The organism is uncultured Pelagibacterium sp., from assembly GCF_963972885.1.
Taxonomy (GTDB): domain Bacteria; phylum Pseudomonadota; class Alphaproteobacteria; order Rhizobiales; family Devosiaceae; genus Pelagibacterium; species Pelagibacterium nitratireducens.
In genome coordinates this window covers 1-47,899 of sequence record NZ_CAXAXY010000012.1, presented here as the reverse complement: position 1 = coordinate 47,899, position 47,899 = coordinate 1, and the positions used below count along the sequence as shown (strand labels likewise).

Below are 47,899 nucleotides of genomic sequence, written 5' to 3'. Positions count from 1 at the left end.
GAGGGAAAATGGTGGGTGCAGGATGTTTCCGCCGCTTTGCCCGCCCGGCTTTTGAAGGCTGGCGCCGGCGAAGCCATTCTCGATCTCTGCGCCGCGCCGGGCGGCAAGACCGCTCAATTGGCCTCCGCAGGGGCCAGGGTTACCGCGCTCGATATTTCGGCCGACCGCATGGCGCGCGTCCGGGCCAATCTCGACCGCCTCGAGCTGAACGCGGAGATCGTTGTCGCCGACGCTCTCGATTACGCGCCGGGGCCGGTTTTCGATGCCGTATTGCTCGATGCTCCCTGTTCGGCCACGGGCACGTTCCGCCGTCACCCCGAGGTGCTGTTGCACCGCAACGCCCAGGGCATTGCCGAGCGCGTGGCTTTGCAGCGCAAAATGCTGGCCCACGCCACCGCGCTTCTCAAGCCGGGCGGGCGGCTCATCTATTGCGTGTGCTCGCTCGAGCCCGGCGAGGGTGAAGATCAACTGGCCTGGGTGCAATCGAGCTTGCCCGAACTTGAGCCGTCTGCGATCGCTACCAGCGAACTTGACGGCTGGGATACGCCCCTTACGCCCCAGGGCGCTGTGCGGCTCACGCCGGCCATGGCGCTGCCCAACGGGTTGCCGGCGCACTCGATGGCTTTTTCATCGCCCGCTTCATCAGAAAGCCGGTCTGAAATGGCGGCAAAGTGCGGCTCGAGCCCTGTGGTTAACGCAAAGTTGATGGTACAATCTGGCCCGGGAGTAGGGTTCGGGTATGGGCGTGTTTGAAGTTTTGCGTTTCGGTCTCAAGCGCGGCGGCATGGGTATTGCCGACCGGTGCGTGACCAATCCCCTGTTTTCCTGGACGTGGTCGGGAGCGGGCGAAATCCGTTTCGTTCCCCGCCTGGCCGAATTCCGGCCGGCCGACTCCCAGACCATTGTCGAGATGATGGAGGGCAAATATCTGCTCTCGGGCCGCATGGTGGAAACCGGCGGCACCTCGCCGTTTGCCGTCGAAAGCGATTTCGACGACTGGTTTGCCGATCTGCACGGCTTTGGCTGGCTGCGCCATTTTTCCGCTGTCACCGACCCCGGCCAGCGGGCCTTTGCCCGCACGCTGGTGCTCGACTGGATCGCCCGGTTCGGCGCGTTCGAGGCCGAGGCCTGGGATCTGTTCATCACGGCGCGGCGGGTGCTCAACTGGCTCAAATCGCTCTCGCTGCTGTTTGACGGCGCAACGCCAGATCAGTCCCGGGCGATCCTGCGCTCGCTTTCGATCCAGGTGCAATCGCTCAAGGTGCGCGCGCCGCTGGTTTACGGGCCGGTCACGCGGCTGATGGTGGAAATCGCGCTGGTCGGGGCTGCATTGAGCGAAAGCGAGGAGCCAAAGGATCTTGTCGCCCATGTGGACGGGCTTGGGGCTCTACTTGCAACCGTGCTTGGCGATGACGGGCTGGTGAAAAACCGCAATCCCTTCACCCAGATTCAGATCCTGTCCGAGATCATCCCGGTCAATCAGGCCCTCGGTCAGCGGCACGGCCACATGTCGGCTGCCATCGGGCTGCGGATCGAAGCCATGCACCGGGCGCTCGAAAAGCTGGTGCTGGGCACGCGCGAGCCGGTCTATGCCAATGGCTGCGGCCAGGTGCCGGTCGAGCTGGTCCTTGCCATCACCGCCCAATCGGGCGTGCGCAGTTCGGGCTCGAGCCTGTGCGGCGGCTATGGCATTCTTGTGGACGGTCCGGGCAAGCTGATTGCCGATTGCGGGCTGGTCCCGCCGCTTCCTTTCGCCCGCGATGCCCATGCGGGGGGCCTCAGTTTCGAATATGCGTCCGGTTCGACGCTGGTGGTGGGCAATTGCGGCCCGGCACCGGCCGGCTTGTCCGACAGCGGCAATCTGTTCCGCCACACATCCGCCCACAGCGCGCCGACCATCGACGACATGTCGAGCGCGCGGATCGGGGGCGGGTCGATGGCGGGCAACGCCCTGCGCCGGCGCGGCCCGGAGCCGCTGATGTCGCTTGACGAGGCCGAAAACACCCTGGAGTTGAAAACCGGCGCCTATCGTGACCGCTACGGGCTCGATATCGTCCGGCGCCTCACCCTGATGGGCGGCGGTCAGACGCTTGTGGGGCAGGACCGGTTCGTTGCGGCGGGGAACCGCTCCCGCCAGCAGGGCGCCTTCACCATCCGCTTCCATCTCGCCCCCGGCGTGGCGTTGGAGCGCTCGAGTGGGGAAGCGTTTTTCCGGCTCACCTATCGCAATGGCGAGGTCTGGGCGTTCCTGTGGGAAGGGGCCGAAGCCGATATCGACGACAGCGTGCGCCATTCGGCCTATTTCGGGCTCAACCGCACGCGACAGATTGTCCTGCACGGCCCGGCCCGCTCCGATACCGACATTGCCTGGGTTTTCACGCGGCAGAGCTAGTGCCGGGGCCTATTCCCGTTTGGGGAAAACCGTGATAGGCCCGCGCCCATCTTTCCCCTCTCAACAAAAAAGCGCAGGACTTCCCATGGCTCATGCTTGTGCAACCAAGGTCAAACGGGCGCTGCTCTCGGTCTCCGACAAGACCGGTATCATCGAATTTGCAACCTCGCTGGTGGCGCTCGGCGTTGAGATCGTTTCGACCGGCGGCACCCGCAAGGCGCTCGCCGAGGCAGGGCTGCCGGTGATCGACATTTCCGAGGTGACCGGATTTCCCGAAATCATGGACGGGCGGGTCAAGACGCTCCACCCCAAGGTGCATGGGGGTCTTCTGGGCATCCGCGGCAACGACGCGCACAAATCGGCCATGCGCATTCATGACATCTCGCCCATCGATCTTTTGGTCGTGAACCTTTATCCTTTCGCCCAGACCGTCGCCAAGGGCGGCGATTATGACGAAGTTATCGAAAACATCGACATCGGCGGCCCCGCCATGATCCGTGCGGCCGCCAAGAACCATGGCGATGTCACGGTCATCGTCGACCCCGACGACTACCGCGACGTGCTGGCTGCCCTCAAGGAGCGCGGTGAAGTCGCCTATGACGCGCGCCAGAAATATGCCGCCAAGGCCTATGCGCGCACCGCGGCATACGATGCGGGGGTTTCCAACTGGTTCGCCAGAACCCTCGATCTGCCCGATCTCACCTGGCGGTGCTTTTCGGGTAAATTGCGCGAAGTGATGCGCTATGGGGAAAACCCGCACCAATGGGCGGCGTTCTATGCCGATGGCTCCAACCGCCCCGGCGTTGCCACCGCCACCCAGATCCAGGGCAAGCAGCTCTCGTTCAACAACATCAACGATACCGACGCCGCGTTCGAGCTGGTCGCTGAATTCGATCCCGAGCACGCCGCCGCCGTCGCCATCATCAAGCACGCCAATCCGTGCGGTGTGGGGCAGGGCAGAACGCTTGTCGAAGCCTATCAGGCGGCGCTCAAATGCGATCCGGTCTCGGCCTTTGGCGGCATCGTGGCGCTCAACCGTCCGCTCGACGAGGCGGCCGCGATCGAGATCGTCAAACTCTTCACCGAAGTGATCATCGCCCCCGGCGCCACCGACGACGCCATCTCGATCATCGAATCCAAGAAAAACCTGCGCCTGCTGGTCACCGACAGCCTGCCCGATGCCAAGGCCGAAGGGCTCACCGTCCGCTCCGTCGCCGGGGGCCTTCTGGTTCAGACCCGCGACAACCAGAACGCTGACGATTGCGAACTCAAAATCGTCACCAAGCGCGCGCCGACCGAAGCCGAAATGGCCGATCTGCTGGTCGCGGCCAAGGTCGCCAAGCACGTCAAGTCCAACGCCATCGTCTATGTCAAGGACGGCGCCACGGTCGGGATCGGGGCCGGGCAGATGTCCCGCGTCGATTCGGCCCGCATCGCGCACAAGAAATCAAAGGATGCCGCCAAGGCCGCCAAGGAAAAGGGCGCCTTGACAGAAGGCTCGGTCGTTGCGTCCGATGCCTTCTTCCCCTTCGCCGACGGGCTCGAAGCGCTTGTCGAAGCGGGCGCCACCGCCGTCATCCAGCCGGGCGGTTCGGTGCGCGACGAAGAGGTCATCGCCGCCGCCGACAAGGCGGGTCTGGCCATGGTGTTCACCGGCATGCGCCATTTCAGGCACTGATCTTCTGTCTCACGGCGCGCACCGCTGCGGGCATGACGCGCTGAAACCGCGCTATGCCCTCCGCTGCGCCTGCGACGGCGCGGCGAACGATCGCCGGGGTCCTCGCTCTGCTCGTCCAGTATCACTCACGCTGCAGCGATGAACATGGGGCGCCCCATCTTAACCCTCGCCCCTGCGGGGAGAGGGTGCCCGGCAGGGCGGTGAGGGGGCTTTCCTTTGTCTAAACCCCCACCGCCACGTCCAGCGCAATCTCCACCATATCGCTCAGCGACGTCTGCCTTGCCTCTGCGTCGATCTCATCGCCGGTGATCAGGCAATCGGTCATCGTGCAGATGGTCAGCGCTTTCGCCCCGAACCGGGCGGCGAGCGTATAAAGCGTTGCCGCTTCCATCTCGACGCCCAGCACGCCATGCTCGATCAGCTTGCTGTAAGCCTCGAGCCCCGAGGGGTGATAGAAGATGTCGGAGGAGACGATCCCGCCCACATGCACTGTCTTGCCCTTGGCGCGCGCCGCGTCGTCAGCGGCCCGCAGCAGGGAAAAATCGGCGGCGGGGGCATAATTGTAGTTTCCGAACGCGCCCGTAACGATCGTTGAATCGGTGGCCGCCGAGGCCCCGATCACCACGTCGCGCACTTTCACCTTGGTGTTGAGCCCGCCGCATGTGCCCACGCGGATCATGGTCTTGACGCCATAGGTGTTCAAAAGCTCATGCACATAAATCGCTGTCGAAGGCTGGCCCATGCCGGTCGCCTGCACGGAAACGGGCTTGCCGTTCCAGGTGCCGGTAAAGCCCAGGCAATTGCGCACCGAATTGACGAGTTTTGCGTCTTCGAGAAACGTCTCGGCGATCCATTTGGCACGCAGCGGGTCGCCGGGCAGCAGCACCGCTTCGGCATAATCGCCGGGATTGGCATGATTGTGCGGCGTCATCTTTTATCCTTTGGTCAAAATCTGGCGCGCACCATACTTTGCGGCCTTGGCCCGTGCAATGGCCCGAGCCTGCTTGGCAAGCGCGCGCGATTGCATTAGAGACAGACAAGCCAAATCGTACCGCCGGGTACGGTTGCGCCTTGCGCGACAGACCGGCGCCCTGTGGGAGAAAAAGTCATGGACAAGTTCACGACATTGACGGGCGTTGCCGCGCCCATGCCGATCATCAATATCGACACCGACATGATTATTCCCAAACAATACCTCAAGACCATCAAGCGCACCGGTCTGGGCACCGCGCTGTTCGCCGAGATGCGCTATAATGAGGATGGCAGCGAAAAGGCAGATTTCGTTCTCAACAAGCCCGCCTACCGCGAGTCGAAAATCGTCATCGCCGGCGACAATTTCGGCTGTGGTTCGTCGCGTGAACACGCGCCGTGGGCGCTGCTCGATTTCGGCATTCGTTGCGTCATCTCCACAAGCTTTGCCGATATCTTCTACAACAACTGCTTCAAGAACGGCATCCTGCCCATCGTGGTTACCCCCCAACAGCTCGACCTGCTGCTCGACGATGCCGATCGCGGCTCGAACGCCACGCTGACCGTCGATCTGGAAAACCAGACGATCTCCGGCCCCGATGGCGGCACCATCACTTTCGATATCGACCCGGGCCGCAAGCACATCCTGCTCGAAGGGCTCGACGATATCGCCATGACGCTGAAAAGGGACGAGTCGATCTCGGGGTACGAAGGCAAGATGGCCGAAAACCGGCCCTGGGTTTAGGTCGCTTTCCTTCCTACTTTCCTATTCCTATTGCCTGACAAGGATCACCATGGCCTCCAACACCCTCTTCCTCCTCCCCGGCGACGGCATCGGCACCGAGATCATGGCCGAGGTCGAAAAGCTCATTGCCCATCTCAACGGGACCGGCGCGACCGATTTTTCATATGAGAGCGGCCTTGTCGGCGGTTGCGCCTATGATGCGCATGGGGTGGCGATTTCCGAGGCGGACATGGAAAAGGCGCTGGCTGCAGATGCGGTGATCTTTGGCGCTGTGGGCGGGCCGAAATGGGATGATGTGCCCTATGATGTGCGCCCCGAGGCGGGGCTTTTGCGCCTGCGCAAGGATCTGGGCCTGTTTGCCAATCTGCGTCCCGCCATCTGCTATTCGGCGCTGGCCGATGCCTCCTCGCTCAAGAAGGAACTGGTCGAAGGGCTCGATATCCTGATCGTGCGCGAATTGACCGGCGGGGTCTATTTCGGCGAGCCCAAGGAAATTACCGATCTGGGCAATGGCCAGAAGCGCGCCATCGATACCCAGGTTTATGAAAGCTACGAGATCGACCGCATCGCGCGCGTCGCTTTCGATCTGGCCATGACGCGTGGCAAGAAGGTGCATTCGGCCGACAAGAAGAACGTCATGAAATCGGGCGTCCTTTGGGACGAGGTGATCAAGCAGGCCGGCAAGGATTATCCGCAAATCGATCTGCACCATATCCTGGCCGACAATGCGGCGATGCAGCTTGTGCGCAATCCAAAACAGTTCGATGTGATGGTCACCGACAATTTGTTCGGCGACATCTTGTCGGACGCCGCCGCCATGCTGACCGGCTCGCTGGGCATGTTGCCCTCGGCTTCGCTGGGCGCACCCGACCCGGTAACCGGCAAGCGCAAGGCGCTTTACGAACCCGTCCATGGTTCGGCCCCCGATATCGCCGGGCAGGGCATCGCCAATCCCATCGCCATGTTTGCCTCGTTCGCCATGGCGCTGCGCTATTCGTTCGGCATGGTCGATCTGGCAGGCAAACTGGAAACGGCGATTTCCGACGTCCTTGAAGACGGTTTGCGCACCGGCGATATCATGCAGACCGGAGCCCGCAAGGTCACGACCGGCGAAATGGGCGACGCGATCATCGCGAAACTGGGCTAGCGCCAGCCGTTTACCACCGCGCTGTCATTCCGGCTCAAGGCCGGGATGACAGCGGTGCGAGAGGGGGCAGCACCGCGCGCCCTATCGCCAGTTAAGACTCCCAAATCCCCTTGAGCAGCCGTTAGCGCCTTGCCGCCTACCGTAATCACGGTCGTCGAAACCTTCGTCTAATGCCCATCGTGAGGGTGTTGGTGGGTGCTGACCTCATGCCAGGTGCCCTTGAGCGCGTCGTGCACCTCTTCGGGGTCGAGTCCGGCATCCTCGAGGATTCTTGGATCATGGCGCGCCAGGCGGGCCAATTCGAACAGGTGCTTTTGACGGTCTATCCATTTTGCAATGAAACCAAAATCGGGTGCAGGAACGCGCAATGGCTTGAGCGGCAGCCGGATATGGGGCGTCAGAAGCTTGGCAAGGTTGGAAATCGCCATTTGATATCCCTTCGACAGACACAATGAATCGATTCAATCGTCAACGAAAATGAAATTGAATCGATTCAAAACTGGATGCTGCGCGACTTCGAGTCAAGCAAAACTTGAATCGGTTCAATCCATGCGCGATAGTGATTGGAACAGATCGTGGAGCGTCAAGGGTGATGAATGGGTGAGGGCAAGGGCGCCAGATTGTCCGATGTGGCAAAAGCCGCCGGGGTCTCGCAAGGGACGGTGTCCAATGTCTTTAACAGGCCCCAGCTTGTGCGCGCCGAAGTGCGCGAGCAGGTCAGAATGGCAGCCGAAAGGCTTGGCTATGGCGGGCCTGACCCCAAGGGGCGGCTGTTGCGGGCCGGCAAGGTCAATGCGATTGGCGTGGCCACGTCCGAACCGCTCGGCTATTTTTTCGAGGACCCGTTCGCGCGGACCCTCATGCAGGGGATAACCGAGGCGTGCGACGCCAGCGGCACTGGCATCTCGCTGGTTTCGGCCGTCTCGGAAGAAGCTCTCGCCTGGAACATGCACAGCGCGCTTGTCGATGGGTTCATCCTGTTCTGCCTTGTGGGCGCCGACAAGCTGATTGCCCATTCGCTCGAACGCAAACTGCCCTTCGTTGCGCTGGCCTTCGGCGAAACCGACACCTCCATCTCCATCATCGGGATCGACAATGTCGCGGGTGCACGGCTTGCGGCCCGTCATCTGGTCGATCTCGGGCACAGGCGTTTCGCCGTTCTCGCGCTCGAATTCCAAGACGGCAGAGCGGGTCCTGCCGACCTGGCGGATGTGGACGCGGCGATCTATCCCGCGCCGCGCGAGCGCCTCAAAGGGTATTTCGAGGTCCTGGCCAGCGCCGGCATCGATGTCGCGACCGTGCCGATCTACAATACGCTCAACGAACCCGAGACGGTCGCGGCCGGTCTCGAGCACATTTTCTCCCTCAAAGAAAAGCCCACCGCCATTCTGGCCCAATCGGACAGGATCGCCTTGGAGGCGATGGCCTGGTTGCGCGATCACGGGTATGAGGTTCCGGGCGATGTCTCGGTTGTCGGCTTTGACGGCGTGCCCGAAGCCGCGGTCTCCGAGCCGCCCCTGACCACCATCAGCCAGCCGATAAAGGAACTCGGCCGGCGCGCCGTCAACGCCATCCTCAACCCGCAGGCCGACCCTGTTCAGGAGTATCTCGAAATCGCGTTGAGCGTGCGCGGTTCGACGGCTGCGCCGCGGTCATGAGCGTGCCGACAGGCCCGCTCACGCGTCCCAGATTTCCTTGAGCAGCCGATAGCTCTCCAGTCGCTTGTCGTAATCATGGACGGTGGTTGAAACCATGACCTCGTCGGCATTGGTTTCAGCCACCTTCTCGGCGATTTTTGCCTTCACCGTTTCGGGGCTGCCCACGATCCACAGATTGGATTGGCTTTCGACAAAGGCGCGCTCCTGATCGGTCCAGGGATAATTGTCGGAGTCTTCGGGCGGGGCGATCTTTTGCGGGTCGTTGGACCGCAGGCGCAGCCAGGTCAACTCCATCGATTTCGAAAGGTGCCGCGCTTGCTCGTCGGTCGGCGCGCAGATCACCGCAACGCACAAAATTGCGTGCGGCGTCGCGAACTGGTCCGAGGGCCGAAAACTGCGCCGGTAAGCATCAAAGGCAGGCCCGGCCGGGGTGGGTGAAAAATGCGAGGCAAACGCATAGCCGATCCCGTATTGCCCGGCCATCTGCGCCGATGCGCCCGAGGACCCCAAAAGCCAGATCGGGGGCAGGGGCACTTCGGCGGGCACGACCTTGACGCGCGCCAGCGGGTGATCGTCTGGAAACCCGCCGCGCTCATAGGCCAGCATTTCGGCAAATTCGTGCGGGAAATCCTCGCCATTGGTCGAGCGCAGGGCGCGCAGGGTCAGACCGTCCGAGCCGCCGGCCCGCCCGATCCCCAGATCGATGCGGCCGGGATAAAGCCCTTCGAGGGTGCGATAGGTCTCGACCACCCGCAAGGGAACGTGGTTGGGCAGCATCACCCCGCCCGCGCCGACATTGATGCGCTTTGTATGCGCTGCCGCGTGGGCGATGAGGATATCGGGAGCCGAGGAGGCAATCGAGGGCATGCCGTGATGTTCTGCGTACCAGAGGCGCACAAACCCCATCTCGTCGCCCAGCCGGGCCAGATCGAGGGTTTTGGCGAGCGCCTCTTTGGTGGAATAGCCTTGCGAGATCGGCGCAAGGTCCTGAATGGAAAGCGGGGGCAAAGTCATTTTGCCAAGATGGGAGAAGGCGCGCTCCGGTTCAAGCGCGCCTTCATCGGTATTTTGCGATTTATCCAAAAAAGCTCATGCGGCTTTCTGGTTGAGCTGGTCTTCGCCGAGCCGGAGCAGCTTGTTGTCGGCGTCCTTTTCCTCGGCCAGCGTTTCGCGCAGATGGCCCAGCACCTCTTCGTGTCCCAGTTCCCTGGCCCAGGAAACCAGGGTGCCGTAGCGGGTGATCTCGTAATGCTCGACGGCCTGGCCGGCGGCGATCAGGGCTGCGTCCTTGGTCTTGGCGTTGGAAATTTCACCGATCAGTTCCTCGGCTTCCTCGATGATCCCTTCGATGGCCGGGCATTCTTCGGCCTGGGGTTTCTGGCCCAAAATCCTGAACACTTCATCGAGGCGGGAAACATGGGTTTTTGTTTCTTCCAGATGCTCCTCGAACGCCTTTTTGAGCGGAGCGGCGCCGGCTTCCTTGACCATTGTGGGGAGCTTTTTCACGATCAGGGTTTCGGCGAAATAGATGTCCTGAAGCGTGTGGATGAACAGATCCTGTAGCGAAGAAATCGACATGATGGTAAGTCTCCGTTGGTGGTGCCGGACAACGGATTGCGCCTTGAGTGCGTTCCGATCCTGTGTCACACAACCGGAGCGGCGGCGGAAATCAGGGCTTTTGGGTGATCATGCGTAAATCTGTGATAGTGGCGCTCGGTGCGCTGATGGTTGCCAGCCCCGTTGCCGCTCAGGATATCGCGCTCGACGAATTGCGGGCCGGCGTGTTCTTTCATTCGGCCTATGGCGGCTTTCTGCCCACCGGCAACAACTGGGATTTGTCGCGCCTCGAGGATGTGAAATTTTCGGCGCTGTTTACCTCCCCCGATATCGAGGCTTTCCGCTGGATCGGCTCGCCGCGCCCCGAGATCGGCGCGACGCTTAATTTCAACGGCCGCGAAAACATCCTGCACGCCAATCTCAACTGGCAGATCCCGGTGTTCGAAACCCCGCTTTATCTCGAACTGGGCTTCGGGGCCGCGGTCACCGATGGGGCCCTGTCGGGCGCGACCCTTCCGGCGCGCAATTTCGGCTGTTCGTTCAATTTCTACGATGCGGCGGGCATCGGGGCCAATGTCAGCGAAAACGTCACGGTCACCTTGCGCTACGAGCACATCTCAAATCTCGAGCTGTGTGCGCCCAATGAGGGGCTGTCCAATCTGGGCGTGATGGTCGGCGTCAAGTTCTGAGCGCAAGCCGCGCAGAGCCGTCTGAAACTCTTTTGTGTAAGCGCCCGTAGTTCTCCCTGTCAGCACGGCCAATGGGGCCGATGCACACTTCATTCCCATCAGGGGGGATCATTATGCTCAAATTCGTTTCCGCTCTCGCGCTCGGTGTCGCCATCTCGTTCGGCGCGTCCACCGCCATTTTCGCTCAGGACAATCCCATGGTCGGCGGCGCGCCGATGTCGCCTGAAATGAACATCATTGAAAACGCCGTCAATTCGGCCGATCACACAACGCTGGTTGCCGCTGTCCAGGCTGCCGGGCTTGTCGATACGCTCCAGGGCCCCGGCCCGTTCACCGTCTTTGCACCGACCAACACCGCGTTCGGCAATCTGCCCGCCGGAACCGTCGATACGCTGCTCGAGCCGGAAAACCTCGAAATGCTCCAGAAGGTTCTGACCGCCCATGTCATCGCCGGCAATTATTCGGCCGCAGAGCTGATGGCCATGGCCGAGGAAAATGACGGCGCGTTCGGTCTGGAAACCGTTTCGGGCGATCTGCTCGGCTTCCAGATCATCGGCGGCTCGCTCAAGGTGATCGATGAAAACCGCACGGTCGCCGACATCACCATTGCCGACGTCAACCAGTCCAATGGTGTGATCCACGTTGTCGATGCGGTCCTCGTCCCCAACTGATAAAACGCGTCTCCCTTGCGTTGGAGGGCCCCGTCGCTTGCGGCGGGGCCTTTTGCTTTTCGGGTTGACCTTGGCAAAGCACCAAGAACCGCGTATGAAGCTGATCCCGAACGGCAGGAGCCCTTTTGCATGGGTTTTGCGACCATGACAGCGCTGCTCGATAGGACCGGCGATTGCGCCGGGACAAGACCGTTCGCACTCAAAACCACCACCAAAACCGCTTGACGCACTCCCCGGGCCAGTCCCTCCCGGCGGGGAGGGCGGCAAGACAATCTGTGGCCGAGCGGGTTTAGACCCCGCGGCACGGGAGGTGGGGTGAAAGGATAAGACATATTATGGGTTACAAGGTTGCTATCGTCGGTGCCACCGGCAATGTGGGCCGCGAAATGCTCGACATTCTCGCCGAGCGCAATTTCCCGATCGATGAGCTGGTACCGCTGGCATCGTCACGTTCGGTCGGGCGCGAAGTGAGCTTCGGGGACAAGGTTCTCAAGTGCAAAAACCTTGATGATTTCGATTTCACCGGCACCGATTTCGTGCTGATGAGCGCCGGCGGCGACATCTCCAAGCAATGGGCGCCCAGGATCGGCGCGACCGGCGCCATCGTCATCGATAATTCCTCGGCCTTCCGCTACCACGAGGACGTTCCGCTGATCGTGCCGGAAGTCAACGCCGACGTTCTCGATGCCTATATGGCGAAAAACGACCGCAAGAACATCATCGCCAACCCCAATTGCTCGACGGCCCAGCTCGTTGTGGCCCTCAAGCCCCTGCACGATCTCGCCCAGCTGACCCGCATCGTGGTTTCGACCTACCAGTCGGTTTCGGGCGGCGGCAAGGATGCCATGGACGAGCTGTGGAACCAGACCAAGGGCATTTTCGTCAACGACAGCCCCACGCCCAACAAGTTCACCAAGCAGATCGCCTTCAACGTCATCCCCCACATCGATGTGTTCATGGAAGACGGGTACACCAAGGAAGAGTGGAAGGTTCTGGCCGAAACCAAAAAGATGCTCGATCCCAAGATCAAGGTCACCTGCACCGCCGTGCGCGTGCCGGTGTTCGTTGGCCATTCCGAAGCGGTCAACATGGAATTTGCGCGGCCGATTTCGCCCGACGAGGCGCGCGACGCGCTGCGCGATGCACCTGGGATCGTGGTGCTCGACAAGCGCGAGAACGGCGGCTACATGACCCCGGTCGAATCCAAGGGGGAAGACGCCACCTATGTCAGCCGCATTCGCGAGGACGTGACCGTGGAAAACGGGCTGGTCATGTGGGTGGTCTCGGACAATCTGCGCAAGGGCGCGGCCCTCAACACCGTCCAGATCGCCGAAACGCTGATCGCGCGCGGTCTGATGAAAAGTCAGGCCGCATGATGCGCTGGGCAGCTCTTTTCACCGACAAGACCGAGGGTGCAGCTGAGATCCGCGCCGAGCATACCGCGGACCATCAGGCCTATCTGCGCAAATACAAAGGCAAGATCGTTCTGGCCGGCGCCATGCGTGCCCAGGAAGGCGGCAGCCCGGTTGGTGGGCTGTGGATCTTCGAGGCCGAGACCAAGGCCGAGGTCGAAAAGATCATCGCCGAGGATCCGTTCCAGATCCACGGCCTGCGCGCCACCACCACAATCAATGTCTGGGGCACCGCTCCGGGCTATGAAGACGTGGCGATCGCACCACGCTGAAATTTCATCGGTGAGTGATGACAGGGCAGGGGCGGTGCGCTAGAGCAGGGCCCCTGCCTTTTTGTTCTTGCGAGCCTCCCCATGCCCCTTCGCGACATCCTGATCGCCCTCGTTGTCGTTGCGATCTGGGGGTTCAATTTTACGGTCATCAAACTCAGCATTGCCGAATTGCCGCCGCTGCTCTCGGCGGCGCTGCGGTTCTTTTTCGCCGCCGTGCCGGTGGTGTTGTTCATCCCCCGGCCCAAAGCGCCCTGGCTTTTGGTTGCCGGGTATGGGCTGTTCATGGCCTGCGCGCTTTATGCGCTGCTCAACCTGACGCTGTTTTTAGGCCTTTCGGCGTCCCTCGCCTCGCTCGCCCTGCAGGTGCAGGCGATGTTTACCATCGCCATTGCGTTCTTCGTCTTCGGCGAGGTGCCGCGCCGGCTGCAGATCGTTGGCGGTCTCGTCGCATTCGGCGGCATCGGCGTTATCGCCTGGGGCCACGGTTCGGGCGGTCAATTGCTGCCGCTGGCCATATTGATGCTGGCGGCGCTGAGCTGGGGCGTCGCCAACAATATCTCGAAACTGGCCGGATCGATCCCCATGCTGCCTTTCGTGGCGTGGGGCAATATGCTGGGATCTATTCCGCTTTTTGCGCTCTCGTTCACCTTCGAGGGCGGCCCGGCCATTTTCGCCTATATCGATCCGCCAAGCTGGAACGCGGTGATGCTGGTTGCCTTCCTGGCCTATCCCGCAACGCTGTTCGGGTTCACCATGTGGTCGGGTCTTTTATCGCGCCATTCGGCGGCGACAGTGGCGCCCTTCACCCTTCTGGTTCCCATCGCGGGAATTTCGTCGGGGGTCCTGATTCTGGGCGAACCGATTTATGGGGCCGATGTGGCGGGCGGCATCCTGATCTTTGTTGGGCTCATTCTGACGGTTGCCAGGATGAGGCCCAGACAGGTGCCGATCAATCCGGGCGCATGACCGATCCGCGCCTAGGGTCTAGCGGAACGACGGCTCCAGAGGGCTTTGCGGTTGGCTTGGTTCCCCGACCCAGCCACGCCCACCCTTGGTCACCCCGGCCTTGAGCCGGGGCCCAGTACACTCAGCGTCAAAGCAAGAACCGCTGGCGCTGCCGGTTACTGGATCCCGGGTCAAGCCCGGGATGACGCTGTGGGAAAGGGATGGCTTCGCCCTCAGGCTAAAGCTCAGGCCGCATGAAGTCGCCGCTTTCCCCGTTCATCGTCCAGAGTTCGCCCGAGGAAATGTCGAACCACGCCCCGTGCAGCGAAAGCTCATTGGCCTCGACGCGGTCCTTGACGAAGGGAAAGGTCAAAAGATTGCCGATCGACTGGCGGATGACGATGCGCTCGAGCGCGGTTTGCTGTTCGGAGGCGGTCAGGAGCGAATTGGCCTCGACCTTGCCGGCCACCTCCTCGATCATGGTCAGCCATTTGCCGATAAAGGCGCCCTCGGGCGCGTGCCCGGCCGCGGTGGCCAGGGCCCCGGCAATGCCGCCGCAGCGGCCATGGCCCATGACCACGATGTTTTCGACCTTTAAATGAATGATCGCAAATTCGATGGCCGAGGAGGTGCCGTGATAGGCGGCGTCCGGCCCGAAGGGCGGCACCAGATTGGCGACGTTGCGCAGGACGAACAACTGCCCCGGCCCGCAATCGAAAATCGTTTCCGGCGCGGCGCGCGAATCGCAGCAGGCAATCACCATCGTTGTGGGTTTCTGGCCCTCTTCGGCCAGCTTTCTGTAGCGCTGGCTCTCGGTCGCATACCGCCCCGACATGAAGTTGCGGTAGCCCTCGATCAGGAAGGGCGGGAATTGCTGCGTCATGCTCGCATCCTTTTGTACTCTGTCCGCCCCTGCCGATTAGCCCCTGACGCGGCCAAGATCAATCGCTATGGTGTCGGCGCTGCGTGCAAATGTGCTGGCGCGCAGCGCTGTAAGGAGTTTTGATTTCCATGATGATCTACCGTTTTTTGTCCGGCGACGATGATTCGACCTTTTGCCACAAGGTGACCAAAGCGCTCTCGGACGGCTGGCTGCTGTACGGCGCCCCCCATTACGTCTTCGATGCCGCCACGGGCAAAATGCGCTGCGGCCAGGCGGTGACCAAGGACGTCGAGGACCAGCCCTACGATCCGGACAAAAAGCTCGTCGATTACGTCTGAGCCCCCCACTTCATGGCCATATAGACCCCGCCCGTCTGCAGTTCGTCGAGCATCTGGGCGATCCGCTTTTCGCGCGTTTGCGGGCGCTTGGCGCGGGCGATCCAGCCCAGATAGTCGTTGCGCTGATAGGCGGGCCGCTTGTCATAGGCGGCGCGCAGCCCCGCCTCTTCGAGCCTTTGCCCGATATCGTCGGGCATGGGTTGGCTGAGGCGCGAAGTGCCGGTGCTCATGGCTTCACATATGGGCGGTGATGACCACCGATTCCGTATTGCGGTCATGGGGGCCGTGCCAAACAGCCTCGATATTGTTGCCGTCGGGATCGAGAACGAAGCAGGCATAATAGCCGGGATGGTAGGGCCGCTCGCCCGGCGCGCCGTTGTCAGTGCCTCCGGCTTTGACGCTTGCCTCGTAGAACGCCTCGACCATGTCGGGGCCGGTGGTCTGGAAAGCCAGATGAACCCTGCTCACATAATCGTTTGCCGCATCGACGAACAATTCATCGGACACGAAAAACGAATCCGTTTCCAGGGTCAGTTCACGGCCCAGCGCACCGAGCGCGGCACGATAGAAGTCGCGGCTCTTTTGGAGATCGCTGACCCGCAGGTGCACATGATCGATAAGCCGTCCCCGGTGAAGTTCCATGGTGAATTTCCGATGCGATCGTTGGCAATAGATGTTTAGCTATGCTAACAATTAGCTTTACTAATTGAAAGAGAAATCTGTGTCCCAGTCTCACAAGTCGCGCGCCCTGCAATTGCTCCATCGTCTGGTTCTGCCGCTCGACAGGGCGCTGCAGGCGGCAGACCGGCAGACCGGATGCAGCGCGGCGCAGCTTTCGGCGCTGTCGGTGATCCATTTTCTCAAGGCCAATACCATTGGCCGGTTGGCGGCTCAGGAAAAGATCTCGGCGCCCACGGCCTCCCGGCTCGTTGAGGGCCTAGTGCGTCAGGGGCTGGCGCGCCGCGCCGATGGAGATGATCGTCGCTCGGGTCGCATCGAAGTTACCGTGGCGGGATTGGCTGCGGTCGAAGTCGCCTGTGCGGCGCGCGAAGCGATCCTGGCCGATCTGCTCGTGGGGTTGAGCGAAGAGGAATGGCTTCAATTGCGCGCCGTTTCCGGCGCGCTGGCGCGGGAGCTCGATTTGGGGCCGGGTTCGGTCCATCCGAACGCCTAGAGCCCGGCCTTACCCGATCGCGTTAAAAATACAAAGCAGGGCCGACGTGAGCAGGCCCCGCTTCTTTGCACATGCGCTCGGGCGGCCCACCGGCCACCCGGAGGCAAATCAGTCGTTCATTTCTTCGGAAACGGCAACGCCTGCAGCCGCACCGCCGGCCCCGCCCACTACGGCGCCGGGCGTGCCAGCGACAGATCCGCCGACGGCCGCGCCTGCGCCGCCGCCAACTGCCGCCCCTGTCATGTTCTGCTGGGTCGAGGTGCAGCCGGAGACGGCCAGGGCACCGGCAATGACGAGGGCAATCGAAGCAAATGTTTTCATGATCTGGCATTCCTTCCATGAGGTTGGTTCTGGTGGGCAAACTTATTGTCCCCGCTCACGGTTCCATGGACGATTGGGCAGACCTTTGCCGGTCCGGCCCGCTGCCTGACATCAAAAAGCCGCCCTCGGGCTGTGCAATCGGTGGTGGTTCAACGGTTCGCAGGGAGGCCGGGATTCCAACCGACAGCTTTTCACTTATTGTCATCGGCGCCATTGCGCTGGTGGCGTTCTGGCTGGTCTTTTCGCTGGTGCGCAAGGCGTTCGGGCTGGTGCTGCTTGTGGCGCTGGCCATTGGCGCGTGGGTGCTCTGGAGCAATCCCCAATTGCTCCATTCGGTGACCGGCGCGTTCCTTGCAACCCCTTAGCCCCGCCTTGGGTCCGCCAAAAGCCCATTGATTGCAGCGTACTGGATCAGCGCCACACTTTTGGCATCGATGATCTGTCCCTGATCGATCATCGCCAGTGCCTGATCGAATCCGGCTTCGACAAGCGTGATCTCCTCGCCCTCCTCGGCCAGTCCGCCGCCTGGGCCGCGCCTGCAGCCTTCGTCGTAGAAGCCGACAAAGCAGTGGATTTTCTCGCTCAATGATCCGGGGCTGGCATAGATCTGGAACGCAAACCGCAGGCGGGAGGGCACGATGCCGGTCTCCTCAAGCGCTTCCTTTTTCGCGCAGGTTTCCGGGTCGTCCCCCTCGAGCAGCCCGGCGCACACTTCGATCAGATTGCCATCGTCGCCATTGAGGTGAGGCGGCAGGCGGAACTGGCGCACCAGCGTCATCACCCGGCGGTCGGTATCGAGCAGCAGAATCGCCGCGGCGCTGCCGTGGTCATAGACCTCGCGGGTCAGCGAAACGCTGGTTCCGTCCCGGCGCGGATAGGCCAGCACATATTCGGTCAGGCTGCCCCAGGCGCGTGCGAGTATTTTTTTGGCTGTGATGGTGATCGCGTTGTGGGCTGGCATCTTGACTTTACCTTGTAGGTAAACCTGGCTGACATTTCTCCACTCTTGCCTCGACTTAACCGGTGCTGTCCAGTGCCGGACAAAAATATGACCTTAAAAGTCAATATTTTAGCGGGGGCCGCGTTGGCCGTTTTCAGACCAAAGACGTAAGCGCGGCCCTTTGACGAATGGGGAAAGCGCGATTAGAAGTTGGCCGCAAGTTTTCTGCCGGGCAACCGGCGCTGTGTGCCCGGCGGCTCCGCGCGGGCCAGATCGAGGCAGACAATGGCGCAGTTCCGACCGACGTCCCCGCATCTTTCCGTCTATCGCTTTACCCTGACCATGACCCTGTCGATCGTGCACCGCGTGCTGGGCATCGGGCTCTATCTGGGCACCGTCCTGTTTGCGCTCTGGCTGGGGTCGGCCGCGCTGGGACAGGATCAGCTGGCAGCGGTGCAGGGGTTCTTTGGGCATCCGATCATCCAGATCGGGCTGTTTTTATACACCTGGACACTGTTCCATCACATGGCCGGCGGGCTCAAGCACTTCATCTGGGACACCGGCGCCGGGTTCGATCCGGCCAGCCGCGAGGCCATCACGCTTGCCACGCTTGTTTTCTCGATTGCGGCGACGGTCATCGTCTGGGCCGTGTTCGTCTGGTTCTAGGGGGAACACCATGCAGACAAATCCCAAGGAAAAGGGCACCGGCGCCTTCATTCTCCAGCGTGTCACCGGAGCGATCAATATCGTTCTGGTCGGGTTCTTGATCTGGCTGGTCGTTTCGCTGTCGGGCGCCGACCGGGCCCAGATGACCGCGACCTTCGCCAATCCGCTGGTTTCCATCCTCGCCATCGTCCTGTTCGCCGTCGCCTTCATCCACATGCGCAACGGCATGAACGAGGTGATCGAGGATTACATCCACGAGCCGCGCAATCACTCGCTGGCCAAGGCGGCCAACACCATTTTCACCGTGATCGTGGGCGTTATCGCCCTGGTTTCGGTTCTCGTCCTCGCCTTCGGAGGTTAATTTCGCTCATGGCTTCGGCTTACCAAATCATCGACCACGCCTATGACGTCGTGGTGGTCGGCGCCGGCGGCGCGGGACTGCGCGCCACGCTGGGCATGGCCGAGCAGGGCTTTTCGACCGCCTGCGTCACCAAGGTCTTCCCCACCCGCAGCCACACCGTCGCTGCGCAGGGCGGCATCGCGGCCTCGCTCTCCAACATGGGCCCCGACAGCTGGCAGTGGCACATGTACGACACCGTCAAGGGGTCGGACTGGCTGGGCGACAATGACGCCATGGAGTATCTGGCCCGCGAGGCCCCCCAGGCGATCTACGAGCTCGAGCATTACGGCGTGCCGTTTTCGCGCACCGAACAGGGCAAGATCTATCAGCGCCCGTTCGGCGGTCACATGACCGAATATGGCGAAGGCCCCCCGGTGCAGCGCACCTGCGCGGCGGCTGACCGCACCGGCCATGCCATCCTGCACACGCTTTATGGCCAGTCGTTGCGCAACAACGCCGAGTTCTTCGTCGAATATTTCGCGCTCGATCTGATCATGGGCGAGAACGGGGAATGCCAGGGCGTCATCGCCTGGAAGCTCGACGACGGCACCATTCACCGCTTCCGCGCCAAGATGGTTGTGCTGGCCACCGGCGGGTACGGACGCGCCTATTTCTCGGCCACGTCGGCCCACACCTGCACGGGCGACGGCAACGGCATGGTGGCCCGCGCCGGGCTGCCGCTCCAGGATATGGAATTTGTCCAGTTCCACCCCACGGGCATTTACGGCTCGGGGTGCCTGATCACCGAGGGCGCGCGCGGGGAGGGCGGGTATCTGGTCAATTCCGAGGGCGAGCGCTTCATGGAGCGCTATGCCCCCAACGCCAAGGATCTGGCATCCCGCGACGTCGTGAGCCGCTGCATGACCATGGAAATCCGCGAGGGCCGGGGCGTGGGCGCCAAGGGCGACCACATCTTCCTGCACCTCGATCACCTCGACCCGGCGGTGCTTCATGAGCGCCTGCCAGGCATTTCCGAGAGTGCGAAAATCTTTGCCGGTGTCGATCTGACCCGCGAGCCGATCCCGGTCATTCCCACCGTCCACTACAATATGGGCGGCATCCCGGCCAATTATCACGGCGAGGTGCTCAACCCCACCGAGAGCGATCCCGATCGTGTGGTGCCCGGGCTGATGGCGGTGGGCGAAGCGGCCTGCGCTTCGGTGCATGGCGCCAACCGGCTGGGGTCCAACTCGCTGACCGATCTTGTGGTGTTCGGCCGCGCCGCCGCGCTGCGGGCCGGTGCGGTGATGGACCGGAGCGCACCGATCCCTTCGATCAACAGCGCCCAGGACGACAAGATCCTCGCCCGGTTCGACCGGCTGCGTCACGCCAATGGCAGTGCGCCGACCGCAAAACTGCGCGACAAGATGCAGCGCGCCATGCAGGAAGACGCCGCAGTGTTCCGCACCCAGGAAACCCTCGAAGCGGGCTGTGAGCGGATTTCAGGCATCTGGGCCGAACTCGCCGACGTCAAGGTCACCGACCGCTCGATGATCTGGAATTCCGATCTTGTCGAAACCCTCGAGCTTGAAAACCTCATGGCCAACGCCATCACAACGGTCTATTCGGCCGAGGCGCGCAAGGAGAGCCGCGGCGCTCACGCCCGCGAGGATTTCGCCGATCGCGACGACGTCAACTGGCGCAAGCACACGCTGAGCTGGATCGATGATGCGGGCAAGGTGACGCTCGGCTACCGTCCGGTTCACGTCGATCCGCTGTCCGATGGCATTGATCTCAAAAAGATCGCGCCCAAGGCCCGCGTTTACTAAGGAGCGAACGAAACATGGCTGAACTCGTCCTCGACAAGCGCTCCCGCCCCAAAAAGGGCAAGACCTGGCCAAAGCCGGACGGCGCGACGAATTTGCGTGAATACAAGGTCTATCGCTACGATCCCGACACGGGCGACAATCCGCGCATCGACGTCTATTTCGTCGATCTCGACGATTGCGGGCCGATGATTCTCGATGGGCTCTTGTGGATCAAGAACAACATCGATCCCACGCTCACCCTGCGCCGCTCGTGCCGCGAAGGGATTTGCGGTTCGTGCGCCATGAACATCGACGGCGCCAATACGCTGGCCTGCACCAAGGGCATGGACGAGGTTTCAAACGGCCCGATCGCCGTCTATCCGCTGCCGCACATGCCGGTTGTGAAAGATCTGGTGCCCGACCTTTCGACCTTTTACGAGCAGCACAAATCGGTCCAGCCATGGCTGCAGACCAAATCACCCACCCCGGACACCGAATGGCTGCAGTCGAAAGAGGACAGGGCCAAGCTCGACGGGCTTTACGAGTGCATATTGTGCGCGTGCTGCTCGACCTCGTGCCCGTCCTATTGGTGGAACGGGGAAAAATATCTCGGTCCGGCCGTGCTGTTGCAGGCCTATCGCTGGCTGATCGACAGCCGGGACGAAGCCACGTCCGAACGCCTCGACGATCTTGAAGACCCCTTCAAGCTCTATCGCTGCCACACCATCATGAACTGCGCCAAGGTCTGCCCCAAAGGGCTCAACCCGGCCAAGGCGATTGCCGAAATCAAGAAGATGATGGTCGAACGCAAGGTGGCCTGAACCGGCGCCATGCGATAGACGTTAAAGGGGTCCGTGGACAGTCCACGGACCCCGTTTGCTTTTAAGGAGCCGCGCCATGACCGACTATGAAACCATTGTCTATGTGGAACGCGAATCGGTGGCCCGGCTCATGGTCACCGCGCTTCAGGCGCACGGGTTCACCCCGCGCGAGATCACCGATGGCGGGCTGCCGGGCATCGGGGCGGGGCTGACGGGCAAGGGCCTGGCCATCGCCGTGCCCACCCATGAGGCCCGCGACGCCCAGCCGCTGGCCGAAGCGTTGCTCAAGGACATGCTGGACCGCTAGAGCCGCTTGCAGCGATCCCATTGGGCAACGCCGCTGCTGCCTTCCCCACCCTGTCACCCCGGGCATGACCCGGGGCCCAGTACACTCAACGCCAGAGACAAAGCCGCCGGCTCTGCCGCTTACGGATCGCGGGTCTTCGCCCGGGATGACCAGTGTGGAGACAATGTGGTTTGAGCGCGTGTTCGCGCAACACCTCACTCGCTCGCCTTGTCCTTGAGCCAGTCCACCATGGTTTGCGGCAGCTGGTGGTTGTCCACGTCGCGGGCCATCACCTTGCGCCATTTGGTAATCGCCTCACGCTGGTGCTCCTGCCGGCTCACCCGGTCGAAAAGGATCAAGAGCTCGATCAGCCTTTCGGTGGCCAGCGTATCGGTGCGCATGGCCGGCAACAGCGCGGGCACGATCAGGTCGAGATAGTGGGCCAGCCCCAGCTCGGGCCGCTTGAGCGCGGCACGCCCATCGCTGGTGAACAGCACTCGGGGCACGCCGTCCGAGCGGACCAGCGGCAGCAGCGAGCCGCTCATATGATCGATGGCGGCGACGGCGGTGTTGGGATCGTTGATGCCGGGCGAGAGCGCCCGCAAGGCGATATCGATCAGCGCACGCGCCTCATAGGTGGCTTCCTGGAGCACATCGCGACGCGGTCCGATGGTAAAGCATTTGATCAGCGCCCTGATGTCGGGAGCAGGTCCCTCCACATGCGCCATAGGCATGCCTTCGGCCACATAATCGTCAACCCGCAGATCGATTTCGAGGCGCAGGCTGTTGTCCTTTAGAATGTGGAGCAGCTGATCGTAGGCGATGTGGCGGATATAGCCGCTGCCGGGTGCAGGTACGGGCGCCCCGGCAAAGCCGTCGAACTCGCCAAGGTGCCGGTTGGCGCTGGCGATATCGGAGGCATCGGCCCTGGCGGCGACCTTGCCGACGGACTTGGCGAACCGCTTGCCCAGATCGGCGACGATGACATCGGCCTGGATCGACAGCGCCATGTGGTGGACGAAATAGATCACCAGCCCGAATGCGCCGGTGGCGATGACGATTGTGGCGGCCACGGCGAGCTCGGGCACGAACCCGTCCTCGAGCTCGCTCACTTCCCCCAGCACCACGAGGGCGAACAGGAACACGCCCACAAAGGCACCCAGAACCGACTGGGTGGTCCGGTCCTGCATGAACATGATCAGCACGCGCGGACCCAATTGCCCCGAGAGCTGGGTCAGTCCCACAAAGGTCAGGGAAAAGACCAGAGAGGCCATGGTCATCATGCCCCCGGCAATGGTGGTCAGAACGGCCCTTGCACCTTCGGGACCGAACCGGGGATAAAAGGACTGCTCGCGCAGGTTCGAAAGCGCATCGATGGTGTCGATCAAGACAAACAGATTGCCCAGCGCAATCCCGGCTATGGCCATCAACAGCGGCATAAACCAGAAGCTTCCGGCAATCGAAGCCATGAAAGCCTTGAGGTGGACGTAAAATCCCATCCGGTCTTTCCTTTTGGATCAGTGGCGCGGGGGCCCAAACCGATGTTGTCCCATAACCGCCATATTGGCCACAATAGTTAACGCTGAACCCTTTGGACGGACCGGAGGGCTTGAGTCTTGAACGCTGCCGCCTTAAAGCCAAAGAGGTTGGAGCGCGATCACGGCCCCAAAGGGCCGAAAAGCGAAAGGTTTCGTGCCTTTTGATCTCGATCCGCACGACAAGCAAGGCCGCCGGCAGCGCCGTTGGAACGGTACGGAACGCTTTACGTTCCCGCATGTCCCGTCCGGGCCGAACACATGGAGCTGTTATGGTTGGAACTCTTACAAGATCGCTCGCAGTGATGATGGTCATCGGTGGCACCGCAGTGCTTGGTGCCTGTTCGCCGACCTCGTTCGGCCGGTCGGCCCCCACGGTCACCGCCACGCCGCCACCGCCGACTCTTCAGCCGGTGCAGACAGGTTCGGTCTCCACGTCCGACCTGCCGCCCATCGACGGGTCGACTGTTCTGCCACAAGACCCGCCCACCACAGGCACGCCCACCGTGCCGGGCAACACCGCATCGCTCGATGGCAGCGCGTCGACCAGTTCGCCGGGTTTCCTGCTCGACGATGTGGGCAGTCCCGGCAACACCACGGGCGGGCGCAATCTGACCGGCAGCGTCACCATCGAGCAGCTTTTGGGCGGCTGGACCGTGATGGTCGGCGCCGAACAGTGCCGTCTCAATCTCACCTACACCGCCAAGGGCTCCACCGGCCGCTATCGCGCTTCGACGCCGGGTTGCATGGTTGAGGGCCTTATGGACGTGACCTCGTGGAACCTTCTGGGCAACCAGATCCAGTTCTATAACGAGAGCGACGAGTTGGTCGGCACGCTGTTCCAGAGCGGCAACCGGTTCGTGGGCACGCTTGCGGGCGGTCAGTCCGTTTCAATGGTCGGCTAACCGGGTTTGGGGGCTTGACCGGGAGTGAAGGAGCCTCGGGCTCCATTGTCGATGCGTATGCCGACATGATCGTCGCCGGGCAGGTCAAGCCCGACGCGGCGCAAAAGCACGCTGTCGAAAAATTGCAGAAGGTGGCCGAAGGGCTCGACCAGCTCGAAGCCCATGCGGGCTCGGTTTTGTCCGCCCTGTTCCGGCGCAAGCGCGAAGCGCCCAAAGGCCTCTACATCTGGGGCGATGTGGGCCGGGGCAAGACCATGCTCATGGATCTGTTTTACAGAACGGTTCCGGTCAGCGCCAAACGGCGCGTGCATTTCCATGAATTCATGAACGAGGTGCATGAGGGGATCGCCAAGTTCCGTTCGGAAAATCCCGGGACCAAGGGTTCCCGTGATCCCATCCCGGCGGTGGCGCGGCCCATCACCCGCTCGGTGCGGCTGTTGTGTTTCGACGAGTTCTTCGTTTCCGACATCACCGATGCCATGCTGCTGTCGCGCCTGTTCGAGATCTTGTTCGCCGATGGGGTCGTGGTGGTGGCCACCTCCAACATCCCGCCCGAAAAACTCTACTGGAACGGGCTCAACCGCCAGCTTTTCGAGCCCTTCATCGATCTGCTCACGGCCCATACCGATGTCTTCAATCTCGATGCGGATACCGACTATCGGCGCGAGAGGCTCGATGCCCAGGACGTCTACAAGATCGGCACCGGGCCCGATGTCGATGGCGAAATGGATGGTCTGTTTGATCACCTGACGGGCGGGGCCGAGCCAAAGCCCGACGCCATTGAAAGCCTTGGCCGCGTCATCGCCGTTCCCGCCCAGGCCATGGGCGTGGCGCGGTTCGATTTCGCCGATCTGTGCGAACGCCCGCTCGGCGCGCGCGATTATCTCAAGCTGGCCAACCGTTTTCACACGCTGATGATCGATCATGTGCCGGTGTTTGACCGGCTCAGATCGGACGCCGCCAAGCGCTTCATCCTGCTCGTCGATACGCTCTACGATCGCGGGGTCAAGCTCGCCGCCAGCTTTGCCGCCCCGCTCGACGATCTCGCCCAGGACGACAGGACCCGGTTCGAGTTCGCCCGTTGTCTGTCCCGGCTCGAGGAGATGCGCTCGGCCGATTACATCGCCCAGCCCCTGCGCACCGGTTCAGGTCAGTCTTCCTGACTTAATTGACGCGGCAGGGAAAGTGGCGAACCCCGTCGTTTCTCCCTCCCCGTCGTCATCCCGGACCTGATCCGGGATCCAGTACCCCCGGCCTCGTCGCATTGCACCATCGGCCGCTTCGACCGCGGAGTTTACTGGACCCCGGCTCCAGGCCGGGGTGACGGTTGTGGCTGGGTTGGCCGTGCGTCCAAACAATCCTTGATCGTAATACGAACGGTTCACTTGCGTCCAAAGACCGCAGGGTCTATGGAGGGCGCGAGGAAAACGTTACTTTACCTATAGGGAAACTTGCTCATGGCGCGTAAGAAAATCGCTCTGATCGGTGCCGGTCAGATCGGGGGGACACTCGCACATCTGGTGGCGCTCAAGGAACTTGGCGACGTCATGCTGTTCGATATCGTTGACGGCGTGCCCCAGGGCAAGGCGCTCGATCTGGCCCAGTCGGGTCCGGTCGAAGGATACAATTCCACCCTCAAGGGCACGTCCGAATACAAGGACATCGAAGGCGCCGATGTGGTCATCGTCACCGCCGGCGTCCCGCGCAAGCCGGGCATGAGCCGCGACGACCTTCTGGAAATCAATTTGAAAGTCATGGAGCAGGTCGGCGCGGGCATTTCCAAATACGCCCCCGACGCGTTCGTGATCTGCATCACCAACCCGCTCGACGCCATGGTCTGGGCGCTGCAGAAATTCTCCGGCCTTCCGGCTGAAAAGGTGGTCGGCATGGCGGGCGTGCTCGACAGCGCGCGCTTCCGTCACTTCATCGCCGATGAGCTCAATGTGTCCGTGCAGGACGTTACAGCGTTCGTGATGGGCGGGCATGGGGACACCATGGTGCCGCTGGCGCGCTATTCGACGGTTGCCGGCATTCCACTCCCCGACATGGTCAAGATGGGCTGGATGAGCAAGGACAAGCTCGACGAAATCATCCAGCGCACCCGCGATGGCGGCGCCGAGATCGTTGGGTTGCTGAAAACCGGTTCGGCCTTTTATGCCCCCGCCGCGTCGGCCGTCGAGATGGCCGAATGTTATCTCAAGGACAAAAAGCGCATCCTGCCCTGCGCCGCGCATCTGACCGGCCAGTTCGGCCTGTCCGATACCTATGTCGGCGTTCCGGTGGTGATCGGGGCGGGCGGTGTCGAGCGGGTGGTCGAGATCGAACTCAATGCTTCTGAAAAGAAGATGTTCGACGCCTCTGTCGCTTCGGTCGACGGGCTTGTCGAAGCCTGCAAGAAGATCGCGCCGAAACTGGCGTAACCGATCCGGCCCGGAGACACTCTCTCCGGGCTTTTCCCTTTCTGCCGAACGCTAAAAAAGGTTCGTACCCGCGATGAACATTCACGAATACCAGGCCAAGGAACTGCTCAAGGGCTACGGCGCCCCGGTCGCCAAAGGCGTGGCCATCATGAGTGCAGAGGAAGCCGAAGCGGCTGCAAAATCGCTTCCCGGCCCGCTCTATGTGGTCAAGTCCCAGATCCACGCCGGCGGGCGCGGCAAGGGCAAGTTCAAAGAGCTCGGCCCCGACGCCAAGGGCGGCGTGCGGCTGGCCAAGTCGATCGAGGAGGTCGTGGCCAACGTTCGTGATATGCTCGGCAACACGCTGGTCACCGCCCAGACCGGCGATGCGGGCAAGCAGGTCAACCGCCTCTATATCGAGGACGGCGCCGACATCGATCGTGAACTCTATTGCTCGCTGCTGGTCGACCGCTCGGTCGGCAGGGTGGCGTTCGTTGTGTCCACCGAAGGCGGCATGGACATCGAGCAGGTCGCCCATGACACGCCCGAAAAGATCGTCACCGTCGCCATCGATCCCGAAGCGGGCGTCACCACTGGCAATGTGAGCGAGATTTCGAGTGCGCTGAAACTCGAGGGCGCCGCCGCCGAGGACGCCAAGTCCCTCTTTCCGGCGCTCTACAAGGCGTTCGTCGAAAAAGACATGGCGCTTCTGGAAATCAACCCGCTGATCGTGATGACCGACGGCCATCTGCGCGTTCTCGATGCCAAGGTGAGCTTTGACGGCAACGCCCTGTTCCGCCATTCCGACATCTTTGCCCTGCGCGACGAGACCGAGGAAGACGCCAAGGAGATCGAGGCCTCCAAATGGGATCTGGCCTATGTGCCCATGGACGGCAATATCGGCTGCATGGTCAACGGCGCCGGGCTGGCCATGGCGACCATGGACATCATCCACCTCTACGGCAAGGAGCCCGCGAACTTCTGTGACGTTGGCGGTGGCGCGTCCAAGGAAAAGGTCGCCGCGGCCTTCAAGATCATCACCGCCGACCCCAAGGTCGAAGGCATTCTGGTCAACATCTTCGGCGGCATCATGAAGTGCGATGTGATCGCCGAAGGCGTGGTCGCCGCCGTCAAGGAAGTGGGCCTGACCATTCCGCTGGTCGTGCGCCTTGAAGGCACCAATGTCGAGCTGGGCAAGAAGATCCTCAACGAATCGGGGCTGGCGATCACCGCCGCCGACGATCTCGATGACGCTGCCCAGAAGATCGTTGCGGCCGTCGCCTAAGAGGGTTTCCAGCGAAAGTGTGCACGCTTTCGCGGTTCGGAAACGCGACAAAATGAGATGTTAGAGCAATTGGAGCGTTTCGGGGAAATGCGAAATTGCTCTAAGCCCGAAAAGACAGGATTTAGCCAAAGACATGTCCATTCTCGTCAATAAAGACACCAAGATCCTCGTGCAGGGCCTGACCGGCAAGACCGGCACGTTCCACACCGAACAGGCGCTGGCCTATTACGGCACTCAGATGGTCGGCGGCATCCACCCCAAAAAGGGCGGAGAGACCTGGTCGGGCGCGGGCGGGGAACAGCTTCCCATTTTCGCCACCGTCGCCGAGGGCAAGGAAAAGACCGGGGCGGACGCTTCGGTCATCTATGTGCCCCCCGCGGGCGCGGCCGATGCCATCATCGAGGCGATCGAAGCCGAAATTGGTTTCATCACCTGCATCACCGAAGGCATTCCGGTTTCCGACATGGTGCGGGTGAAGGCCCGGCTCGAAAAGTCCAATTCGCGCCTTCTAGGCCCCAACTGCCCCGGCATCCTCACCCCGGAAGAATGCAAGATCGGCATCATGCCCGGTTCGATCTTCCGCAAGGGTTCGGTGGGCATTGTGTCGCGCTCGGGCACGCTTACATATGAAGCTGTGTTCCAGACCACAAATGAAGGCCTTGGCCAGACAACGGCGGTCGGCATCGGCGGCGATCCGGTCAAGGGCACCGAATTCATCGACGTGCTCGAGATGTTTTTGGCCGACGACGCGACCGAATCCATCATCATGATCGGCGAAATCGGCGGCTCGGCCGAAGAGGACGCCGCCCAGTTCCTGATCGACGAAGCCAAAAAAGGGCGCTCGAAACCCATGGCCGGGTTCATCGCGGGCCGCACGGCACCCAAGGGCAAGACCATGGGCCACGCAGGCGCCGTGGTCTCGGGCGGCAAGGGCGATGCGGAATCGAAAATCGCCGCTATGGAAGCGGCGGGCATTACGGTTTCGCCCTCGCCGGCGCGGCTTGGCACCACCCTGGTCGAAGTCCTTAAGGGCTGAGACACGACAATGTTATCGGTGACCGGGACTTAGAGCGTTTCCAGAGTAAGTGGCCCCACTTACTCGGTTCGGGAACGCGATAAAGCAAGCTAAGCCCCGGTTAACCAAATCGACAGGCGGAAACGCCATAGTTCAACCGAATTTGGCGGCCCATACCGGGCGGGTTGAACACATCTTTACTGAGGGGGATCGGGACCCCCAATCGAGAGCGAAATGGCACGACAGGACCAGAACGAAGCGTTCCTCCTCACTTCCTTCCTTTATGGCGGCAATGCCGATTACATCGACGCGCTGTACGCCCGCTACAAGACCGACGCGAAAAGCGTCGATCCCAGTTGGGCGGAGTTCTTCGACAATCTTGCCGACAGTGCCGATTGCGTCACCAAAAACGCCGATGGCCCGAGCTGGCAGCGCGCCGACTGGCCGCGCGCCACCAATGGCGAGATGATCTCGGCGCTCGATGGCAATTGGGGCGAAGTGGCGGTCAAGGCCCAGAAGGCGGTCACCGAAAAGGCCAAAGCCGGCGGCGAGGTGGTTTCCACAGAAGCCGTCATGCAGGCGACACGGGATTCGATCCACGCCATCATGATGATCCGCGCCTACCGCATGCGCGGCCATCTGCACGCCAATCTCGATCCGCTCGGGCTCGAAAAAAGCGAGGACGCCCCCGAGCTCGATCCGGCGGCTTACGGGTTTTCCGAGGCCGATTACACCCGCGAAATCTTCATCGACAATTATCTCGGGCTCGAATTTGCCACCGTGCCCCAGATGCTCGAAATCCTCAAACGCACCTATTGCGGCACGCTGGGCATCGAGTTCATGCACATCTCCGATCCCGAGGCCAAGGCCTGGATCCAGGAGCGCATCGAAGGCCCGGACAAGGAAATCACCTTCACCCCCCAGGGCAAGCGGGCGATCCTGAACAAACTGGCCGAGGCCGAGGGGTTCGAGAAATTCCTCGACGTCAAATATACCGGCACCAAGCGGTTTGGTCTCGATGGCGGCGAAGCGCTGATCCCGGCGCTCGAACAGATCGTCAAGCGCGGCGGCGCGCTTGGGGTCAAGGATATCGTTCTGGGCATGGCGCATCGCGGCCGGCTCAATGTCTTGACCCAGTTGATGGCCAAGCCCCATCGCGCCCTGTTTCACGAGTTCAAGGGTGGCGCGTTCTACCCCGACGACGTGGAAGGGTCGGGCGACGTCAAATATCACCTTGGCGCATCGTCGGACCGTGAGTTCGACGGCAATTCGGTGCATCTTTCGCTTACCGCCAACCCCAGCCATCTGGAAATCGTCAATCCGGTGGTTCTGGGCAAATCGCGCGCCAAGCAGGACCAGCTTTCGGCAAAGGACGGCCGGTTCGTTTCCGATACGCGCGACACCGACCGCACTTCGGTGCTGCCGCTGCTGCTGCATGGCGATGCGGCCTTTGCCGGGCAGGGCGTCGTGGCCGAGTGTTTCGGGCTTTCGGGTTTGAAGGGCCACCGCACCGGCGGGTCGATCCACTTCGTGATCAACAACCAGATCGGGTTCACCACCAGTCCGCATTTCTCGCGGTCTTCGCCGTACCCGACCGATGTGGCCAAGATGATCGAGGCGCCGGTCTTTCATTGTAATGGCGACGATCCCGAGGCCGTGGTTTACGCCGCAAAGATCGCCACCGAGTTCCGCCAGAAGTTCGGCCGTCCTGTCGTTATCGACATGTTCTGCTACCGCCGGTTCGGACACAATGAAGGCGATGAGCCCAGCTTTACCCAGCCGCTCATGTACAAGGCCATCCGCAGTCACAAGACGACGCTGGACATTTATGGCAGCAAGCTGGTCGATGAGGGCGTCCTCTCCGCCGAAGACTTCGACAAGCTCAAGGCCGACTGGCGCGCCAGGCTTGAGGCCGAGTTCGAGGCGGGGCAGGATTATCGCCCCAACAAGGCCGACTGGCTCGACGGTGCCTGGAAAAACATCAAGCTCGCCGAAGTCGATGGCCCGCGCCGTGGTGTCACCGGTATCGATATGGACCGGCTCAAGACGCTCGGCGAAAGACTGACCAGCGTGCCGGGCGATTTCCACGCTCACCGCACCGTCCAGCGCTTCCTCGACAACCGCAAGAAGATGATCACCGAAGGCGAGGGGATCGACTGGGCCACCGCCGAAGCGCTGGGTTTTGCCTCGCTGCTCGAAGATGGCCATCCGGTCCGCCTTTCGGGCCAGGATGTGGAGCGCGGCACGTTCTCCCAGCGCCATTCGGTGCTCTACGACCAGGAAAACGAATCCACCTTCACCCCGCTCAACAACCTCGTTGACGGGCAGGCCCGCTACGAGGTCATCAATTCGATGCTGTCCGAAGAGGCCGTGCTCGGGTTCGAATACGGCTATTCGCTGGCCGAGCCCAATGCGCTCACGGTCTGGGAGGCCCAGTTCGGCGATTTCGTCAATGGCGCGCAGGTGATCATCGATCAGTTCATCGCGGCGGGCGAACGCAAATGGCTGCGCATGAGTGGTCTGGTGATGCTGTTGCCGCATGGCTATGAAGGCCAGGGTCCCGAGCATTCCTCGGCCCGTCCCGAACGCTTTTTGCAGCTTTGTGCCGAAGACAACATGCAGGTGCTCAACTGCACCACGCCGGCCAATTATTTCCATGCGCTGCGCCGTCAGCTCAAGCGCGACTTCCGCAAGCCGCTGATCATCATGACCCCCAAATCGCTGCTGCGCCACAAGCGGGCGGTATCGGGTCTGGCGGAAATGGGCTCCGATACGTTCTTCCATCGCCTGCTCTGGGACGATGCCGAAGCCCCCGGCCTGCCCAAGACCGAAATCAATCTGGTGGGCGACGACAAGATCCGGCGCGTGGTGATCTGCACGGGCAAGGTCTATTACGATCTGCTCGAAGATCGCGAAAAGCGCGGCATCAACGACGTCTATCTGATGCGTCTCGAACAGCTCTACCCGTTCCCGGCCAAGGCGCTGATCGACGAGTTGAGCCGGTTTACCAACGCCGAAGTCGTCTGGTGTCAGGAAGAGCCCAAGAACATGGGCGCCTGGTCGTTCGTTCAGCCCTATATCGAATGGGTGCTCGAGCAGATGGGCCGTCCGGGCGGGCGTCCGCGCTATGTGGGCCGTCCGGCCTCGGCCTCGACCGCCACGGGCCTGATGCGCACCCATGTCGCCCAGCTGCAGGCCTTCCTCGACGAAGCCTTCGAGTAAACCCCAAGATCGACCAGACCCGGCCCCTGTGGCCGGGGCCCCAAATCGAACAAGGATATTAAGAGATGTCCACTGAAGTCCGCGTCCCGACCCTGGGCGAAAGCGTCACCGAAGCCACCATCGGCCAATGGTTCAAAAAGGTCGGCGATGCCGTTTCGGCCGACGAGCCCATCGTCGAGCTTGAAACCGACAAGGTGACCATCGAGGTTCCCGCCCCGGTCTCGGGCACGCTCGAAGCGATTTCGGTCAATGAGGGCGATACCGTCGAGGTCGGCGCGCTGATCGCGGCGATTGCCGCCGGAGCCGTCCCGGCCAAATCGGCCGAAGAACCCAAGCAAGAGGCCAAGACCGAAGAGTCCAAAGCCGAAGCGCCCAAAGGCGAAGCCGCAAAGCCCGCAGAGGCTCCCGCCGCCGGGACCGAAATGCCGCCCGCTCCGTCCGCTGCCAAGATGATGGAAGAGCGCGATATCGAGCCGTCCTCGGTTGCCGGCTCGGGCAAGCGTGGTCAGGTTCTGAAAGAAGACGTGCTCAAGGCGCTCGACACCACAGGGTCGTCCAAGGCCGAAGCGCCGGCCCCGGCCGCTCCGCGTGCCGCACGGGCCGAGGATCAGGGTGGCGAGGAGCGGGTCAAGATGACCCGGCTGCGCCAGACCATCGCCAAGCGCTTGAAGGATGCCCAGAATTCGGCGGCCATGCTCACCACCTTCAACGAGGTGGACATGAAGCCGGTCATGGATCTGCGCAATTCCTACAAGGAGCTGTTCGAGAAAAAGCACGGCGTCAAGCTGGGCTTCATGGGCTTTTTCACACGGGCCGTTGTCCACGCTCTCAAGGAAATTCCGGCGGTCAATGCCGAGATCGACGGCACTGACATCATCTACAAGAACTTCGCCCATATCGGCGTTGCGGTTGGCACCGAAAAGGGCCTCGTGGTTCCGGTGGTGCGCGATGCCGACCAGATGAGCATCGCCGAGGTCGAAAAGGAAATCTCCCGGCTCGGACGCGCGGCGCGCGACGGTCAGCTTTCCATGGCCGACATGCAGGGCGGCACCTTCACCATCTCCAATGGCGGCGTTTACGGCTCGCTGATGAGCACCCCCATCCTCAATGCACCCCAGTCGGGCATTCTGGGCATGCACAAGATCCAGGAGCGCCCCGTCGTGGTCGGCGGTCAGGTCGTTGTCCGCCCGATGATGTATCTGGCGCTCTCTTACGATCACCGGATCGTGGACGGCAAGGAAGCGGTCACCTTCCTGGTCCGCGTCAAGGAAAGCCTCGAAGATCCGCAGCGGCTGGTCCTCGACCTCTAGCCCTTTTCGAGGGCGGCAACACCGAAACGGCAATGATTGGCAATATTGGGCTCCCGAACACTCAAGTCCATAGATTTTCGAGCCAACATTGCCCCATGGGAGCGTTCAAATCATGACCTTCGAGTTATGGATGGTGGTTGGTTCGGTGGTGCTGCTTTTCGCGCAGATCACCATCCAGGCGCTGCTTCTGACCGCGCAATTGGGGTCCGAATACAATGCCAGCCCGCGTGACGAGGACCGCCCGCTGACCGGCAAGGCGGCCCGCGCAAAGCGCATGCTGGACAACTACCTCGAAACGTATCCCGCCTTCATCGCCCTGGCGCTGGTGGCGGTGGTTTCGGGTGGTTCGGACTGGCTGACCCAGGGCGGCGCCGCCCTCTATATCGTGGCCCGCATCGCCTATATCCCGCTCTATATTCAGGGCATCGCCTATGTCCGGTCGCTGGCCTATACGGTCGCGTGCCTTGGGTTGCTGGTGATGCTGATCGGGCTCGTCATCTGACGCGCCCAAGCTGGCAAACCGTTGATTTAAGGATAAAATTCATGGCCGAAAGTTTCGATCTCACCGTCATCGGCACCGGACCGGGCGGCTATGTCTGCGCCATTCGCGCCGCGCAACTGGGCATGAAGGTTGCTGTTGTCGAGAAATGGCCAAGCTTCGGCGGCACCTGCCTCAATATCGGCTGCATACCGTCCAAGGCCCTGCTGCACGCGTCGGAAATGTTTGAGGAAGCCGGTCACACCTTCCCCCAGCTCGGCATCGAGGTCGGCGCGCCCAAGCTCAACCTGCCCGCCATGATGGCGCACAAGGACGATACGGTCGCCTCAAACACTGGTGGCATCGAATATCTGTTCAAAAAGAACAAGATAACCGCCTTTAAAGGCACCGGCAAGATCGCCGCCCAGGGCAAGGTGACCGTCACCGCAGAGGACGGTTCGGAAACCGGGATCGAAACCAAAAACATCGTCATCGCCACCGGTTCGGTGTCGGCCAATCTGCCGGGCATCGAGATTGACGAAGAGAAAATCGTCACTTCGACCGGGGCCCTCAAACTCGACAAGGTGCCAGATAACCTGCTGGTTATCGGTGCCGGCGTTATCGGCCTCGAGCTCGGCTCGGTCTGGGCCCGCCTCGGCGCCAAGGTTACGGTCGTTGAATTCCTTGATCGTATCCTGCCCGGCATGGACCTCGACGTCGCCAAACAGTTCCAGAGAATGCTGTCAAAACAAGGGTTTGACTTCAAACTCGGCACCAAGGTCACTGGCATCGAAAAGACCGAATCCGGTCTCGTCGCGTCCCTCGAACCCGCCGCCGGCGGCGAGGCTTCGACGCTCGAAACCGACATCGCGCTGGTCTCGATCGGCCGCATCCCCTTCACGGACGGGCTCGGGCTCGACGATCTCGGCATCGAGCGCGACAAGCGCGGCCGGGTGGTAACTAACGGACATTACAAGACAAATCTCGATGGCATCTACGCGATCGGGGACGTGATCACCGGTCCGATGCTGGCCCACAAGGCCGAGGACGAAGGCATCGCGATTGCCGAAATCATCGCCGGCCAGGCCGGACATGTGAACTATTCCGTCATCCCCGGCGTCGTTTACACCAACCCCGAAGTCGCCTCGGTCGGCAAGACCGAAGAAGACTTAAAGGCCGAGGGTATTGCCTATAAGGCGGCTAAATTTCCCTTTACCGCCAATGGTCGAGCCAAGGCGATGCTCGCGCCGCAGGGGTTCGTCAAGATCCTCGCCGACAAGGAAACCGACCGGGTTCTGGGCTGCCACATCGTTGGCAAGGGCGCCGGCGAAATGATCCACGAAGCCGCAGTGCTGATGGAATTTGGCGGCTCGGCCGAGGATCTGGCCCGCACCTGCCACGCCCATCCCACAATGAGCGAAGCGGTGCGTGAAGCCGCGCTGGGGCTGGGCGACGGGTCGATCCACATCTGACAGCCCGGACCTTGTAGGCATAAAAAAGGGCCGCATCCGAGAGGAATGCGGCCCTTTTTGTTTGCGGTGTTCAGGTTTGCGGCTCGTATGTCACGGTGCCGGAATCATAGGCGGCCCGGCAATCGCTGGCGTCGGCGAGCATGTTGGATTCGAGCAGTTCGAGCGCGCCGCCACGCCCCTGAAAACGGGGGTCGTCGCACACGCCATCATAGGCCGAAGCGCTTGAATCATCGCCGAAATTGATCCGGAAATCACCGTTCGAACCGCTGTCCGAACCCTCTTCGGCAAGCGTTACGGTGCCCTGGGAATAGGCGGTGGAACAATCGGTGGCATCGGCCATCAGATGATCGTCGAGCGCAACACCAACTCCCGAGCCGGTAAAGCGCGGATCGTCACATTCGGCATCGTTGGAATAGGTGCCCGAATCATCGCCGAAATCGATGCCGTCGATCATCGTGGTGCCCGAGCCCTCGCCCATATAGGTCACCTCGCCAGCTTCCAGAGCCTCACGGCAGTCGGTGGCATCGGCCATTTCGTGGCTCGTCAGCGAGCCGCCAAAGCGGGGATCGTCACACTCGCCATCATTGGCAAAAGTGCCTGTATCGTTACCGAAATCGATGTCGCCCGCGACGGCATCACTGCTTGTATCGTCGGGCGCATCATAGGTTACCACTCCGGCCTCATAGGCTGTGCGGCAGTCGGTGGCATCGGCCATCTCGTGGCTGGCGAGCGAACCGCCGAAGCGCGGATCGTCGCATTCGCCGTCATTGGCCCAGGCGCCAGAATCGTCACCGAAATCGATGTCGCCGTCCGGCTGTACCGCGCCGCTGACTTCATTGGAGGCTTCGAAGGTTACCACTCCGGCCTCATAGGCTGTGCGGCAGTCGGTGGCGTCGGCCATCAGATGGCTGTCGAGGGTGCCACCGAAACGAGGGTCGTCGCATTCCTGGTCGTTTGCCCAGGCGCCCGAATCATCGCCAAAGTCGATCTCGCCGGCGTCCTGCGCGGCCGGGGCGACGGGCTCGTCGGCCGCAACAAGGGTGACTTCGCCCGCTTCAAACGCGGCCTCGCAGTCCGCTGCGTCGCGCATTTCATCGACCGGGCTGCGGATCAGCGCCGCGCCAGGGCCTTCGAAGCGTGGATCGTCGCACTGGCCGTCGTCGGCCCAGGTGCTCGAATTGTCCCCGAAATCGATATCCTGAGCCAACGCCGGCGCGCCAAGCGTAAGACCGAGAGCGAGCACGGCGCTGCTCATCATCAACCTGGTTGCTTTCATTAAAGTCTCGTCCCTCTTACTGGCCGGTTTGCACCGCGCTTTTGGGTTGGGTTGTGAGCCGAGTGAACAGCAAAATCCCGCAAATTACCAGTGCCGTTCCCACGCCATGGATCGGCGTGAAGGGCTCACCGAGAATGAAAATGGCGAGAACAATGGTCAGGATCGGCGAGATATTGCCGAACACCGCCGTTCGCTCGGCGCCCACCATGCCGATGGCTGCGGCAATGATGGACACCGGGGCGACAGTGGCGGCGAGCGCCAGCGCCAGCAGGATGGAAAAGGCCCCGGGCGGGATTGCCAGACCAGCCATAGGATGGGTGGCCAGAAAATGGATGAACACAGCACTCGCCGCCGCGATCATCGCAATGGCGGTGAACAGTCTTGGGCCCAGTGCATCGATCAGCGGCTTTGCAAACAGCTGGTAGAGCGCATAGGCCAAAGCGCTGGCCAGCGCGAACAGCGTGCCTGCCACGACACTCTCGCCTTCGATCACCATGTCATGGCCAAAGATCACCCCGATGCCCAGATAGGCCAGAAGCGCCGCGCCCACGACAGATGCCCTGAGAGGGCGGTGGAACAGCACCGCACCCAGGATCAGGACCATGAACGGATAGGTCAAAAGCACCAGCCGGTTGAGCTGGGCGGTGATGAGGTCGAGGCTGAGAAAGTCGAGAAAACTCGCCCCATAATAGCCAAGGATGCCGATGGCTGCAGCGCCGGCAACCGAGCGCGCCGGCACGGGCCTGTTGGCCTGGCGCCCCCGCCCGGCGCGGCGATCGCGGTAGGCCAGAAACCCCATAAGGGCAAAGAACGGCGTCGCCAGAAGCATGCGCCAGGTCAGGGTGGTTATGGCATCGAGGCCCTGCGCGTAGGCGAGCTTTACGAAAATGCCCTTTGTGGCAAACAGGGCCGCGCCGAGCGCAGCGAGTGCGAGACCGGTGAATTGATCCCGATCGGATGAAGATAAAGCGGACATGGGGAGGTACTGGCCAGAATAATGTCCGGCGATCCTATACCCCCATTGCGCCGGGCGCTAGCGGCGCGGATGGGCTGCGCGGTAAGCCTCGAGCAGCCGCTCGCCGTCGATATGGGTATAGATCTGGGTGGTCGAGAGCGAGGCGTGACCCAGCAACTCCTGGATAGCCCGCAGATCGCCGCCCCGTGCCAGAAGGTGGGTGGCAAAGGAATGACGCAGCGCGTGCGGTGTTGCCGATGCCGGCAGGCCCATGGCGCCGCGCAACTGCTCGAGACGCAACTGAATCAGGCGAGGGCTGAGCGGGCCGCCGCGTACACCGCGAAACATGGGCTCGCTGGGCGAAACGGTGAACGGGCAGAGCCGGAGATAATCCTCGATGGCTGTCCTGACCGGCGAGATCAGCGGCACCAGCCTCACCTTGTTGCCCTTGCCGGTTATCCGCAGGGTCTTGGCGTCGAGATCGGCGCGGGTCAGGGCCAGGGCCTCGGAAATGCGCAGGCCGGCGCCGTAGCACAGGGCGATTGCTGCGGCATCGCGCGCTGCCACCCAGGGTCGGTCTTCGAGCTCGTGGGTTGCGGGGCCGGCGCCTTTCGCTTCGGATGCCGAGAGCGGCTTGGGCAGGGATCGGGGCAGTTTTGGCGTGCGGATTACCGAAAGTGCCTCGAGCGCCATGATGCCTTCGCGTTCGAGATGGGTAAACAGCGATTTTATGCCCGAAAGCGAGCGGGCAAGGCTGCGCGAGCTCAGATCATTGCGGCGGCGGGCGGCGAGAAAGGCGCGCAGATCGGCTGGTCGGAGCGTCTTGAGGTCGGCGATGTCGACGGTTCCGCCAAGGTGGCTGGACAGAAATGCCATGAACTGGTCGACGTCGCGACCATAGGCTTCCAGCGTCCTGGGGGACAACCGCCGGATGGTTGCAAGCTCGCGCCGCCAGTTCGATATGTGGGCGCGAAGGGTATCGGAGATGGCAAAGCCGGTGTCGGTCATGGGGCGATGTTAGCGCCCATAGGTTACCAGAGCGCCAATTGGGGCTGGTCGAATCGCATTTGACAATTATGGTGCCCAATGATTGATCTCGTTTCGTTCTCCCAGTGCAAAGGCTCTCGATGACGCTCGGTCCGGTCGTGGCAGTGATGGTGGCGGTCGCCGTCGACGGTCCTTATTCCTATCGGGTGCCCGAAGGAAAAGTGGTCGAGCGTGGATCGATCGTCGTTGTGCCTCTGGGGCCGCGCCCCACGCTCGGGGTGGTTTGGGGAGAGCCCAAGGACAATTTCGCCCATAACCGGCTCAAGGATATCGAGCACGTCTTTGATGTGCCTTCGCTCTCCGAAGAGCTTTTGAAAACCATCGACTGGGTGGCGCGCTATACGCTGGCCCAGCCCGGAATGGTGCTGCGGGGCGCGTTGCGCAGCCGCGAGGCGCTCGATCCGCCACGCCCACTGATTGCCTACAAGCGCGGCGGGCCCGAACCCGAGAGGATGACGGATGCACGGGCGCGGGTGCTCTCGGTGATGGAGGACGGCTACCCCTGGGCCAAGCCAGCGCTGATTGGTGCCGCAGGCGTTTCGACGGCGGTGGTGGATGGGCTGGTCAAGTCGGGCTGCCTGCAGCAGGTCGAAGTTCCGGCTCCGCCGCCGGTCCTGCCGCCCGAGCCCGATTTCGCACCGGCAAAGCTGTCGGAGGCGCAACAGGCCGCGCTCGATCAGATTCGGGCCCATGACAAAGGCGGATTTTCGGTGGCTCTGCTCGACGGGATTACCGGGTCGGGCAAGACCGAGGTGTTTTTTGAGAGCGTGGCCGATATGCTGCGCACCGAAAAGCAGGTGGCAATCATCCTGCCCGAAATCGCCCTGACCCATACCTTCCTCGACCGGTTCGAAAAGCGCTTCGGCCAGCGGGCCGCAGAATGGCATTCGGAAATGACGCCTGTTCAACGGGCCCGGGTGTGGCGGGGCGTTTTGACGGGCGAGGTCAGGGCGGTGATCGGTGCGCGCTCGGCGCTGTTCTTGCCGTTTCGCGAATTGGGGCTTCTGGTGCTCGATGAAGAGCATGACGGCGCCTTTAAGCAGGCCGACCGGGTCAATTACCATGGCCGCGATATGGCGGTGGTGCGCGCTTCGATGGCCGGGGCGCGGGTCATTTTGTCTTCGGCAACCCCAGCAGTCGAATCACGCAACAATGGGGAGACCGGCCGTTACGCGCATGTGCGGCTCGAAAGTCGGTTTGCCGATGCGGCGCTGCCCGACATCACGGCGCTCGATATGCGGGCCGAGGGACCGGAAAAGGGCCAGTGGATCGCGCCGAGACTGGCGCGGGCGGTGTTCGATGCGCTCGATCGTGGCGAGCAGGCCCTGTTGTTTCTCAACCGGCGTGGCTATGCACCGCTGACCCTGTGCCGGTCATGCGGGCATCAATATCAGTGCCCCGATTGTTCGACCTGGCTGGTCGAGCACCGGTTTCGCGGTGTCCTGATGTGTCACCATTGCGGGCACGAAGAGCGGGCGCCCGAGGTGTGCGGCTCGTGCGGGGCCAGCGATTCGCTTGTCGCGGTGGGGCCGGGGATCGAAAGGCTTGCAGAGGAGGTGGCGGAACGGTTCCCCGGCGCGCGGCCGGTCGTTTTGTCCTCGGACATGGGGTCGATGCGCCAGATTCGGGATCGGTTCGCCGAGATCGCGCGCGGAGAATATGACATCATCATCGGCACGCAATTGGTGGCCAAGGGGCATCATTTCGAAAAACTCAGCCTTGTCGGCGTCATCGACGCCGATCTGGGGCTGGCGCATGGCGATCCGCGGGCGGCGGAAAAGACCTTTCAGATTCTGACCCAGGTCACGGGTCGCGCGGGGCGCGAATCGCGTTCGGGCAAGGCGTTCCTTCAGACCTACCATCCCGACCATCCGGTGATGAAGGCGATGGTAAGCGGAGATCGGGAGGGGTTTTACAATCACGAACTCATGGTTCGGCGGCAGGGTGGCCTGCCACCGTTCGGCCGGCTGGCGGCCCTGATTGTTTCGGGCAATGAGCACACCGAAACGATGGCTTTGGCCAGAGATCTGATGGCCGCGGCGCCGTTGGCAGAGGGGGTCAGGCGGTTCGGGCCGGCCGACGCGCCGGTCGCCATGGTCCGTGGTCGGCACAGGGTGCGTATTCTGGTCCAGAGCCCCAAGGACTTCGATCTGTCGGGCTATGTCCGGTTCTGGCTGGAAACCGGGCCTGCGGCCAAGGGAAATCTGCGCGTTCAGGTCGATATCGATCCCATGAGCTTTTATTGAATGAAGAACTTGTCACGATGCGACATTTGCGACGCCCCAATTTGGCCGTGATGCGCTTGCGTGGCCGGTTTTGGCATGGTAAGGCCACCCCGGAATTCATGGGCATGCCCTTGTTGGCGCTCGCCCTGTCGATCCGAATACATATAGAAAACTATGCCGCCGCCGCCGATTATTGGCGATGACGACGATAAAGGGCGGGGCAAGCAGCGGGGTTACAAGGCTTGAGCGCACCACGATCCGTTCTGTCCAAAATTGCTCGGCCCTATGCGGCAGCGCTTTTTGATCTCGCCCAGGACGGCAAGGTCATCGAGGCGGTCGAAAAGGATCTCGATGCCGTTGCCGGGCTAATCGATTCTTCCGATGATTTTTCGCGGTTTCTGGTGAGCCCGACGATCACCACAGACGTCAAGAGCGCAGCGCTCAGCGCGATCCTCGACAAGGTCAAGCCGGTCGAGCTGGTCGCCAATACGCTGAGGCTGGTGGCCAAAAATGGCCGGCTTTTCGCGCTTGCCGCGATTATTGCCGAGTTCAAGATGCTTGCCGCTGAAGCGCGCAACGAAGTGAGCGCGGAAGTGACTTCCGCCGCGCCTTTGACAAAAGAACAGGAAACTGAACTTGCCGGTGTTCTCAAGGACAAGGTCGGCAAGGACGTTTCCCTTATTACACGTGTCGATGAAAGCCTGATCGGCGGCCTTGTGGTCAAGGTCGGGAGCCAGATGATCGATACCTCCCTCAAGACAAAACTTTCGGCCATGAAGATCGCCATGAAAGGGGTCAGCTAATGGACATCAAAGCTGCGGAAATTTCCGCGATCCTCAAAGACCAGATCAAGGATTTCGGCAAGGAAGCCCAGGTTTCCGAAGTCGGTCAGGTGCTTTCGGTCGGTGACGGTATTGCGCGCGTCTTTGGCCTCGACAAGGTGCAGGCCGGCGAGCTCGTCGAATTCCCCGGCGGCATCAAGGGCATGGCGCTGAACCTGGAAGCCGATAATGTCGGCGTGGTGATCTTCGGGTCCGACCGCGACATCAAGGAAGGCGATACCGTCAAGCGCACGGGTTCGATCGTCGACACCCCGGTGGGCAAGGGTCTTCTGGGTCGCGTTGTCGACGGTCTGGGCAATCCGATCGACGGCAAGGGCCCCATCGAATACACGGAACGTCGCCGCGTTGACGTCAAGGCTCCCGGCATTCTGCCGCGCAAGTCGGTGCATGAGCCGATGTCGACCGGCCTTAAAGCCATCGACGCCTTGATCCCGATCGGCCGTGGCCAGCGCGAGCTGGTGATCGGCGACCGTCAGACCGGCAAGACCGCGATCATTCTCGACACCTTCCTCAATCAGAAGCCCGCCCATCAGGCCGAAGCCTCTGAAAGCGAGAAGCTCTATTGCGTCTATGTCGCCGTCGGCCAGAAGCGCTCGACCGTCGCCCAGTTCGTCAAGATGCTCGAAGACAATGGCGCGCTCGAATATTCGATCGTGGTTGCCGCTACCGCTTCCGATCCGGCGCCGATGCAGTTCCTGGCGCCATTCACCGGCTGTGCGATCGGCGAATTTTTCCGCGACAACGGCATGCATGCGGTGATCGCTTATGACGATCTATCCAAGCAGGCCGTCGCCTATCGTCAGATGTCGCTCCTTTTGCGCCGTCCTCCCGGACGCGAGGCCTACCCGGGCGACGTTTTCTATCTTCACAGCCGCCTTCTCGAGCGCGCTGCCAAGCTCAACGAGAATCACGGCGCCGGCTCACTGACCGCGCTGCCGATTATTGAAACTCAGGCCAACGACGTGTCGGCTTATATTCCGACCAATGTGATCTCGATCACCGATGGTCAGATCTTCCTTGAAACCAATCTGTTCTTCCAGGGCATTCGCCCGGCCGTGAACGTTGGTCTGTCGGTGTCCCGCGTGGGGTCGTCGGCCCAGATCAAGGCGATGAAGCAGGTTGCCGGTTCCTTGAAGGGCGAGCTTTCCCAGTATCGCGAAATGGCGGCCTTCGCCCAGTTCGGTTCGGATCTCGATGCCGCGACCCAGCGTTTGCTCAACCGTGGCGCACGCCTCACCGAACTTTTGAAGCAGCCGCAGTTTTCGCCGCTCAAGACCGAAGAGCAGGTGGCCGTGATCTTTGCGGGTGCCAATGGCTATCTCGACGATCTGCCGGTGCGTGGCGTTGGAGCCTTCGAGAAGGCGCTTCTTTCGCACATGCGGAGCAAGCATGCCGATGTTCTTGGCGATATCGCCAAGGAAAAGGCTTTGACCGACGGGATCAAAGAGCGCCTGGTTTCGGCTCTCGATGCTTTCAAGAAGACTTACACCGCCTAATTCCGGCGACCCGGCTGGCAAGGAGCTTTCGGCGCAATGCCCTCTTTGAAAGACCTAAAAAACCGGATCAACTCGGTCAAATCGACCCAGAAGATCACCAAGGCCATGCAGATGGTCGCGGCGGCCAAACTCCGCCGCGCCCAGGATGCGGCAGAATCCGCACGTCCCTACGCCGAGCGTATGGAAAAGGTTCTGGCCGGTCTTGGCGCTGCCTATGAAGGCCGTCCCGATGCGCCATTGCTGCTTTCGGGCACGGGCAAGGAGGACGTCCATCTTCTGGTGGTTGCAACCGGCGAGCGGGGCCTGGCCGGTGGCTTTAATTCCTCGATCGCCCGGATGGCCCGCGAGCACGCCACAAAGCTGATCGCCGAAGGCAAGACGGTCAAGATCATAACCGTTGGCAAGAAGGGCGCAGATATTTTGAAGCGCGCTCTTGCCAAGCATATGGGCGAGCAGATTTCCCTGCGGGACGTCAAGCAGCTCGGGTATGGTACGGCACAGGAGATCGGCTCGAAGATCCTGGCGATGTATGATGCTGGCGAATTCGATGTCGCCACGCTTTTCTACTCGCGGTTCCAGTCGGTCATCTCCCAGGTGCCGACCGCTCAGCAGATCATTCCGGCCGAGTTCGAAAAGGCCGAAGGTGAAGCGCTCAAGGCCGGTTCGGCGATCTACGAATATGAGCCCGATGAAGAGGCTTTGCTCGAAGATCTTCTGCCGCGCAATGTGAGCGTGCAGATTTTCAGGGCCTTGCTCGAGAACAACGCTTCGTTCTTTGGCGCGCAGATGACCGCTATGGACAATGCGACCCGCAATGCCGGTGAGATGATCACAAAGCTTCAGCTGAGCTACAACCGTCAGCGTCAGGCTCAGATCACCAAGGAACTGATCGAAATCATTTCGGGCGCCGAGGCGCTCTAGGGTAGAGTTAAAGTTATCGCGTTCCGCAGGGAAACAAGTGCAGCCCACTTTTCCCCGGAGCGCTCTGGAAAGGACCAAGACCCATGGCAGAGAACAAAACCGGCCGCGTCTCCCAGGTTATGGGCGCCGTTGTGGACGTGACCTTCGATGGTCACCTCCCGGCCATTCTGAACGCGCTTGAAACCGACAACAACGGCAACCGCCTCGTGCTCGAAGTTGCCCAGCACCTCGGTGAAAACGCCGTTCGCACCATCGCCATGGACACGACCGAAGGTCTGGCCCGCGGCGTCGAGGTTCGCGACACGGGCGATGCCATCGAAGTGCCGGTCGGCGACGAAACGCTGGGCCGCATCATGAACGTTATCGGCGAGCCGATCGATGAGGCCGGCCCGGTCAATACGCCCTCAAAGCGTGCCATTCACCAGCCTGCTCCCGATTTCGTCGATCAGGCCACCCAGGCCGAAATTCTGGTCACCGGCATCAAGGTCATCGATCTGCTTGCGCCCTATGCGCGTGGCGGCAAGATCGGCCTGTTCGGTGGCGCCGGCGTGGGCAAGACCGTTCTGATCCAGGAGCTGATCAACAACGTGGCCAAGGCGCACGGCGGCTATTCGGTGTTTGCCGGCGTTGGCGAGCGGACCCGTGAAGGCAACGATCTTTATTACGAAATGATCGAATCGGGCGTGAACAAGGATCCCAAGGAGAACAATGGTTCTACCGAGGGTTCGAAATGCGCGCTGGTCTTCGGTCAGATGAACGAGCCTCCGGGAGCGCGCGCCCGTGTGGCCCTGACCGGCTTGTCGATCGCCGAAGATTTCCGCGACAAGGGTCAGGACGTGCTGTTCTTCGTCGACAACATCTTCCGGTTTACCCAGGCCGGTTCGGAAGTGTCGGCGCTTTTGGGCCGTATTCCTTCCGCTGTGGGCTATCAGCCGACGCTGGGCACCGATATGGGCGCGCTCCAGGAACGCATCACGACGACCAACAAGGGCTCGATCACCTCGGTGCAGGCCGTTTACGTCCCGGCTGACGATTTTACCGATCCCGCACCGGCATCGACCTTTGCCCACCTTGACGCGACGACGTCGCTCAACCGCGCCATTTCGGAAAAGGGCATCTACCCGGCCGTCGATCCGCTCGATTCCAACTCGCGCATGCTCGACCCCAATATCGTTGGCGAAGAGCATTACCGTACGGCGCGCGACGTTCAGGAAATCCTGCAGCGCTACAAGTCGCTCCAGGACATCATCGCCATTCTGGGCATGGACGAGTTGTCCGAAGAGGACAAGCTCACAGTGGCGCGGGCCCGCAAGGTCGAGCGTTTCATGAGCCAGCCCTTCCACGTGGCCGAGCAGTTTACCGGCGCGCCGGGCATTTATGTCGAACTCGAAGACACCATCAAGGCCTTCAAGGGTCTGGTTGCCGGCGAGTACGATCATTTGCCCGAACAGGCCTTCTACATGGTCGGCACCATCGACGATGCCGTCAAGAAGGCCCAGAAGCTGGCCGCCGAAGCCGCCTGATTGTGAATGTGATCGTGCGGGCCGCCTGTCGGCCCGCACATTTTCCGAACGCTTGAAGAACGGACAAAGACATGGCCGAAGGCGTCAAAGTCGAAATCGTATCGCCTGAAGTTCTCGTTTTGAGTGCCGAAGCGCGCTCGGTGATCGTGCCGGGTTCCGAAGGCTATCTGACGGTCATGGGTGATCATGCGCCGCTGATGGCCGTGCTCAAGCCCGGCTTTGTGACGGTGACCGATACCAGCGGAGCCGTTTCGAACTTTTTCGTGGGTGGTGGGTTTGCCGATATCTCCGATGCGGGTGTCACTATTCTCGCGGAAGAAGCCAAGCCGGCCAGTGAGTTCGGTCGCACTGAAATCGAAGAGCGCATCTCCGCCGCGCAACAGGAGTTGACCGCCACATCGGATGGCGAAGACAAGGGCGAGGCTCAGAACGCGCTCGATACCTGGAAAAACCTCCTGTTGGAAAATGCCACGCTGAGCGGTGCTGCCCATTAGGTTCGGTTTTCGTGCAATCGTGATTGCTCAAGGCGCCGTTTTGGCGCCTTTTTCTTTGCCTTGAGAGTCAAAGCGCGTTGCCTGGGCGCCCTGAGGATGTGTTGTTGTGCAACCGGGCTCCTGTTGCCGGCTCGACCCAATGAAGTTTTAGCAATAGACTTCAAATATAGTTGGATGGACGTCCACGAACCCTTTTAAGGGCGGACTTGCCGCCAGGGAATAGCGCATTGGGCGCTGAGAGGTGTTTGGGCTCTTGCAGATTGAAACGATGATTTAATCATATGTCCGTAGCTTTGCGTGGATTTCCCAGGAGGGGGAAGCTAGTCGTCCACAAGGAGCAAACGGACATGCGGGGCTTAGCCAGCAGAATTCTGGGTCGTATCCCTATGACCACCACGATCGCCGCGATGGTGGTCACTGCAGTGGTGCTTTCGGTCGGGGCCGTCGTTATCGCGGTCTATGTCAATCTTTCGGCCAACAGCGATGCTGTCGCAAGGTCCAGCCAGCAGTCCAATATCCGGACGGCCGCAACGGTTCTGGGCGGCATGGGCGGTATTCAGGTTGAATGGACCGAGGAGGGGGACGTTGCAAGCATCGGCACCTGGGTCATGCCGCGCTTTTACAACGACGACATTACCGATTCGATCGGCCGCATAAGTGGGGAAACTGCTGCGATCTTTGCCTGGAATGCCGAAACCGATTCCTTTGAACAGGTGACGACCTCGATGGTCGACGGCGATGGCAATCGGATCGTTCAGGACCCGATTCCCGCCAATGGTGAAATTCACACCCAGATTCTCGAGAACGGCGCGCTCTTTACCGAGACCGACGTGAACGGTGAGCACTATTATTCGGTCTACCAGCCGATCACCTATCTGTCGGGGACGGACGTTCTGGGTCTGCTGTATGTGGGCGTCAGCCAGGACGCGATCACTGCCGTTGTAACCGACACCATGAACCTGCTCATGATCGTGGCCGGTATCGCGCTTGCCGTGATGTGCGTTGTTTCGATTTTCGCGTCGCGTCTGATCGCGCGTCCAATTCCCATCCTTTCGGGGGTGATGGGACGCATCGCGCAGAACGAATTCGACGTCGAAGTGCCCTATACCGACCGCAAGAACGAAGTGGGCGATATGGCCCGCGCCGTGGAAGTGTTCCGAGAGAACGGCCAGAAGGTTGCGGCCATGACCGAAGCCGAGGCGGCGCGGATCATCGCCGACGAGCAGGCACGGCGCGCGATGATGGGCGACCTGCAGGTGGCGTTCGGCAATGTTGTCGATGCCGCAATCGCCGGCGACTTTTCCCAGCGTGTCGAAGCGAGCTTTGCCGATGCCGAACTCAATGGGCTGGCCGGAAGCGTCAACGACCTGGTCTCGACAGTCGATCGCGGATTGCGCGAGACGGCGGGCGTGCTCGGGGCTCTGGCCAATACCGATCTCACCACGCGGGTGATGGGCGAGTATCAGGGCGCCTTCGCCCAGCTCAAATCCGATACCAACGCCGTTGCCGAAAAGCTCTCCGACATCGTTCTGGAGTTGCGCGGCACGTCACGGACACTCAAGACAGCGACCGGGGAAATCCTTTCGGGGGCGAACGACCTTTCCGAACGCACCACCCGTCAGGCGGCCACCATCGAGGAAACCTCGGCGGCCATGGAACAGCTCGCGGCCACCGTCATGGACAATGCCCGCCGGGCGCAGGATGCGTCCCAGACTGCGGCATCGGTCACCAAATCGGCCGAAGAGGGCGGCGAGCCCAAAGTGGTCATTGATCTCGACAATGCCCGT

General features: G+C 61.6%; 48 protein-coding genes. 35 read left to right on the top strand and 13 right to left on the bottom strand.

Annotated elements, in window-relative coordinates; translation table 11 throughout:
• The 3 genes from AACZ55_RS03990 to purH form a co-directional block, all read left to right on the top strand.
• Window positions 1-753, top strand: a 753-nt coding sequence (locus AACZ55_RS03990; protein WP_339643334.1) for an RsmB/NOP family class I SAM-dependent RNA methyltransferase, incomplete at its 5' end; no start/stop codon positions are given.
• The gene (locus AACZ55_RS03985; protein WP_339643331.1) at window positions 740-2,392 is read left to right on the top strand and encodes a heparinase II/III family protein; all 1,653 of its coding nucleotides are present in this window, start codon (window positions 740-742) and stop codon (window positions 2,390-2,392) included. The genes AACZ55_RS03990 and AACZ55_RS03985, both read left to right, overlap by 14 nt.
• Before the next feature lie 85 nt (window positions 2,393-2,477).
• Complete coding sequence (gene purH, locus AACZ55_RS03980) at window positions 2,478-4,070, top strand: bifunctional phosphoribosylaminoimidazolecarboxamide formyltransferase/IMP cyclohydrolase (protein WP_339643328.1); 1,593 nt, start codon at window positions 2,478-2,480, stop codon at window positions 4,068-4,070.
• Between the two features lie 220 nt (window positions 4,071-4,290).
• Here purH and deoD read toward each other — a convergent pair whose 3' ends face one another.
• A complete protein-coding gene (gene deoD / locus AACZ55_RS03975; protein WP_339643324.1) occupies window positions 4,291-5,001 on the bottom strand; it encodes a purine-nucleoside phosphorylase in 711 nt (236 codons plus the stop codon).
• Between the two features lie 177 nt (window positions 5,002-5,178).
• Between deoD and leuD the strand changes: the two genes are divergently transcribed.
• Together leuD and leuB are read left to right on the top strand one after the other, a co-directional pair.
• Complete coding sequence (leuD, locus tag AACZ55_RS03970; RefSeq protein ID WP_339643321.1) at window positions 5,179-5,784, top strand: 3-isopropylmalate dehydratase small subunit; 606 nt, start codon at window positions 5,179-5,181, stop codon at window positions 5,782-5,784.
• Between the two features lie 49 nt (window positions 5,785-5,833).
• On the top strand, window positions 5,834-6,931 hold the full coding sequence (gene leuB, locus AACZ55_RS03965) for a 3-isopropylmalate dehydrogenase (protein ID WP_339643318.1): 1,098 nt from the start codon (window positions 5,834-5,836) through the stop codon (window positions 6,929-6,931).
• Between the two features lie 167 nt (window positions 6,932-7,098).
• On the opposite strand, the gene AACZ55_RS03960 is transcribed toward leuB, so the two are convergent.
• The gene (locus tag AACZ55_RS03960; RefSeq protein WP_339643315.1) at window positions 7,099-7,359 is read right to left on the bottom strand and encodes a hypothetical protein; all 261 of its coding nucleotides are present in this window, start codon (window positions 7,357-7,359) and stop codon (window positions 7,099-7,101) included.
• A 168-nt stretch (window positions 7,360-7,527) separates the two neighbouring features.
• On the opposite strand from AACZ55_RS03960, the gene AACZ55_RS03955 reads away from it, so the two are divergent.
• Window positions 7,528-8,589 (top strand): LacI family DNA-binding transcriptional regulator, encoded by a 1,062-nt coding sequence (locus tag AACZ55_RS03955; RefSeq protein WP_339643312.1) that lies wholly within the window; start codon window positions 7,528-7,530, stop codon window positions 8,587-8,589.
• Between the two features lie 18 nt (window positions 8,590-8,607).
• Here AACZ55_RS03955 and AACZ55_RS03950 read toward each other — a convergent pair whose 3' ends face one another.
• Window positions 8,608-9,672: an LLM class flavin-dependent oxidoreductase gene (locus AACZ55_RS03950; protein ID WP_339643310.1), complete on the bottom strand. Its 1,065-nt coding sequence runs from the start codon at window positions 9,670-9,672 to the stop codon at window positions 8,608-8,610.
• 6 nt (window positions 9,673-9,678) lie between these two features.
• Window positions 9,679-10,167, bottom strand: a complete 489-nt coding sequence (locus AACZ55_RS03945; protein WP_338608505.1) for a DUF892 family protein — start codon at window positions 10,165-10,167, stop codon at window positions 9,679-9,681.
• A 110-nt stretch (window positions 10,168-10,277) separates the two neighbouring features.
• On the opposite strand from AACZ55_RS03945, the gene AACZ55_RS03940 reads away from it, so the two are divergent.
• The 5 genes from AACZ55_RS03940 to AACZ55_RS03920 all read left to right on the top strand — a co-directional run bounded on the left by AACZ55_RS03940 (window position 10,278) and on the right by AACZ55_RS03920 (window position 14,156).
• Window positions 10,278-10,835 carry an acyloxyacyl hydrolase gene (locus AACZ55_RS03940; RefSeq protein ID WP_339643307.1) on the top strand — a complete coding sequence of 186 codons (558 nt, stop codon included), beginning with the start codon at window positions 10,278-10,280 and terminating at the stop codon, window positions 10,833-10,835.
• A gap of 113 nt (window positions 10,836-10,948) precedes the next feature.
• Complete coding sequence (locus tag AACZ55_RS03935; RefSeq protein WP_339643304.1) at window positions 10,949-11,506, top strand: fasciclin domain-containing protein; 558 nt, start codon at window positions 10,949-10,951, stop codon at window positions 11,504-11,506.
• Window positions 11,507-11,841: 335 nt separating this feature from the next.
• Entirely contained in the window at window positions 11,842-12,882 is a 1,041-nt protein-coding gene (locus AACZ55_RS03930) for an aspartate-semialdehyde dehydrogenase (protein WP_338608508.1), read from the top strand.
• A complete protein-coding gene (locus tag AACZ55_RS03925) occupies window positions 12,879-13,190 on the top strand; it encodes a YciI family protein (protein WP_338608509.1) in 312 nt (103 codons plus the stop codon). The genes AACZ55_RS03930 and AACZ55_RS03925 overlap by 4 nt, the downstream gene beginning before the upstream one ends.
• Window positions 13,191-13,271: 81 nt before the next feature.
• On the top strand, window positions 13,272-14,156 hold the full coding sequence (locus AACZ55_RS03920; RefSeq protein WP_339643300.1) for an EamA family transporter: 885 nt from the start codon (window positions 13,272-13,274) through the stop codon (window positions 14,154-14,156).
• Window positions 14,157-14,373: 217 nt separating this feature from the next.
• Here the strand turns inward: AACZ55_RS03920 and AACZ55_RS03915 are convergent, their stop codons facing one another.
• Window positions 14,374-15,018 (bottom strand): carbonic anhydrase, encoded by a 645-nt coding sequence (locus AACZ55_RS03915; protein ID WP_338608512.1) that lies wholly within the window; start codon window positions 15,016-15,018, stop codon window positions 14,374-14,376.
• Window positions 15,019-15,146: 128 nt separating this feature from the next.
• Here AACZ55_RS03915 and AACZ55_RS03910 point away from each other — a divergent pair, with 128 nt between their 5' ends.
• Window positions 15,147-15,356, top strand: a complete 210-nt coding sequence (locus AACZ55_RS03910; RefSeq protein WP_339643297.1) for a DUF1737 domain-containing protein — start codon at window positions 15,147-15,149, stop codon at window positions 15,354-15,356.
• Here AACZ55_RS03910 and AACZ55_RS03905 read toward each other — a convergent pair.
• Window positions 15,347-15,586, bottom strand: coding sequence for a YdeI/OmpD-associated family protein (locus tag AACZ55_RS03905; protein ID WP_339643294.1), 240 nt, complete (start codon window positions 15,584-15,586; stop codon window positions 15,347-15,349). The two genes, AACZ55_RS03910 and AACZ55_RS03905, sit on opposite strands and share 10 nt — an antisense overlap.
• 4 nt (window positions 15,587-15,590) lie before the next feature.
• Window positions 15,591-15,998, bottom strand: a complete 408-nt coding sequence (locus tag AACZ55_RS03900) for a VOC family protein (RefSeq protein WP_339643291.1) — start codon at window positions 15,996-15,998, stop codon at window positions 15,591-15,593.
• 79 nt (window positions 15,999-16,077) lie between these two features.
• On the opposite strand from AACZ55_RS03900, the gene AACZ55_RS03895 reads away from it, so the two are divergent.
• A complete protein-coding gene (locus tag AACZ55_RS03895; protein ID WP_339643289.1) occupies window positions 16,078-16,530 on the top strand; it encodes a MarR family transcriptional regulator in 453 nt (150 codons plus the stop codon).
• A gap of 108 nt (window positions 16,531-16,638) precedes the next feature.
• On the opposite strand, the gene AACZ55_RS03890 is transcribed toward AACZ55_RS03895, so the two are convergent.
• Complete coding sequence (locus AACZ55_RS03890; RefSeq protein WP_339643286.1) at window positions 16,639-16,851, bottom strand: hypothetical protein; 213 nt, start codon at window positions 16,849-16,851, stop codon at window positions 16,639-16,641.
• Between the two features lie 32 nt (window positions 16,852-16,883).
• Between AACZ55_RS03890 and AACZ55_RS03885 the strand changes: the two genes are divergently transcribed.
• Window positions 16,884-17,216 (top strand): hypothetical protein, encoded by a 333-nt coding sequence (locus tag AACZ55_RS03885; RefSeq protein WP_339643283.1) that lies wholly within the window; start codon window positions 16,884-16,886, stop codon window positions 17,214-17,216.
• Here the strand turns inward: AACZ55_RS03885 and AACZ55_RS03880 are convergent.
• Entirely contained in the window at window positions 17,213-17,812 is a 600-nt protein-coding gene (locus AACZ55_RS03880) for an NUDIX domain-containing protein (protein ID WP_339643280.1), read from the bottom strand. The two genes, AACZ55_RS03885 and AACZ55_RS03880, sit on opposite strands and share 4 nt — an antisense overlap.
• Before the next feature lie 264 nt (window positions 17,813-18,076).
• On the opposite strand from AACZ55_RS03880, the gene sdhC reads away from it, so the two are divergent.
• The 5 genes from sdhC to AACZ55_RS03855 all read left to right on the top strand — a co-directional run bounded on the left by sdhC (window position 18,077) and on the right by AACZ55_RS03855 (window position 21,733).
• Window positions 18,077-18,457, top strand: coding sequence for a succinate dehydrogenase, cytochrome b556 subunit (sdhC, locus tag AACZ55_RS03875; protein WP_338608520.1), 381 nt, complete (start codon window positions 18,077-18,079; stop codon window positions 18,455-18,457).
• 10 nt (window positions 18,458-18,467) lie between these two features.
• Window positions 18,468-18,818, top strand: a complete 351-nt coding sequence (gene sdhD, locus AACZ55_RS03870; protein WP_338608521.1) for a succinate dehydrogenase, hydrophobic membrane anchor protein — start codon at window positions 18,468-18,470, stop codon at window positions 18,816-18,818.
• Between the two features lie 8 nt (window positions 18,819-18,826).
• Window positions 18,827-20,626, top strand: coding sequence for a succinate dehydrogenase flavoprotein subunit (sdhA, locus tag AACZ55_RS03865; RefSeq protein WP_339643276.1), 1,800 nt, complete (start codon window positions 18,827-18,829; stop codon window positions 20,624-20,626).
• Between the two features lie 14 nt (window positions 20,627-20,640).
• Window positions 20,641-21,426 (top strand): succinate dehydrogenase iron-sulfur subunit, encoded by a 786-nt coding sequence (locus AACZ55_RS03860; protein ID WP_338608523.1) that lies wholly within the window; start codon window positions 20,641-20,643, stop codon window positions 21,424-21,426.
• A gap of 76 nt (window positions 21,427-21,502) precedes the next feature.
• On the top strand, window positions 21,503-21,733 hold the full coding sequence (locus AACZ55_RS03855) for a hypothetical protein (RefSeq protein ID WP_338608524.1): 231 nt from the start codon (window positions 21,503-21,505) through the stop codon (window positions 21,731-21,733).
• A gap of 194 nt (window positions 21,734-21,927) precedes the next feature.
• On the opposite strand, the gene AACZ55_RS03850 is transcribed toward AACZ55_RS03855, so the two are convergent.
• The gene (locus AACZ55_RS03850; RefSeq protein WP_339643274.1) at window positions 21,928-23,211 is read right to left on the bottom strand and encodes a DUF2254 domain-containing protein; all 1,284 of its coding nucleotides are present in this window, start codon (window positions 23,209-23,211) and stop codon (window positions 21,928-21,930) included.
• A 341-nt stretch (window positions 23,212-23,552) separates the two neighbouring features.
• On the opposite strand from AACZ55_RS03850, the gene AACZ55_RS03845 reads away from it, so the two are divergent.
• The 9 genes from AACZ55_RS03845 to lpdA all read left to right on the top strand — a co-directional run bounded on the left by AACZ55_RS03845 (window position 23,553) and on the right by lpdA (window position 35,333).
• Window positions 23,553-24,152: an AprI/Inh family metalloprotease inhibitor gene (locus AACZ55_RS03845; RefSeq protein WP_338608526.1), complete on the top strand. Its 600-nt coding sequence runs from the start codon at window positions 23,553-23,555 to the stop codon at window positions 24,150-24,152.
• A gap of 14 nt (window positions 24,153-24,166) precedes the next feature.
• Complete coding sequence (gene zapE, locus AACZ55_RS03840; RefSeq protein ID WP_339643271.1) at window positions 24,167-25,315, top strand: cell division protein ZapE; 1,149 nt, start codon at window positions 24,167-24,169, stop codon at window positions 25,313-25,315.
• Between the two features lie 294 nt (window positions 25,316-25,609).
• Window positions 25,610-26,572, top strand: a complete 963-nt coding sequence (gene mdh / locus AACZ55_RS03835) for a malate dehydrogenase (RefSeq protein WP_338608528.1) — start codon at window positions 25,610-25,612, stop codon at window positions 26,570-26,572.
• Between the two features lie 73 nt (window positions 26,573-26,645).
• A complete protein-coding gene (sucC, locus tag AACZ55_RS03830; RefSeq protein WP_339643267.1) occupies window positions 26,646-27,836 on the top strand; it encodes an ADP-forming succinate--CoA ligase subunit beta in 1,191 nt (396 codons plus the stop codon).
• 133 nt (window positions 27,837-27,969) lie between these two features.
• Window positions 27,970-28,872 (top strand): succinate--CoA ligase subunit alpha, encoded by a 903-nt coding sequence (gene sucD / locus AACZ55_RS03825; RefSeq protein WP_338608530.1) that lies wholly within the window; start codon window positions 27,970-27,972, stop codon window positions 28,870-28,872.
• Window positions 28,873-29,085: 213 nt separating this feature from the next.
• A complete protein-coding gene (locus tag AACZ55_RS03820; RefSeq protein WP_338608531.1) occupies window positions 29,086-32,073 on the top strand; it encodes a 2-oxoglutarate dehydrogenase E1 component in 2,988 nt (995 codons plus the stop codon).
• Between the two features lie 65 nt (window positions 32,074-32,138).
• Window positions 32,139-33,383: a 2-oxoglutarate dehydrogenase complex dihydrolipoyllysine-residue succinyltransferase gene (odhB, locus tag AACZ55_RS03815; protein ID WP_339643263.1), complete on the top strand. Its 1,245-nt coding sequence runs from the start codon at window positions 32,139-32,141 to the stop codon at window positions 33,381-33,383.
• A 112-nt stretch (window positions 33,384-33,495) separates the two neighbouring features.
• Window positions 33,496-33,885 (top strand): MAPEG family protein, encoded by a 390-nt coding sequence (locus tag AACZ55_RS03810; protein WP_339643260.1) that lies wholly within the window; start codon window positions 33,496-33,498, stop codon window positions 33,883-33,885.
• 41 nt (window positions 33,886-33,926) lie between these two features.
• Window positions 33,927-35,333, top strand: coding sequence for a dihydrolipoyl dehydrogenase (gene lpdA / locus AACZ55_RS03805; protein ID WP_339643257.1), 1,407 nt, complete (start codon window positions 33,927-33,929; stop codon window positions 35,331-35,333).
• Between the two features lie 70 nt (window positions 35,334-35,403).
• Here lpdA and AACZ55_RS03800 read toward each other — a convergent pair whose 3' ends face one another.
• Genes AACZ55_RS03800 through AACZ55_RS03790 form a run of 3 tightly spaced genes read right to left on the bottom strand, consistent with a single transcriptional unit; the run spans window position 35,404 to window position 38,572 of the window.
• Entirely contained in the window at window positions 35,404-36,609 is a 1,206-nt protein-coding gene (locus AACZ55_RS03800; RefSeq protein ID WP_339643254.1) for a hypothetical protein, read from the bottom strand.
• A gap of 16 nt (window positions 36,610-36,625) precedes the next feature.
• Entirely contained in the window at window positions 36,626-37,585 is a 960-nt protein-coding gene (locus AACZ55_RS03795) for a DMT family transporter (protein ID WP_339643251.1), read from the bottom strand.
• Window positions 37,586-37,642: 57 nt separating this feature from the next.
• Complete coding sequence (locus AACZ55_RS03790) at window positions 37,643-38,572, bottom strand: tyrosine recombinase XerC (RefSeq protein ID WP_339643248.1); 930 nt, start codon at window positions 38,570-38,572, stop codon at window positions 37,643-37,645.
• 119 nt (window positions 38,573-38,691) lie between these two features.
• Here AACZ55_RS03790 and AACZ55_RS03785 point away from each other — a divergent pair, with 119 nt between their 5' ends.
• The 7 genes from AACZ55_RS03785 to AACZ55_RS03755 all read left to right on the top strand — a co-directional run.
• Window positions 38,692-40,857, top strand: a complete 2,166-nt coding sequence (locus AACZ55_RS03785) for a primosomal protein N' (protein WP_339643244.1) — start codon at window positions 38,692-38,694, stop codon at window positions 40,855-40,857.
• Between the two features lie 221 nt (window positions 40,858-41,078).
• The gene (locus AACZ55_RS03780) at window positions 41,079-41,639 is read left to right on the top strand and encodes a F0F1 ATP synthase subunit delta (protein ID WP_338608539.1); all 561 of its coding nucleotides are present in this window, start codon (window positions 41,079-41,081) and stop codon (window positions 41,637-41,639) included.
• Window positions 41,639-43,174 carry a F0F1 ATP synthase subunit alpha gene (atpA, locus tag AACZ55_RS03775; protein ID WP_339643240.1) on the top strand — a complete coding sequence of 512 codons (1,536 nt, stop codon included), beginning with the start codon at window positions 41,639-41,641 and terminating at the stop codon, window positions 43,172-43,174. Before AACZ55_RS03780 ends, atpA begins: the two co-directional genes overlap by 1 nt.
• Before the next feature lie 36 nt (window positions 43,175-43,210).
• Window positions 43,211-44,095 carry a F0F1 ATP synthase subunit gamma gene (locus AACZ55_RS03770; protein WP_339643238.1) on the top strand — a complete coding sequence of 295 codons (885 nt, stop codon included), beginning with the start codon at window positions 43,211-43,213 and terminating at the stop codon, window positions 44,093-44,095.
• 83 nt (window positions 44,096-44,178) lie between these two features.
• The gene (gene atpD, locus AACZ55_RS03765) at window positions 44,179-45,618 is read left to right on the top strand and encodes a F0F1 ATP synthase subunit beta (RefSeq protein WP_339643236.1); all 1,440 of its coding nucleotides are present in this window, start codon (window positions 44,179-44,181) and stop codon (window positions 45,616-45,618) included.
• Window positions 45,619-45,689: 71 nt separating this feature from the next.
• Entirely contained in the window at window positions 45,690-46,112 is a 423-nt protein-coding gene (locus AACZ55_RS03760; protein ID WP_339643234.1) for a F0F1 ATP synthase subunit epsilon, read from the top strand.
• A 386-nt stretch (window positions 46,113-46,498) separates the two neighbouring features.
• A partial coding sequence (locus tag AACZ55_RS03755; RefSeq protein ID WP_339643231.1) for a Cache 3/Cache 2 fusion domain-containing protein occupies window positions 46,499-47,899 on the top strand: 1,401 nt, incomplete at its 3' end.

Excerpts from the sequence above, each read along its gene's own strand:
- atpA (WP_339643240.1), top strand. The coding sequence starts at position 41,639 with ATGGACATCAAAGCTGCGGAAATTTCCGCGATCCTCAAAGACCAGATC.
- AACZ55_RS03820 (WP_338608531.1), top strand. The coding sequence starts at position 29,086 with ATGGCACGACAGGACCAGAACGAAGCGTTCCTCCTCACTTCCTTCCTT.
- AACZ55_RS03790 (WP_339643248.1), bottom strand. The coding sequence starts at position 38,572 with ATGACCGACACCGGCTTTGCCATCTCCGATACCCTTCGCGCCCACATA.
- AACZ55_RS03960 (WP_339643315.1), bottom strand. The coding sequence starts at position 7,359 with ATGGCGATTTCCAACCTTGCCAAGCTTCTGACGCCCCATATCCGGCTG.
- deoD (WP_339643324.1), bottom strand. The coding sequence starts at position 5,001 with ATGACGCCGCACAATCATGCCAATCCCGGCGATTATGCCGAAGCGGTG.
- AACZ55_RS03905 (WP_339643294.1), bottom strand. The coding sequence starts at position 15,586 with ATGAGCACCGGCACTTCGCGCCTCAGCCAACCCATGCCCGACGATATC.
- AACZ55_RS03810 (WP_339643260.1), top strand. The coding sequence starts at position 33,496 with ATGACCTTCGAGTTATGGATGGTGGTTGGTTCGGTGGTGCTGCTTTTC.
- AACZ55_RS03940 (WP_339643307.1), top strand. The coding sequence starts at position 10,278 with ATGCGTAAATCTGTGATAGTGGCGCTCGGTGCGCTGATGGTTGCCAGC.
- AACZ55_RS03845 (WP_338608526.1), top strand. The coding sequence starts at position 23,553 with ATGATGGTCATCGGTGGCACCGCAGTGCTTGGTGCCTGTTCGCCGACC.
- sucD (WP_338608530.1), top strand. The coding sequence starts at position 27,970 with ATGTCCATTCTCGTCAATAAAGACACCAAGATCCTCGTGCAGGGCCTG.
- AACZ55_RS03850 (WP_339643274.1), bottom strand. The coding sequence starts at position 23,211 with ATGGGATTTTACGTCCACCTCAAGGCTTTCATGGCTTCGATTGCCGGA.
- AACZ55_RS03795 (WP_339643251.1), bottom strand. The coding sequence starts at position 37,585 with ATGTCCGCTTTATCTTCATCCGATCGGGATCAATTCACCGGTCTCGCA.
- AACZ55_RS03955 (WP_339643312.1), top strand. The coding sequence starts at position 7,528 with ATGGGTGAGGGCAAGGGCGCCAGATTGTCCGATGTGGCAAAAGCCGCC.
- AACZ55_RS03855 (WP_338608524.1), top strand. The coding sequence starts at position 21,503 with ATGACCGACTATGAAACCATTGTCTATGTGGAACGCGAATCGGTGGCC.
- AACZ55_RS03900 (WP_339643291.1), bottom strand. The coding sequence starts at position 15,998 with ATGGAACTTCACCGGGGACGGCTTATCGATCATGTGCACCTGCGGGTC.
- AACZ55_RS03915 (WP_338608512.1), bottom strand. The coding sequence starts at position 15,018 with ATGACGCAGCAATTCCCGCCCTTCCTGATCGAGGGCTACCGCAACTTC.
- lpdA (WP_339643257.1), top strand. The coding sequence starts at position 33,927 with ATGGCCGAAAGTTTCGATCTCACCGTCATCGGCACCGGACCGGGCGGC.
- sdhC (WP_338608520.1), top strand. The coding sequence starts at position 18,077 with ATGGCGCAGTTCCGACCGACGTCCCCGCATCTTTCCGTCTATCGCTTT.
- odhB (WP_339643263.1), top strand. The coding sequence starts at position 32,139 with ATGTCCACTGAAGTCCGCGTCCCGACCCTGGGCGAAAGCGTCACCGAA.
- mdh (WP_338608528.1), top strand. The coding sequence starts at position 25,610 with ATGGCGCGTAAGAAAATCGCTCTGATCGGTGCCGGTCAGATCGGGGGG.
- AACZ55_RS03920 (WP_339643300.1), top strand. The coding sequence starts at position 13,272 with ATGCCCCTTCGCGACATCCTGATCGCCCTCGTTGTCGTTGCGATCTGG.
- sucC (WP_339643267.1), top strand. The coding sequence starts at position 26,646 with ATGAACATTCACGAATACCAGGCCAAGGAACTGCTCAAGGGCTACGGC.
- AACZ55_RS03800 (WP_339643254.1), bottom strand. The coding sequence starts at position 36,609 with ATGAAAGCAACCAGGTTGATGATGAGCAGCGCCGTGCTCGCTCTCGGT.
- AACZ55_RS03930 (WP_338608508.1), top strand. The coding sequence starts at position 11,842 with ATGGGTTACAAGGTTGCTATCGTCGGTGCCACCGGCAATGTGGGCCGC.
- AACZ55_RS03925 (WP_338608509.1), top strand. The coding sequence starts at position 12,879 with ATGATGCGCTGGGCAGCTCTTTTCACCGACAAGACCGAGGGTGCAGCT.
- AACZ55_RS03985 (WP_339643331.1), top strand. The coding sequence starts at position 740 with ATGGGCGTGTTTGAAGTTTTGCGTTTCGGTCTCAAGCGCGGCGGCATG.
- atpD (WP_339643236.1), top strand. The coding sequence starts at position 44,179 with ATGGCAGAGAACAAAACCGGCCGCGTCTCCCAGGTTATGGGCGCCGTT.
- AACZ55_RS03880 (WP_339643280.1), bottom strand. The coding sequence starts at position 17,812 with ATGCCAGCCCACAACGCGATCACCATCACAGCCAAAAAAATACTCGCA.
- leuD (WP_339643321.1), top strand. The coding sequence starts at position 5,179 with ATGGACAAGTTCACGACATTGACGGGCGTTGCCGCGCCCATGCCGATC.
- AACZ55_RS03760 (WP_339643234.1), top strand. The coding sequence starts at position 45,690 with ATGGCCGAAGGCGTCAAAGTCGAAATCGTATCGCCTGAAGTTCTCGTT.
- sdhA (WP_339643276.1), top strand. The coding sequence starts at position 18,827 with ATGGCTTCGGCTTACCAAATCATCGACCACGCCTATGACGTCGTGGTG.
- AACZ55_RS03945 (WP_338608505.1), bottom strand. The coding sequence starts at position 10,167 with ATGTCGATTTCTTCGCTACAGGATCTGTTCATCCACACGCTTCAGGAC.
- purH (WP_339643328.1), top strand. The coding sequence starts at position 2,478 with ATGGCTCATGCTTGTGCAACCAAGGTCAAACGGGCGCTGCTCTCGGTC.
- leuB (WP_339643318.1), top strand. The coding sequence starts at position 5,834 with ATGGCCTCCAACACCCTCTTCCTCCTCCCCGGCGACGGCATCGGCACC.
- AACZ55_RS03890 (WP_339643286.1), bottom strand. The coding sequence starts at position 16,851 with ATGAAAACATTTGCTTCGATTGCCCTCGTCATTGCCGGTGCCCTGGCC.
- AACZ55_RS03935 (WP_339643304.1), top strand. The coding sequence starts at position 10,949 with ATGCTCAAATTCGTTTCCGCTCTCGCGCTCGGTGTCGCCATCTCGTTC.
- AACZ55_RS03860 (WP_338608523.1), top strand. The coding sequence starts at position 20,641 with ATGGCTGAACTCGTCCTCGACAAGCGCTCCCGCCCCAAAAAGGGCAAG.
- AACZ55_RS03770 (WP_339643238.1), top strand. The coding sequence starts at position 43,211 with ATGCCCTCTTTGAAAGACCTAAAAAACCGGATCAACTCGGTCAAATCG.
- AACZ55_RS03910 (WP_339643297.1), top strand. The coding sequence starts at position 15,147 with ATGATGATCTACCGTTTTTTGTCCGGCGACGATGATTCGACCTTTTGC.
- AACZ55_RS03785 (WP_339643244.1), top strand. The coding sequence starts at position 38,692 with ATGACGCTCGGTCCGGTCGTGGCAGTGATGGTGGCGGTCGCCGTCGAC.
- sdhD (WP_338608521.1), top strand. The coding sequence starts at position 18,468 with ATGCAGACAAATCCCAAGGAAAAGGGCACCGGCGCCTTCATTCTCCAG.